Source organism: Streptomyces sp. 6N223, from assembly GCF_052246635.1.
Lineage (GTDB): Bacteria > Actinomycetota > Actinomycetes > Streptomycetales > Streptomycetaceae > Streptomyces.
This window is the reverse complement of record NZ_JBQQCA010000012.1, coordinates 1-57124: the sequence shown is the minus strand read 5'-3', so window position 1 is coordinate 57124 and position 57124 is coordinate 1. Positions and strand designations below refer to the sequence as shown.

50 protein-coding genes and 1 tRNA gene (1 of these 51 cut by a window edge) are annotated in these 57124 nt (G+C 73.8%); 32 read left to right on the top strand and 19 right to left on the bottom strand.

All coding sequences use genetic code 11. The features are described 5' to 3' along the window. The 4 genes from ACTWQH_RS10435 to ACTWQH_RS10420 form a co-directional block, all read left to right on the top strand. Nucleotides 1-696 carry the 3' end of a tetratricopeptide repeat protein gene (locus tag ACTWQH_RS10435; protein WP_443286141.1) on the top strand. It extends 918 nt beyond the left edge of the window, so only the last 696 of its 1614 coding nucleotides appear in the window; its start codon lies beyond the left edge, outside the window; it ends in the stop codon at nucleotides 694-696. A gap of 64 nt (nucleotides 697-760) precedes the next feature. Continuing rightward, entirely contained in the window at nucleotides 761-1030 is a 270-nt protein-coding gene (locus ACTWQH_RS10430; protein ID WP_443286140.1) for a hypothetical protein, read from the top strand. 1 nt (nucleotide 1031) lies between these two features. Then, complete coding sequence (locus ACTWQH_RS10425) at nucleotides 1032-1679, top strand: DUF6879 family protein (RefSeq protein ID WP_443286139.1); 648 nt, start codon at nucleotides 1032-1034, stop codon at nucleotides 1677-1679. Nucleotides 1680-1817: 138 nt separating this feature from the next. Continuing rightward, entirely contained in the window at nucleotides 1818-4172 is a 2355-nt protein-coding gene (locus ACTWQH_RS10420; protein ID WP_443286138.1) for an ATP-binding protein, read from the top strand. Nucleotides 4173-4306: 134 nt separating this feature from the next. On the opposite strand, the gene ACTWQH_RS10415 is transcribed toward ACTWQH_RS10420, so the two are convergent. Next, complete coding sequence (locus ACTWQH_RS10415; protein ID WP_443286137.1) at nucleotides 4307-5440, bottom strand: glycoside hydrolase family 5 protein; 1134 nt, start codon at nucleotides 5438-5440, stop codon at nucleotides 4307-4309. 247 nt (nucleotides 5441-5687) lie between these two features. On the opposite strand from ACTWQH_RS10415, the gene ACTWQH_RS10410 reads away from it, so the two are divergent. Continuing rightward, nucleotides 5688-6575: an aminoglycoside phosphotransferase family protein gene (locus ACTWQH_RS10410; RefSeq protein ID WP_443286136.1), complete on the top strand. Its 888-nt coding sequence runs from the start codon at nucleotides 5688-5690 to the stop codon at nucleotides 6573-6575. A gap of 20 nt (nucleotides 6576-6595) precedes the next feature. On the opposite strand, the gene ACTWQH_RS10405 is transcribed toward ACTWQH_RS10410, so the two are convergent. After that, on the bottom strand, nucleotides 6596-7240 hold the full coding sequence (locus ACTWQH_RS10405) for a helix-turn-helix domain-containing protein (RefSeq protein ID WP_443286135.1): 645 nt from the start codon (nucleotides 7238-7240) through the stop codon (nucleotides 6596-6598). Nucleotides 7241-7367: 127 nt separating this feature from the next. Here ACTWQH_RS10405 and ACTWQH_RS10400 point away from each other — a divergent pair, with 127 nt between their 5' ends. From ACTWQH_RS10400 to ACTWQH_RS10345, 12 genes are all read left to right on the top strand, one after another. After that, a complete protein-coding gene (locus ACTWQH_RS10400; protein WP_443286134.1) occupies nucleotides 7368-7958 on the top strand; it encodes a flavin reductase family protein in 591 nt (196 codons plus the stop codon). Then, nucleotides 7955-8863: an MBL fold metallo-hydrolase gene (locus ACTWQH_RS10395; protein ID WP_443286133.1), complete on the top strand. Its 909-nt coding sequence runs from the start codon at nucleotides 7955-7957 to the stop codon at nucleotides 8861-8863. Before ACTWQH_RS10400 ends, ACTWQH_RS10395 begins: the two co-directional genes overlap by 4 nt. Next, nucleotides 8850-10073, top strand: coding sequence for an amidohydrolase family protein (locus ACTWQH_RS10390; RefSeq protein ID WP_443286132.1), 1224 nt, complete (start codon nucleotides 8850-8852; stop codon nucleotides 10071-10073). Before ACTWQH_RS10395 ends, ACTWQH_RS10390 begins: the two co-directional genes overlap by 14 nt. A 181-nt stretch (nucleotides 10074-10254) precedes the next feature. Next, nucleotides 10255-11037: an ABC transporter ATP-binding protein gene (locus ACTWQH_RS10385; protein ID WP_443286131.1), complete on the top strand. Its 783-nt coding sequence runs from the start codon at nucleotides 10255-10257 to the stop codon at nucleotides 11035-11037. Next, nucleotides 11034-11957 carry an ABC transporter permease gene (locus ACTWQH_RS10380; RefSeq protein WP_443286130.1) on the top strand — a complete coding sequence of 308 codons (924 nt, stop codon included), beginning with the start codon at nucleotides 11034-11036 and terminating at the stop codon, nucleotides 11955-11957. Before ACTWQH_RS10385 ends, ACTWQH_RS10380 begins: the two co-directional genes overlap by 4 nt. Before the next feature lie 173 nt (nucleotides 11958-12130). Then, nucleotides 12131-13318: a hypothetical protein gene (locus ACTWQH_RS10375; protein ID WP_443286129.1), complete on the top strand. Its 1188-nt coding sequence runs from the start codon at nucleotides 12131-12133 to the stop codon at nucleotides 13316-13318. A gap of 128 nt (nucleotides 13319-13446) precedes the next feature. Continuing rightward, on the top strand, nucleotides 13447-14868 hold the full coding sequence (locus ACTWQH_RS10370; RefSeq protein WP_443286128.1) for an FAD-binding oxidoreductase: 1422 nt from the start codon (nucleotides 13447-13449) through the stop codon (nucleotides 14866-14868). Nucleotides 14869-14886: 18 nt separating this feature from the next. After that, complete coding sequence (locus ACTWQH_RS10365; protein ID WP_443286215.1) at nucleotides 14887-15663, top strand: creatininase family protein; 777 nt, start codon at nucleotides 14887-14889, stop codon at nucleotides 15661-15663. Continuing rightward, entirely contained in the window at nucleotides 15660-16094 is a 435-nt protein-coding gene (locus ACTWQH_RS10360; RefSeq protein WP_443286127.1) for a cupin domain-containing protein, read from the top strand. The genes ACTWQH_RS10365 and ACTWQH_RS10360 overlap by 4 nt, the downstream gene beginning before the upstream one ends. A 14-nt stretch (nucleotides 16095-16108) precedes the next feature. After that, nucleotides 16109-17212: an amidase family protein gene (locus ACTWQH_RS10355; protein ID WP_443286126.1), complete on the top strand. Its 1104-nt coding sequence runs from the start codon at nucleotides 16109-16111 to the stop codon at nucleotides 17210-17212. Further along, nucleotides 17203-17964 (top strand): cysteine hydrolase family protein, encoded by a 762-nt coding sequence (locus tag ACTWQH_RS10350; protein WP_443286125.1) that lies wholly within the window; start codon nucleotides 17203-17205, stop codon nucleotides 17962-17964. The genes ACTWQH_RS10355 and ACTWQH_RS10350 overlap by 10 nt, the downstream gene beginning before the upstream one ends. A 243-nt stretch (nucleotides 17965-18207) precedes the next feature. After that, complete coding sequence (locus ACTWQH_RS10345; RefSeq protein WP_443286124.1) at nucleotides 18208-19197, top strand: hypothetical protein; 990 nt, start codon at nucleotides 18208-18210, stop codon at nucleotides 19195-19197. A 53-nt stretch (nucleotides 19198-19250) separates the two neighbouring features. Here ACTWQH_RS10345 and ACTWQH_RS10340 read toward each other — a convergent pair whose 3' ends face one another. The 5 genes from ACTWQH_RS10340 to ACTWQH_RS10320 all read right to left on the bottom strand — a co-directional run bounded on the left by ACTWQH_RS10340 (nucleotide 19251) and on the right by ACTWQH_RS10320 (nucleotide 25897). Beyond that, nucleotides 19251-20927, bottom strand: a complete 1677-nt coding sequence (locus ACTWQH_RS10340) for a flavin monoamine oxidase family protein (RefSeq protein ID WP_443286123.1) — start codon at nucleotides 20925-20927, stop codon at nucleotides 19251-19253. 163 nt (nucleotides 20928-21090) lie between these two features. Continuing rightward, complete coding sequence (locus ACTWQH_RS10335; RefSeq protein WP_443286122.1) at nucleotides 21091-22707, bottom strand: ABC transporter substrate-binding protein; 1617 nt, start codon at nucleotides 22705-22707, stop codon at nucleotides 21091-21093. Nucleotides 22708-22807: 100 nt separating this feature from the next. Beyond that, entirely contained in the window at nucleotides 22808-24082 is a 1275-nt protein-coding gene (locus ACTWQH_RS10330) for a cytochrome P450 family protein (RefSeq protein ID WP_443286121.1), read from the bottom strand. 181 nt (nucleotides 24083-24263) lie between these two features. Continuing rightward, nucleotides 24264-25292 (bottom strand): chitinase, encoded by a 1029-nt coding sequence (locus ACTWQH_RS10325; protein WP_443286120.1) that lies wholly within the window; start codon nucleotides 25290-25292, stop codon nucleotides 24264-24266. A gap of 161 nt (nucleotides 25293-25453) precedes the next feature. Continuing rightward, complete coding sequence (locus ACTWQH_RS10320) at nucleotides 25454-25897, bottom strand: hypothetical protein (protein ID WP_443286119.1); 444 nt, start codon at nucleotides 25895-25897, stop codon at nucleotides 25454-25456. A 19-nt stretch (nucleotides 25898-25916) separates the two neighbouring features. Between ACTWQH_RS10320 and ACTWQH_RS10315 the strand changes: the two genes are divergently transcribed. The 8 genes from ACTWQH_RS10315 (at nucleotide 25917) to ACTWQH_RS10280 (ending at nucleotide 31192) form a co-directional block, all read left to right on the top strand. Beyond that, the gene (locus ACTWQH_RS10315) at nucleotides 25917-26084 is read left to right on the top strand and encodes a hypothetical protein (RefSeq protein WP_443286118.1); all 168 of its coding nucleotides are present in this window, start codon (nucleotides 25917-25919) and stop codon (nucleotides 26082-26084) included. A gap of 51 nt (nucleotides 26085-26135) precedes the next feature. Beyond that, a complete protein-coding gene (locus ACTWQH_RS10310) occupies nucleotides 26136-26423 on the top strand; it encodes a hypothetical protein (RefSeq protein WP_443286117.1) in 288 nt (95 codons plus the stop codon). 291 nt (nucleotides 26424-26714) lie between these two features. Beyond that, on the top strand, nucleotides 26715-27536 hold the full coding sequence (locus ACTWQH_RS10305) for a hypothetical protein (protein WP_443286116.1): 822 nt from the start codon (nucleotides 26715-26717) through the stop codon (nucleotides 27534-27536). Continuing rightward, nucleotides 27533-28600: a serine/threonine protein phosphatase gene (locus ACTWQH_RS10300; RefSeq protein WP_443286115.1), complete on the top strand. Its 1068-nt coding sequence runs from the start codon at nucleotides 27533-27535 to the stop codon at nucleotides 28598-28600. The genes ACTWQH_RS10305 and ACTWQH_RS10300 overlap by 4 nt, the downstream gene beginning before the upstream one ends. Nucleotides 28601-28613: 13 nt before the next feature. After that, on the top strand, nucleotides 28614-29723 hold the full coding sequence (locus tag ACTWQH_RS10295; protein ID WP_443286114.1) for a protein kinase domain-containing protein: 1110 nt from the start codon (nucleotides 28614-28616) through the stop codon (nucleotides 29721-29723). Nucleotides 29724-29748: 25 nt separating this feature from the next. Next, nucleotides 29749-30459 (top strand): vWA domain-containing protein, encoded by a 711-nt coding sequence (locus ACTWQH_RS10290; RefSeq protein ID WP_443286113.1) that lies wholly within the window; start codon nucleotides 29749-29751, stop codon nucleotides 30457-30459. Beyond that, entirely contained in the window at nucleotides 30456-30941 is a 486-nt protein-coding gene (locus tag ACTWQH_RS10285) for a hypothetical protein (protein WP_443286112.1), read from the top strand. The genes ACTWQH_RS10290 and ACTWQH_RS10285 overlap by 4 nt, the downstream gene beginning before the upstream one ends. Next, a complete protein-coding gene (locus ACTWQH_RS10280) occupies nucleotides 30938-31192 on the top strand; it encodes a zinc finger protein (protein WP_443286111.1) in 255 nt (84 codons plus the stop codon). Before ACTWQH_RS10285 ends, ACTWQH_RS10280 begins: the two co-directional genes overlap by 4 nt. Before the next feature lie 27 nt (nucleotides 31193-31219). On the opposite strand, the gene ACTWQH_RS10275 is transcribed toward ACTWQH_RS10280, so the two are convergent. From ACTWQH_RS10275 to ACTWQH_RS10260, 4 genes are all read right to left on the bottom strand, one after another. Further along, nucleotides 31220-32509, bottom strand: a complete 1290-nt coding sequence (locus tag ACTWQH_RS10275) for a serine/threonine-protein kinase (protein ID WP_443286110.1) — start codon at nucleotides 32507-32509, stop codon at nucleotides 31220-31222. Beyond that, a complete protein-coding gene (locus ACTWQH_RS10270; RefSeq protein WP_443286109.1) occupies nucleotides 32509-34470 on the bottom strand; it encodes a caspase, EACC1-associated type in 1962 nt (653 codons plus the stop codon). Before ACTWQH_RS10270 ends, ACTWQH_RS10275 begins: the two co-directional genes overlap by 1 nt. A gap of 226 nt (nucleotides 34471-34696) precedes the next feature. Continuing rightward, nucleotides 34697-37900, bottom strand: a complete 3204-nt coding sequence (locus ACTWQH_RS10265) for an AAA family ATPase (protein WP_443286108.1) — start codon at nucleotides 37898-37900, stop codon at nucleotides 34697-34699. Continuing rightward, complete coding sequence (locus ACTWQH_RS10260) at nucleotides 37897-39174, bottom strand: exonuclease SbcCD subunit D (RefSeq protein WP_443286107.1); 1278 nt, start codon at nucleotides 39172-39174, stop codon at nucleotides 37897-37899. Before ACTWQH_RS10260 ends, ACTWQH_RS10265 begins: the two co-directional genes overlap by 4 nt. Nucleotides 39175-39366: 192 nt before the next feature. On the opposite strand from ACTWQH_RS10260, the gene ACTWQH_RS10255 reads away from it, so the two are divergent. Beyond that, complete coding sequence (locus tag ACTWQH_RS10255; RefSeq protein ID WP_443286106.1) at nucleotides 39367-41076, top strand: alkaline phosphatase D family protein; 1710 nt, start codon at nucleotides 39367-39369, stop codon at nucleotides 41074-41076. On the opposite strand, the gene ACTWQH_RS10250 is transcribed toward ACTWQH_RS10255, so the two are convergent. Then, on the bottom strand, nucleotides 41077-41769 hold the full coding sequence (locus tag ACTWQH_RS10250; protein ID WP_443286105.1) for a hypothetical protein: 693 nt from the start codon (nucleotides 41767-41769) through the stop codon (nucleotides 41077-41079). Between the two features lie 133 nt (nucleotides 41770-41902). Here ACTWQH_RS10250 and ACTWQH_RS10245 point away from each other — a divergent pair, with 133 nt between their 5' ends. Both ACTWQH_RS10245 and ACTWQH_RS10240 read left to right on the top strand, forming a co-directional pair. Next, nucleotides 41903-42520, top strand: coding sequence for an HAD-IA family hydrolase (locus tag ACTWQH_RS10245; protein ID WP_443286104.1), 618 nt, complete (start codon nucleotides 41903-41905; stop codon nucleotides 42518-42520). A gap of 62 nt (nucleotides 42521-42582) precedes the next feature. Further along, the gene (locus ACTWQH_RS10240; RefSeq protein ID WP_443286103.1) at nucleotides 42583-44082 is read left to right on the top strand and encodes a dihydrolipoyl dehydrogenase family protein; all 1500 of its coding nucleotides are present in this window, start codon (nucleotides 42583-42585) and stop codon (nucleotides 44080-44082) included. 183 nt (nucleotides 44083-44265) lie between these two features. On the opposite strand, the gene ACTWQH_RS10235 is transcribed toward ACTWQH_RS10240, so the two are convergent. Next, complete coding sequence (locus ACTWQH_RS10235) at nucleotides 44266-45090, bottom strand: hypothetical protein (protein ID WP_443286102.1); 825 nt, start codon at nucleotides 45088-45090, stop codon at nucleotides 44266-44268. 28 nt (nucleotides 45091-45118) lie between these two features. Between ACTWQH_RS10235 and ACTWQH_RS10230 the strand changes: the two genes are divergently transcribed. After that, nucleotides 45119-45712 (top strand): hypothetical protein, encoded by a 594-nt coding sequence (locus ACTWQH_RS10230; RefSeq protein ID WP_443286101.1) that lies wholly within the window; start codon nucleotides 45119-45121, stop codon nucleotides 45710-45712. Here the strand turns inward: ACTWQH_RS10230 and ACTWQH_RS10225 are convergent. Beyond that, the gene (locus ACTWQH_RS10225) at nucleotides 45628-47244 is read right to left on the bottom strand and encodes a glycoside hydrolase family 43 protein (RefSeq protein WP_443286100.1); all 1617 of its coding nucleotides are present in this window, start codon (nucleotides 47242-47244) and stop codon (nucleotides 45628-45630) included. The genes ACTWQH_RS10230 and ACTWQH_RS10225 overlap by 85 nt on opposite strands. A gap of 654 nt (nucleotides 47245-47898) precedes the next feature. On the opposite strand from ACTWQH_RS10225, the gene ACTWQH_RS10220 reads away from it, so the two are divergent. After that, nucleotides 47899-48120: a hypothetical protein gene (locus tag ACTWQH_RS10220; protein WP_443286099.1), complete on the top strand. Its 222-nt coding sequence runs from the start codon at nucleotides 47899-47901 to the stop codon at nucleotides 48118-48120. 297 nt (nucleotides 48121-48417) lie between these two features. Next, entirely contained in the window at nucleotides 48418-48789 is a 372-nt protein-coding gene (locus ACTWQH_RS10215) for a hypothetical protein (RefSeq protein WP_443286098.1), read from the top strand. Nucleotides 48790-48808: 19 nt separating this feature from the next. Here the strand turns inward: ACTWQH_RS10215 and ACTWQH_RS10210 are convergent. The 3 genes from ACTWQH_RS10210 to ACTWQH_RS10200 all read right to left on the bottom strand — a co-directional run bounded on the left by ACTWQH_RS10210 (nucleotide 48809) and on the right by ACTWQH_RS10200 (nucleotide 51863). Continuing rightward, nucleotides 48809-48882: transfer RNA gene (locus tag ACTWQH_RS10210), tRNA-Thr, on the bottom strand. Nucleotides 48883-48934: 52 nt separating this feature from the next. Further along, complete coding sequence (locus tag ACTWQH_RS10205; protein ID WP_443286097.1) at nucleotides 48935-50581, bottom strand: alpha/beta fold hydrolase; 1647 nt, start codon at nucleotides 50579-50581, stop codon at nucleotides 48935-48937. Between the two features lie 46 nt (nucleotides 50582-50627). Continuing rightward, nucleotides 50628-51863 (bottom strand): DNA polymerase III subunit delta', encoded by a 1236-nt coding sequence (locus tag ACTWQH_RS10200; RefSeq protein ID WP_443286096.1) that lies wholly within the window; start codon nucleotides 51861-51863, stop codon nucleotides 50628-50630. Between the two features lie 133 nt (nucleotides 51864-51996). On the opposite strand from ACTWQH_RS10200, the gene ACTWQH_RS10195 reads away from it, so the two are divergent. After that, nucleotides 51997-53358: a choice-of-anchor P family protein gene (locus tag ACTWQH_RS10195; protein WP_443286095.1), complete on the top strand. Its 1362-nt coding sequence runs from the start codon at nucleotides 51997-51999 to the stop codon at nucleotides 53356-53358. Nucleotides 53359-53414: 56 nt separating this feature from the next. On the opposite strand, the gene ACTWQH_RS10190 is transcribed toward ACTWQH_RS10195, so the two are convergent. Together ACTWQH_RS10190 and tmk are read right to left on the bottom strand one after the other, a co-directional pair. Then, nucleotides 53415-53906: a hypothetical protein gene (locus tag ACTWQH_RS10190; RefSeq protein ID WP_443286094.1), complete on the bottom strand. Its 492-nt coding sequence runs from the start codon at nucleotides 53904-53906 to the stop codon at nucleotides 53415-53417. Between the two features lie 98 nt (nucleotides 53907-54004). After that, nucleotides 54005-57016 (bottom strand): dTMP kinase, encoded by a 3012-nt coding sequence (tmk, locus tag ACTWQH_RS10185; RefSeq protein WP_443286093.1) that lies wholly within the window; start codon nucleotides 57014-57016, stop codon nucleotides 54005-54007. Nucleotides 57017-57124 lie beyond the last annotated feature (108 nt).

Genomic DNA, 57124 nt, shown 5'->3' with positions numbered 1-57124 from the left:
CTGGGCCACCGGCACGGGGAGGCGGCGGCTCTGGCGGGCCTCGCCGGGGCGTACCACGCGGCCGGGCGGCTGGCGGAGGCGGAGGATCGGGGCGCGGCGGCCCTGGCGGCGTACCGGGCGTTGGACGAGGACGACCCGGGCGGCGAGGCGGACGCGCTGGGTCTGCTGAGCGCCATCCGGCGAGAGCGCGGCACGGATGCGGAGGCGGAAGCGGGGGCGGAGGCGGAGGCGGAGGCGCTGAACGCCGCGCGGCGGGCTGTGGAGTTGGCGCTGCTGATGCGCGATCGGGTGCTGGAGGCACGGGTGCTGCTCGCGCTCGGCGAGGCCCAGGCGGCGGCCGACGGTCTCCTCGGCGAGGCCCTGGCGTCCTACCAGCGCTCGGCCGCCCTTCACCGGCGGCTGGGCGACCGCGGCGGCGAGGCGCTGGCCTGGCACGGCACGGGCGACACGTACCGGCGGATGGGGCGCGGCGACGAGGCCGCCGCGTTCCATGGCCAGGCTGCCGCTGTCCACCGGGAGTTGGGCGACCGCTGGAACGAGGCGGTGGCCCTGGCCGGCCTCGCCGCCGCGCTGGAGGGCGACGACCCCGACCGGGCCGCCCGCAACCGCGCCGATGCCCTGCGCCTGACCACCGGTTACCACGACCCCCGGGCGCTCGCATTGCGCCAACGTTGCGGCGCTCCGGCCGGGCGCTAGCCGCCCTGCCGCCCCCCGGATACCCTGGGTAACAGACACCGCAGCCGAGCCGAGGGAGACGCACGTGGCTCGCCCCTGGGAGCCGGACCCGGCCGCGTCGTTCGCACGGCGGTTAGGCAAGTCGGCCAAGGAGCTGAAGGCGTCCGACGACAACGACGAGTGTCCGGACATCTGGCTGCTCGACAACGGGGACGTGGCCATCATCGGCCGCGACCGCACGAGCGCGTACCGGGAGCGCCTGCCCGACGGCGTGGCGGTCGCCCCGGACGAACGCCTCGTCATCATCCCCGGGACCATGCTGAGCGCGGCGAAACCGGACATCCCCGATGAGTGACATGCGTGACGTGCGTGACCTCTGCAGGGCTTTCGGGCTCGCCCCCGCCCTGGGCGAACGCCTCGCCCGGCCCGACTACCGCAGCGACTTCCGGGAGCGGGAGAGCCACCTCGTCGGGCGTTCCTCCTGGAAGCTGGAGCGACGCCAGCACTTCGAGGAGCAGAACCACCCCAGCCGCGAGGCGCTGCGCCGCGGCGACTGGGATGAGGCGCTGCGGCTGATGGCGGCGCGCCGCGAGGGCGTGCTGCGGGCGGAGCGGGAGGCCGCCACCCGCCGGTACGCCTTCCACCGGGTGCGCGTCGTGGAGGAGCCCTTCACGCCGTACGTGCAGTGGGAGCTGCACTCGCTGCGGATCCAGGCGGAGTGCGGCAGGCGGATCCGGGTGGTGGACGCCGAGCGGGTCAGGTCGCTGGAGGCGCCGGGCCTCCTCCCGGAGCTGGTCATCCTGGGCGGCGCCACGCTCTACGAGGTCTGCTACACGGACGAGGGCGTCCCCAACGGCGCGGTCCGCTACACCGATCCGGACCTCGTCGCCTGCTGCGAGGCGTTCATCAGCCGCCTGTACGCGGAGGGCGAGGACGTGCGGTCCTACTTCGACCGCAAGGTCGCGCCGCTGCCGTCCCCGGAGCTGACGGGAAGGGCGGGGTAGGCGATCAACGGGGAAAACGGGGAATCGCACGGCGGCGACAACACCGACAACGCCGACAACGCCGGCAACACCGGCAACACCGGGACCACCGCCAACGCCGGCAGCACGCGCTCCGAGCTGTCCGGCTCCGCGCGCGACGTGGTGCTGGCCCGCGACATCGGCGGCGTGCACTTCCATCACGCCGACCCGCCCGCCGCGCCCAAGCCGCGGCAACTGCCCGGCGACGCACGCGGCTTCGTCAACCGCACGGAGGAGCTGGACCGCCTCACCGCCGTGCTCGCCGACGCCGACGGCGACCCGCTGGCGGTGTCGGTCTCCGTCATCGCGGGCACGGCGGGCTCGGGCAAGACGACCCTCGCGCTGCGCTGGGCCCACCAGGTCCAGGACCGGTTCCCCGACGGCCAGCTGTACGTGAACCTCCGGGGGTACGACCCCGGCCAGCCCCTCCAGCCGCACGAGGTCCTCCACCGCTTCCTGACGGCCCTCGGCATCCCCTCGCCCGCCGTCCCCGCCGACCCCGAGGCCGCCGCCGCGCTCTTCCGCTCCTGCCTGGCCGACCGCCGCGTCCTGGTGGTGCTGGACAACGCCGCGACCGCCGCGCAGGTCCGCCCCCTGCTGCCGGGCAGCCCCGGCTGCCTCGCCCTCGTCACCAGCCGCAACCGGCTGCTGGGGCTGTCCGTCCGGGACGGCGCCCACCGGCTGACGCTGGGCACGCTGCCGGAGCCGGAGGCGGTGGCGTTGCTGCGTACCGTCACGGCCGGGTTCCGGCCGCAGGACGACGCCGGCAAGCTGGCGGAGCTGGCGCGGCTCTGCGCCGGTCTGCCGCTCGCGCTCCGCATCGCGGGTGAGCGCGCGCTGAGCCACCCGCACATGCGGCTGGACGACCTGATCGCCGAGTTGCGCGACGAGTCCGCGCTGTGGCACGCGCTGAGCGCGGGCGAGGACGACGGGGGTGGCGACGACGCCGAGGACACCGACGCCGTGCGCACGGTCTTCGCGTGGTCCTACCGCGCCCTGCCGAAGCCCGCCGCCCGCCTCTTCCGCCTGCTGGGCCTTCACCCCGGGCCGGACGTCAGCCTGGGCGCGGCGGCGGCCCTCGCGGGGACGGGCGTCGTCGAGGCGCGGCAGACGCTGGACACGCTCGTCGGCGCCCACCTGCTGGAGCAGAACGCGCCCGACCGGTACGAGTTCCACGACCTGCTGCGCGCGTACGCCGCCGGCCTGGCGCAGCGGGAGGAGCCGGCCGAGTCGCGCGGCGAGGCGCTGCGGCGGGTGCTGGGCTGGTATCTGCACTCGGCCGCCGCCGCTCGGCGGTGGATCAACCCGGTCTCGGTAACGCCGCGCCTGCGGCTCGACCCGGGCGGCGGCGACGCCGCCGTGGAGCCCGCCTCCCCGGCCGACTACGACGAGGCCGTGGACTGGTCCGAGCGGGAGCACGCGAACCTGCTGGCCGCGACCCGGGCCGCCGCCGAGGCGGGACTGGACCGTCTCGCCTGGCAGTTGTCCGTCGTCCACTGGGACGCCTGGACGCGGTCCGGCCCCATCGCCACCTGGCTTCGGGCCGCGGACCTCGGCCTGCTGGCCGTGCGGCGCCTCGGCGACGAGCGCGCGGGCGAGGCCGAGCTGCTCGACCGGATCGGGAAGGCCAACGCCCAGAGCCACCGCCACGGCGAGAGCCTGGCCCACCATCGGCAGGCGGTCGCGATCCGGCGCGAGCTGGGCGACCGCCTCGGCGAGGCGATGTCGCTGAACGCCCTGGGCCTGGCGCACCTGCGCGGCAGGCACCTGGAGGAGGGCGCGGCCGCCTTCGAGGAGGCCCTGCGGGCGTTCCGCGAGCTGGGCGACGACCGGTGGCAGGCCACCACGCTCGCCAACCTGGCGTCAACGCACTACCGGGCGGGGCGCCTGGCGGAGGCCGCCGCCCTGGTCGAGGAGGCGCTGGCCGCCCACCGCGCGCTGAACAGCGAACGCGGGGAGGGCAACGCGCTGCGCGTCCTGAGCGACATCCAGCGCGAGCGCGGCGAGACGGAGGAGGCGCTGCGCACGGCCGAGCGCGCGGTGGAGATCGCCCTGCGCCTGCGCAACCGGGTGCTGGAGGGCTTCTGGCTGCTCACCCTCGGCGAGGCCCAGGCGGCGTGCGGGCGGCTCGGCGAGGCGCTGGAGTCCTATCAGCGCTCGGCCGACCTCCACCGGCGGGTGGGCGACCGCAGCCGCGAGGCGCTGGCCTGGCAGGGCACCGGCGAAACGTACCGGCGGACGGGTCGGAGCGACGAGGCCGCCGCCCACTACGCCCGGGCCGCCGCCGTCCACCGCGAGCTGGGCGACCGCTGGGACGAGGCCGTGGCCCTGGCCGGCCTCGCCGCCGCGCTGCGCGGGTCCGACCCGGACCGGGCCCGCAGCCACCGGCGCGAGGCGCTGGGGCTCACCGCCGCCTACGGCGACCCGCGGGCGGCGGCGTTGCGCGAACGGATCGAGCGCGAGGCGTCCGGCTGACGGCTGGCGGCTGACGCTGACAGCTGACGGTGCGCGTTCAGACCAGCCCGCCGGCCGCCCCCAGTGGCTGAGGAGCGGCATCGACCTCGCCGAGGGCCGGGCCGTGGCCGCCCAGCCCTCGGGCATGGGCGTTGCTAGGGGTTCTGCTCGATGATGTGTGCCTTGACCGCCTCGCCGTAGGTGCTGGTCGGGGTGCCGTCCCAGTCCTCGATCAGGACGTTGCCGCCGCTGCAGCCCCACGGGTTCCAGGTCCACGCCGTGTAGCCGACGCCGTTGGCGTCCGCCCACTCCATCACCTGGTCCACGTAGTCGTGCGCGCACGTGTCCTGGCCGAACTCGCCGACCTGCACCGGCACCTCCGCCGCGACGGCGCCGATCTGGTCGTCCCAGCAGGAGGGCGTGACGCAGGCGTTGAAGTTGTACGAGTGCCAGGAGGCCACCAGGTTCTCCAGCGGGTCGTCCGGCGCGTAGTCCAGCCACTGGGTGAGGTTGTTGGTCCACTCCAGGCCGCCGACCATGAGCACGTTGGTGGCGCCGGTGTCGCGGACCGCGTCGACCAGGTCCTGCATCCCGGCGACCTCGTATTCGATGCCGGCGCAGGTGCCGCCGTCGCGCAGGCAGGTCCACGCCGCCGCCACATCCGACCAGTTGTTGGCGGCGTCCGGGTAGGGCTCGTTGAACAGGTCGAAGATGACGGCGTCGTTGCCCTTGAACGCCGTGGCCACCTCGCTCCAGAACTGGGGCGAGGTCGCCATGTTCGGCATCGGCTTCTGGCAGGTGGCCGCCACGTCGGGGCAGGCGGCGGACTCCCCCTCATCCTTGCCCCGGGTCCAGTGCAGGTCGAGGATCACGTTGATGCCGTTGGAGACGAGCAGGTCCGCGTAGTCCTGGACCGCCTTCTGGTATTCGGCGGGCGTGGGACCGCCCGCGGGCACGCCCGCGGTGCCCAGCCAGCACTCCTCGTTCAGCGGCACCCGGACCGTGTTGACGTGCCAGGTCTTCATCGCGTCGACGGCCGCCTGGTCCACCGGGCCGTCGAAGATCTCCTTGCCCTGGACGCAGCCGAACTCGCCGCCCGAGCGGTTGACCCCCAGCGGCCGGAAGGTGTCGCCGGACTCGGTCACCAGTTGGTTGCCCGACACCTGCAACGCCGGCGCCGCCGCCTGTGCCGGGGCCGGATCGGCACCGGCCGACGGCGCCCCCACCGCCCAGCCCACCAGCAACGCCGCAGCCGAGCCGATGCCCAGCAGGGATTTTCGAAGTTTCATCGCATCTCTCCTCATGCTGACAGGGGACATGACGTGGATGCGCCGCGGGATGCGCTGGCGGGCACACTGCTCTCATTAACCGGTTAAGTCAACAACGGCTTTCGGCCATCGTCAGTGTCACCGGGCCGATGCAGCCGCCGCAGCCGTGAACTCCCTGGGCTGCTAGCGGCGTTGGCGAAAACCGATGGACAGGGCGCCCGCAGGGGTTGTGTGCTGGTCGCCCCGCCCGTCGACGAGTGGAGAGAGCTTGGCTCGCCCCGCGATCGATGCCGCGCTGGTCAGGCGGCTGGTCGACACGCAGTTCCCCCAGTGGGCGGGGCTGCCCCTGACGCCGGTCGAGCGGGCCGGCCTGGACCACGAGATCTACCGGCTGGGCGAGGAGCTGTCCGTGCGGCTGCCCCGCCACGCCGGGGCGATCCGGCAGGCGCGCAAGGAGCTCAGGTGGCTGCCCCGGATCGCCCCTCACCTGCCGCTGGCCATCCCGGTGCCGGTGGCGGTGGGCGAGCCGGCCTTCGGCTACCCCTGGCCGTGGGCGGTGGCCCGCTGGCTGGACGGCGAGGTGGCGACCGTGGAGGCGCTGGCCGACTCGGCCGAGGCCGCCGCCGAGCTGGCGGGCTTCCTCGCCGCCCTCCAGCGCTTCCCCGCCGAGGGCCTCGCCGCCGACGAGCTCGCCGCCGACCTGACCGGCGCGCCGCTGGCCGACCGCGACGCCGCGACCCGCGCGGCCATCGCCGAGACCGGCGGCCTCTTCGGCGCCGCGGCCATGACCGAGCTGTGGGAGGCGGCGTTGAACGCCCCGGACTGGCACCGGCCCCCGGTCTGGTTCCACGGCGACTTCCACACCGGCAACCTCCTCACCACCGGCGGACGCCTGAGCGCCGTCATCGACTTCGGCGGCCTCGGCGTCGGCGACCCCGCCTGCGACCTGACCATCGCCTACACCCTCATGTCGGCCCGGACGCGGGCGGTCTTCCGCGCCGAGCTCGCCGCGCTCGGCGTGGACGACGCCACCTGGCTGCGCGGCCGGGGCTGGTCGCTGGCCACCGGCCTCAACGCCTACACCTCCCACGCCGCCGTCAACCCCCGCATCGCCGCGCAGACCTGCCGGCAGATCACCCAGGCGCTGGACGGCTAGTCAGTCGCCGCAGTCGTACCTCAGTGGCGGGGCGAGCCGTCGGGGCCGAAGGTCGGCTGGACGGCCAGTATCCGGACATCGTCGCTCTCGCCGTCGGCCAGGGCGCGCCAGCGGTGGGGGGTGCCGCCGAGGTAGCTGATGCTGTCGCCGGGGCGGAGCTGGTGGAGTTCGCGGCCGTCGGGGGTCTGGAGATCGACCTCGACCTCGCCCTTGAGTATGTAGAGGAACTCGTCGCCGGGGTGGTCGTAGTAGTCGCCGTAGGACGTACGCAGCCCGCGGAACTCGACGGGGTGGACGCGGAGATGGGGCGTGCCGAGGACGCGGGCGGTGCCGACGCCGTTGGGCATGGGCGTGCCCTCGTCGGCGCGGACGACGCGGACGGCGCCGCGGCGTTGGTCGGGCTCGGCGGGGACGGAGGTGGCCAGCAGGCTCTGCTGGGTCGTCCCCAGGGCCAGGGCGATGCGGTGCAGGGATCGCATGCTGGGGCGGGTCAGGCCGCGTTCGAGCTGGCTGAGGAAGGGGTGGGAGAGGTCGGACAGCTTGGCGAGCTGGACGAGCGTGAGCCCGTTCTCCTTGCGCAACCGGCGGATGGCCGCGCCGAGTTCGGCACGCTGGGCGCCGTCCGTCTCGGCCGCGGAGTCCGTCTCGCCGCGTGGGGCAGGCATGCAAGCGATCCTAAGGGTCACGAGCGACGAGCAAGACGTGTAACTCCCGTGAAACACCCGGGCCATGGACTCCCCGTACGCTCAATGTTGATAAGATGAACATTGTACCCAGTCCCCGGGAGCCCACATGCTATCGGCCGCCACCGGCAGCACGACTACCCGCACCTCGGACGACGGCGACGACGCGCCTGACGAGGACTTCGCTGAGGACTTCGACGAGGACTTCCTCGACGCGATGGCGGCGCTGGCGGGCGGCGTCTGCGTGGTGACCACGGCCGGACCCGGCGGGCGGCCCGCGGGGTTCACCTCCACCGCCGTGATGAGCCTGAGCCGTTCGCCGCGGCTGGTGGCCGTCGCCGTCGACGAACGCAGCCGGACGCTGCCGCTCCTGCTGGGCACCGGTCGTTTTGCGCTGAATTTGCTCCACGCGGCCGGCGAGGGGATATCTCGCCGCTTCGCGGACAAGACCAATCGGGAGGAGCGTTTCAACGGGTTGGAGGGCGTGGCGTGGACGATGGAAAGCCCCGCGCTGCCCCTCCTGATGGGGCACAGCTCATACGTGCTCACCTGCCGGGTGACGAAGGAGATATCCGCCGGGGACCACCGGCTGCTCGTGGCCGCGATCGAGCGGATCCTGCCCGGAGCGGGCGGGCCGGGCGCCCTGGTCCACCTCGGCCGCCGCTACCACGCCCTCGACGCGCTGGACGACGCCGCATGACCGGAGCACGGCCGGGCTGGTTCTCGGTGCGGGAGGCCGGACCCGGCGTATATCTGATCGCCGAACCCGGGCATGTCAACAGCTACCTCGTCGTTGGTGAAGACGTGGCTCTGCTCTATGACACTGGCATGGGCATCCGGAATATCGGCGACGAGGTGCAGGCCCTCACCTCTCTCCCCCTCCTCGTCGTCAATTCCCACCACCACTACGACCATCGTGGCGGCAACGCCTCCCTCCTCGGCCTGGCCAAGGAGTTCGCCGCCCACGCCGACGGCGCCGAGCTGCACGCCGCGCCCGCGCCCCGCGAGTGGCTCGAGGCGTACGCGCACGCCGCCCACGTCATGCGGCGCCGCTACGAGGGCCTGTGCGCCCTCGACACCCACCACGGCTTCCACCTCACCGACTCTCGCGTCGAGGTACGCCCGGTGCCCGAGCTGGCCGACTGGCGCATCGAGGCGGTCCGGCCGACCCGGCTGCTGCGCGAGGGCGACACGCTCGACCTGGGCGGGCGGCGCCTTCAGGTGCTGCACACGCCCGGCCACTCGCCCGACGGCATCTGCCTGTGGGAGGCGGACACCGGCCTGCTCCTGGCCGGGGACACCCTCATCTCGGGCACCTTCTTCGCGCACGTGCCCGGCGCGGACGTGACCGCCTTCGCCGACTCCACCGCCCGGCTGGCCGAACTCCCCGTCACCACCGCGCTGCTCGGCCACAACCTGCGCCACCGCGAGAGCCGCGGCTTCGTCGCCGACGTGGCGGCGGCGTTCGCGGCGGTGCGCGACGGGCGGACGAGTCCGGTGCGGGCCACCGACATGTTCGGCGAGGCGGCGCTGCGTCACGACTTCGACGGCTTCGCCGTGCTGACGCCGCCGACCCCCCTGGAGGACGCGGATGCTGCTGCGTAACGCCCGGCTGCCCGACGGGTCCGTGCGGGACCTGCTGCTGTGCGACGACCACGGGCTGGTGCGCGAGGTGGCGCCGCCCGGCGAGCTGCCGCCCGGACCGGGGGCGAGCGACGGCATGGACGAGACGGTCGGCATGGACCTGGCCGGCTTCCTGCTGCTGCCCGCGCCCGCCGAGCCGCACGCCCACCTCGACAAGGCGCTGACCTGGGACCTCGTCGGCGCACCGCCCGGCGACCTGCGCGCAGCCGTCGACGCCTGGGGGGCGTTCTCGGAGCGCGTGACGGAGGAGGACGTGGCCCGCCGCGCCCGCCGGGCGCTGGACGAGCTGACGATGAACGGGGTCACCGCCGTCCGCACGCACGCCAACCTCCTCCCCGGGGATGACCCGTTGCGCGGCTTGCGGGCGCTGCTGCGGCTGCGTGACGACGAGGCGGTGCGGCGCCGGGTCGAGTTGCAGATCGTGCTGCTGCACGGGGAGGCGCCCGAGGAGCTGCTGCGCGAGGCGCTGCGGATGGGCGTCGACGTGCTGGGCGGCTGCCCGCACCTGGCCTCGGACCCGGCGGCCGCCGTCGACCAGGCGCTGCGGCTGGCCGGGGAGTTCGGCGTTCCGCTCGACCTGCACGCCGACGAGAACCTCGATCCCCGGTCCCGGGACCTGAAGCTGCTCGCCGACCGGCTGCGGGAACGCCCGCGGCCCGGCGTGACCGCGAGCCACTGCGTGAGCCTCGGCGTGGTGCCGGACGCCGAGGCGGCGGCGCTGGCCAAGGAGGTGGCGGCGGCGGGCATCGCCGTCGTGACGCTGCCGCTGACGAACCTCTTCCTCCAGGGCCGGGACCACCCGGCGCCGGTGCCGCGCGGCCTGACCGCCGTCCGTGCCCTGCTGGACGCGGGCGTCACGCTGGCGGCGGGCGGCGACAACGTGCGCGACCCGTTCAACCCCGTGGGCCGCTTCGACGGCCTGGAGACGGCCGGACTGATGGTGGCGGCCGGTCACCTGACGCCGGACGAGGCGCTGCACGCGGTGACCAACGCCGCCCGCGCCGTGCTGGGCCTGCCCGAGGCGGGGCCGTGGGCGGGGGCGGTGGCCGACCTGCTCGCGGTGCGCGCCGACTCGGTCTCCGAGGCGCTCGGTCAGGGCGCGGCGGAGCGCGTGGTGTTCAAGGCCGGCCGGATCGTGAGCCGGACCCGAGTTGTACGCGAACTGCTGTGACCAGGTGGAGAATTGTGACGGGAGTCGTGAACAGACACCGACCCGACATCGACGGGAAACAATTAGTGTTCAGGCTATCAACATCTGCCGTAAGAGCGGCACTAGACCCCATAGCCGTCATACCTGCCGCCGCCGAGCCGGCGCGGCCGGTGGGTGAGTGAGCGAGAGGAGGGAGCGGAAGATGACCGTCACCACGGCCGGGACAACCCAGCCCCAGAACCGGACCGCTCAGACCGCACTGCGCTTTGACGGTGTCTACAAGCAGTTCCCGAACGGCACGACCGCCCTCGCGGACGTCAACCTCACCGTGTCCGCCGGCGAGTTCGTCGCCGTCGTGGGCCCCTCGGGCTGCGGCAAGTCGACGCTGCTGCGGCTGGCCTCCGGCCTGGACCAGCCGACCGGCGGCAGCGTCGCGGTCGGCGGCGCCTCGCTGGGGTACGTCTTCCAGGACGCCACCCTGCTGCCCTGGCGCCGCGTCCTGGCCAACGTCGAGCTCCCGGCCGAGCTGGCGGGCGTTCGCAGGTCCGAACGCCGGGCCCGCGCCAAGGAGGCGCTGAAGCTGGTCGGCCTGGAGGGCGCCGAGAAGCAGCTGCCGCGCCAGCTCTCCGGCGGCATGAAGATGCGCGTCTCCCTCGCCCGGGCGCTGATGACGCAGCCCGACGTCTTCCTCTTCGACGAGCCGTTCGGCGCGCTCGACGAGATCACCCGGATGCGGCTGCAGGAGGAGTTGCAGCGCATCCTCAGCGAGCGGCGTTTCGCCGGGCTGTTCATCACCCACTCCGTGATCGAGGCGACCTTCCTCGCCAGCCGGGTGGTCGTGATGTCGCCCCGCCCCGGCCGCATCATCGGCACCTTCGAGGTGCCCTTCCCGCACCCGCGCCCGGCGGAGCTGCGCTACGACCCCGACTTCGCGAAGATCGCCGGCGAGGTGTCCGCCGCGCTGCGAGGAGGAGCCGCCACGTGACCACGCAGCAGCAACGGCCCGTCGACTCGCCGCCCACGGCGGACGCGGGCACCGGCTCGGCCGCCGACCCCAGCCCCAGGACGCTCCCGCTCGCGACCGGGTCGGGGCGCCACGCCCACGCCGGCGGGCGGGGCCGGCAGCGGCTGATCTCGCTCATCGCGCCGGTCGCCTCGGCCGTCGTGGGGATCGGGATCTGGTATTTCGTCAGCTACGTGATGCTGGAGGAGGACCGCCAGTTCCTGGTGCCGCCGCCCCACGAGGTGCTCAACACCGCGTTCCTCGACTGGGAGCACCTGGAGCCGATGCTGGAGGCGCTGGCGCTCACCGCCCGCGTCGCCCTCATCGGGCTGCTGATCGCGGCGACGCTCGGCATCACGATCGCGGTGCTGATGAGCAGGGCCCGGTGGCTGGAACGTTCCATCTACCCCTACGCCGTCATCCTGCAGACCGTGCCGATCCTCGCCATCGTGCCGCTGATCGGCATGTGGTGGGGCTTCGGCTACACCAGCCGGACCGTGGTCTGCGTGATCATCGCGCTCTTCCCGATGATCGCCAACACCCTCTTCGGCCTTCAGTCCGTGGACGCCGCCCACCACGACCTGTTCACGCTGAACCGGGCCGGCAGATGGGCCCGGCTGTTCAAGCTGGAGATGCCCGCCGCGCTGCCGTCCATATTCACCGGGCTGCGCACCTCCGCGGGGCTGTCGGTGATCGGCGCGATCGTCGGCGACATGTTCTTCAAGCAGGGCGAACCGGGCATCGGCACCCTGCTGGACGTCTACCGGGCCCGGCTGCAATCGGAGGATCTGTACGCCGCGATCATCCTCGCCTCGCTCTTCGGCGTGGCGGTCTTCGCGCTCTTCTCGCTTATCAACAGGCTGGCAGTGGGCTCTTGGCACGGATCCGGGGCGGAACGTTAATCTGTTCGCGCCTCACAAGGCACTCGCACCTCCTGCACGACCCGCACACATCCGTACACACCGCCAGGTATCGCGACACACATGCATAATCCGAGCGCCACCGAACGGTCTGTACGTACTGCCCTCAAAGGGCGCCTTCGCGCGCCCCTAGCCACCCGTCCAGGAAGTCCGTCATGCCCTTTATCAGCAAACAGCTCACCAGGCGCAGGCGCGTCTCGGCGACGCTCCTTTCCTCCGTATTCGTCCTCAGCCTGGCCACCGCCTGCGGCGACGACGAGGAGTCCGGCAACGCCGAGGAGGAGCTCCGCGCCGCCACCGGCGAGCAGGACCTGAGCGGCGCCTGCCCCAACACGGTCGTCGTCCAGGCCGACTGGGAGCCCGAGATCGAGCACGGCCCGATCTACAACCTCGTCGGGCCGGGATACACCGTCGACTCCAACCAGAAGCGGGTCACCGGCCCTCTGGTCATCGATGGCGTGGACACCGGAGTGGACATCGAGGTGCGCGCCGGCGGCGGCGCCATCGGCTACCAGAACATCCCCTCGCAGATGTATCTGGAGCAGGACATCATGCTGGGCATGGTCTCCACGGACGGCGCGATGAACGCCGCCGCCGACCGCCCCGTCACGGCCGTCTTCTCGCTGATGGACGTCAGCCCGCAGATGCTGATGTGGGACCCCGAGACCCACCCGGACTGGGACGGGATCGGGGACATCGGCCGGACGGACGAGAAGGTCGTCTACGTCTCCGGCAGCTCGTACGCGCCCCTGCTCGTCGACGAGGGCCTGGTCAAGGAGAGCCAGCTCGACGCGAGCTACGACGGCTCCCCCTCGCGCTTCGTCGCCGACCCCAGCATCGCGCAGCAGGGCTACGCCACCGCCGAGCCGTACATCTACGAGAACGAGGTCAGCGCCTGGGGCAAGCCCGTCGAGTACCAGCTGCTGGCCGACGTGGGCTACAACATCTACCCGCAGTCGCTGTCCGTCCGCAGCGACGAGCTGGCGCGGAACACCCCCTGCCTGGAGAAGCTGGTGCCGATCCTCCAGCAGTCCTCCGTCGAGTTCGCCGCCGACCCGCAGCCGGCCATCGACCTCGTCGCCGAGATCGTCACCGAGTACAACACCGGCTGGGTATACACCGAGGAGACCGGGGAATTCGGCGCCCAGCAGATGGTGGACCTGGGAATCCTCGCCAACAGCGCCGAGGGCTCGATCGGCAGCTTCGACATGGGACGGGTCGACGACGCGCGCGAGAGGTTCACGCCGATCGTGACCGACTCCGGCGCCGAGCTGCCCGACGACCTGACCGCGGAGGACCTGGCCACCAACGAGTTCATCGACCCGAAGATCGCCCTGCCCTGAGCACCGCCGCGCGGGGCAGAAACGAAGAGCCCACGCCCGCGCCCGCGCGGGCGTGGGCGGTAAGGATGCCGTGAGTGCCGTGAGCCCAGTGAGTGCAGTGATCGTCCATGGCTGTTGACCGCAGATCCGTGACCCTGTCCGCCAGCGAGATCCGCCGGCTCACCGAGCTCGTCGCCGACGAGCGGCTGAAGCCGCTGATGCCCGGCACCGGCACCACGCCGCCCGGCGACACCCCCGCCACCCCCGGCATCGAGGAGTTCTGCGCCGACGCCGCCGGCCTCCTCGGTCCCGAGGCGGTGATCCGGGAGGCCGCGGCCCTGGACAAGGCGTCGCGTGACTGGGCCCACATGTCACCGATCCTCGCCGCCAAGGCCGCCCGGCTCCCCGCCGGGCGCGCCGAGGTGGTGGTCCGCCCCACCCGCCACGAGCAGGTCCCCGGCGTCGTGGCGCTGGCCCACCGCCACCGCATCCCGCTGACCCCGCGCGGCAAGGGCACCGGCAACTACGGCCAGGCCATCCCGCTCGCCGGCGGCGCCGTGCTCGACCTCGCCGGCTGCAACCGCATCCTCGACGCCGGCGAGGGCTGGATCAGGGCCGAGGCGGGCGCCAAGATGTCCGACCTGGAGGCCCACGCCCGCACCATCGGGCAGGAGCTGTGGATGTTCCCCTCCACCTTCGGCACCAGCCTCGGCGGCTTCCTCTCGGGCGGCAACGGCGGCACCGGCTCCCTGGTGCACGGCACCAACGCGGACGGCTTCGTCCAGGAGCTGACCGTGGTGCCGTGCACCGCCGACGCCACGGCGTTCACGGTGCGCGGCGCCGACGCGCTGCCGTACATCCACGCCTACGGCACCACCGGCATCAACACCACCGCCACCGTCAGCCTCCAGGACGCCCGCGCCTGGACGGGCCTGTTCGCCGCCTTCGACCCCGCCCGCTGGACGGCGGCGACGGACGCCCTCAGCTCCTTCGTACGCCTCGAACCCGCCCCCCGCCTCGTCTCGCTCGACGAGCCGGCCCTGGTCGGGACCTTCGCCCCCGACCCCACCGCCCTGGACCCGGCGAGCATCAGCCTGCGCGCCATCGTCGAGGAGCAGGCCGTGGCGGACGCCCGCACCCTCGTCGAACGCCACGGCGGGCGCGTGCTGGAGATCCGCCCCGCCCCCGAGGGCCCGGGCCTGATCTCCTCCCTCTCCTTCAACCACCCCACCTACCACCTGATGAAGGCCAAGGAGGGCTACTTCCACCTGGAGATCGGCGGCGAGGTGCTGCGGGGCGACCCGGCCGCGATCAAGGCGGTCTACCCCGGCACCATCCTCCACCTGGAGGGCATGCGCACCGGGCCCGTCGGGATGCTCATGGCGCTGTTCGAGGACGAGGCCACCGTCTACGACGGCATCGAGTCGCTGGAGGCGCTCGGCGTGCGCGTCCACGACGTGCACAACTGGTACGTCGACCGCCGCGTCGACCTGGTGCGCGCGACCGCCCGCACCACCGACCCGCTGGGCCTGCTCAACCCTGGCAAGCTGCTCTTCCCGCACAACGCCTGAAGGGTCCGCGTGCACGCCATGCCCCTCACCCGCTTCGCCGACCTGTCCGCGCCGGCGGTCGCCGCCCTCCCCGCCGACACGCTGGCCGTCCTCCCCGTCGGCTCCCTCGAACAGCACGGCCCCCACCTGCCGGTCGCCACCGACTACCTCATCGCCAACGCCGTCGCCGAGGGCGGCGCCCGCCTGGCCGCCGACTCCTGCCCCGTGACCCTCCTCCCGCCGCTGGCCTACACCAAGTCCAACGAACACGCCTGGTCCCCCGGCACCCTGTGGCTGTCGGCCACGACCCTGCTGGCCGTCCTGGACGACATCGGCCGCTCCCTGGCCACCAGCGGCGTGCGCCGCCTGGCGTTCCTCAACGGCCACGGCGGCAACAGCGCCCTCCTCGGCGTCGCCATCCGCGAACTCCGCGTCAACTACGGCCTGTTCACCTTCCTGCTGCACGCCTCCCTCCCCGCCGACCAGGGTGGCGCCTCGCCGCCGGCCGAGCTGGGCATGGGCATCCACGCGGGCCTGAACGAGACCTCCGCCATGCTCCACCTCCACCCCGAGCTGGTGGACATGTCGCAGGCCCGGCGTTCCGTCCCCGAGCACCTGGCCTCCTACGACCACGTGGGCTTCGGCAAGCCCGTCCCCTTCGGCTGGACCAGCGACGACCTCTCCGGCAACGGCGTCATCGGGGACCCCACGGGCGCCACCCCGGAGCTGGGCGCGCAGCTCATCGACGCCGCCATCACCCGCACGGCCGCCGCCCTGCGCGAATGCGCCCGCTTCGACCCCAAGGAGCCCCGGTGACGGCCCCGCCCCTGCACAAGCCCCTGCGCACCCTCACTCCCCACCACATCACGGCGGGCGACACCGTCAAGCTCGCCGTCCTGACCGGCCCCGCCGACGGCTCCCCCACCACCGTCGTCTTCGAGATCTGGGAGCCCGGCGGCTCCCAGCCCCTCAACTGGCACGACACCGCCGTCGAGACCTTCGTCGTCCTCTCCGGCCACGGCCGCGCCGCCAGCGACGAGCACACCCGCGACCTCGCCCCCGGCGACGTCCTCGTCCTCCCCCGTGGCTCCCGCCACCGCATCACCAACGCCTCCACCACCGAACGCCTCTACACCCTCACGATCATGTCCCCCGACGAGGGCTTCGCCGCCCTCATCGAACGCGGCCCCGCCACGACCTTCGACGCCGACGACCTCGCCGTCCTGCGTACCGCCGCCCTCGCATGAGCAGCGTCTGGCGCGTGACGGGAACACCCCTGGCGGCCGGGGCATCCTCGGGCCCTCTCGCACGGACCCGCCTCGCGGTCAAGGACCTCTTCGCCGTCGCCGGCCACCCCATCGGCGCCGGCAACCCGGCGTTCCTGGCCGAGGCCACTCCCGAACCCCGCCACGCCGCCGCCGTGCAACGCCTGCTGGACGCCGGGGCGGATGCGGTCGGCATCGCCCACACCGACGAGTTCGCCTTCTCCCTCGCCGGAGCCAACGCCCACTACGGCATCCCGCCCAACCCCGCCGCCCCCGGCCGCATCACCGGCGGCTCCAGCAGCGGCCCGGCGTCGGCCGTCGCCTCGCGCGAGGCCGACCTGGGCCTCGGCACCGACACGGCGGGCTCGATCCGCGTCCCCGCCTCCTACTGCGGCCTGTACGGCTGGCGCCCCACCCACGGCACGATCCCGTCCGAGGGCCTGCTCCCCCTGGCCCCCTCCTTCGACACTCCCGGCCTTCTCACCCGCGACCCGGGACTCCTCCGCACCGCCGCCCGCCTCTTCGCCGATCCCGGCGCACCCGCGATCCACACACTGGTGTCGTCCCCGACGCTCACCGCCCTCGCCACCCCCGCCACCCGGTCCCTCTTCCCCACCCACGCCCCCGCCGCGCTCGACCTCTCCGGCCTGGACTCCTGGCTGGCGGCCTTCCGCACCGTCCAGGCCGCCGAAGCCTGGCGGGCCCACGGCCGCTGGCTGGATGCCCACCCGGACTCGGTCTCCCCCGACATCGCCGCCCGCTTCGCCTTCGGCCGCTCCGTCACCCCCGACGCCCTGGCCGCCGCCGCCCGCACCCTCGCCACGGCCCGTGAGGTGCTCGTGGCCGCCCTCCCGCCCGGCACGGCCCTGATCCTCCCCGCCGCCAGCGGCCCGGCCCCGAAGGTGGACGCTTCCGCCGCCGAGGTTGAATCCATCCGCGCCGCGACCCTCCGCCTCACCCACCTCGCCTCCCTCGCGGGCCTGCCCGCCGTCGTCGCCCCCGCCCTCCGCGTGGACGGCCTCCCCGTCGGCGTCTGCGCCATCGCCGCCCCCGGCTCCGACCTCCCCCTCCTCGACCTGCTGGAGGATCTGTGCCCCTGATCGGCCCGAACGCCCGCAACGCCTGGACCGCCACCCCCGACGACGCCATCAGCCTGGTCCGCCCGCCCCGCCCCAGCCGCCCGGTCACGGTCCCCGCCCTCCCCCAGCGGGTCACCCTCGACCTCGCCGCCACGGCGTTGATCGTCGTCGACATGCAGAACGACTTCTGCGCCCCCGACGGCTGGCTCGCCTCCATCGGCGTCGACGTCACCCCGGCCCGCGCCCCCATCCCCGTGCTCGACGCCCTCCTCCCGCCCCTCCGCGCCGCGGGCGTCCCGGTCATCTGGCTCAACTGGGGCAACCGCCCCGACCGCGCCAACCTCCCGCCCGGCGTCCTCCACGTCTACGACCCCGACGGCACCGGCGGCGGCATCGGCGACCCCCTCACCACCGGCGCCCCGGGCCGGGTCCTCGAACGCGACAGCCCCTCCGCCGCGATCGTCCCCGAGCTGACCCCCGCGCCCGAGGACCTGCACGTCGCCAAGTACCGCATAAGCGGCTTCTACGACACGGAGCTGGACAGCGTCCTGCGCAACCTCCGCGCCGACACCCTCCTCCTCGCGGGCGTCAACGCCGACCAGTGCGTCCTGGCGACCCTGATGGACGCCGCCAACCTCGGCTACGACGTGCTGATGCTGGAGGACGCCGTCGCCACGACCTCGCCCTCGTACTGCATGGACGCCACGGTCTACAACGTGCGCCAGTGCTTCGGCTTCACGCTGATGGCCAAGGATCTGACGGCGGCTCTGTAAGGGACACCACGCTCTCCGCCGACGCCAACGAAGCGCGCGAGGTCGAGATGACCGTGCCGGACGACCAGGCCCAGCAGCGGAGGCTGGAGGCCGGCTTCCTGCTGCGCCGAGAGGACGGCGGGGAGAGCATCGGGGGGCCTGGCACGCCGACTGCTGTTCGGCGGAGCTGCCGGACGGGTTCCGCACCGCGCAGATCGGGCAGCCCGCCGACGGCTGGGAGATCGACGGCTACGCCCGCACCAGGTGGCAGCGGGCTATCGGCACTACATCGGCGTCGCCAACCAGGACGGCGCCTTCTACACCGGGCTGACGCACCACACCACGCAGGACGAACTGGCACAGGTCACCGTCCGGCAGGGTGAGTCGATGGACTCCCCCCGCTTCGGCTGGCTGCGCATGGAGTCCTCGCTGCTGGGCGGCTCCGCCCAGTGGAGCCTCAGCCTGCCGCGCGTCAGCCAGGTCTTCGTGCCGGCGGCGGGCGGCAGCTGGGCGCCGCAGTGCATCCGCTCGGGCGACTACCCCGAGGGCGACGTCACGTACGCCGAGCCGCCTCGGGCGTACGAAGCGGGCGAGAGGTACGAGATCACCTGCAACACCGGGGTGTACGGGCCGATGATCGGCGAGGGCGACGGCCTCGTCCGGGACGGCGACACCATCTCCGGCACCGTCAACCTGTTCGCCGACGGCGCCGGCCACCACGGCGAGGGGGAGCTGTACTACGGAGCCGACAGCACCACCCTCTACCGCGACGGCGAGGAGTACGCCACCGCCGACGGCATCATCGACGAGAGCACGTTCGAGGTCCCGGCAGGCATCGCCGACTACGAGCTGGTCACCACGGCCCGCCGCGGCGGCGTGGCGGCCGATGTCAGCACCGAGGTCACCGCCTCCTACACGTTCACCTCCGCCCGCACCGACGAGCGGACCCCGCTGCCCGCCTCCGCGATCCGCTTCACCCCGGACCTGGCGTTGGACAGCACCGCGCCGGCCGGCGAGACCATGACCGTGCCGGTCACCGTCCAGGGCTCGGCGGCCGGTGGCCCTCCCGGCTCGCTCACCGTCTCCGTCTCCACGGACGGCGGCGAGACGTGTCTGGAGGTGCCGGTCGAGAACGGCGCCATCCAGGTCACCAACCCGGCGGCCGGCGGCACCGTCTCGTTCAGGGCCGAGGCCGTCGACGCCGACGGCAACACCACGACCCAGACCATCATCGACGCCTATCGCACCAGGTGAGACTCGCGGGCGCGGGCGCGGGCGCGCGGCGCGGCCCACCGTGAGATGGCCTGTCAGGGCCGGCCCGGTCCGAAGGCGCGGCCCTGCGTGAGGGACTTGACGTCCGGCACGCGCACCACCTGCGGCACGACCGTGGGCTGCGTGCCGTCGAGCTGGCCGAGGACCCACTCGACGGACATCATCGCGCCCTCCTGCCAGCCGGGGAGGGAGGACACCTGGTCGCCCAGGACGTGGAACGCGCCGTCCGGCTGGAGGAGGCGCCGGTACATCTCGGTGTCCTTGGCGTTGCCGACCGCCCAGTCCGCCCAGCCGCCGAGCTGGTAGGGGACCTTGTGCCAGGCGATGGAGACGCCCAGGGCCAGCGGGACGGCGGCGTCCGTCCAGCTGCCGGGGTGGAGCTGCCGGGCGCCCTCCCGGGCGAGCTCCAGGCGGTCCTCCCAGCTCATCTCGCCCATGGCCAGCGCGTCGTCGTCGTAGTTGTACGCGCCGGTGAGGGTGCCCTTGCCGTCCTCGCGCTGGTAGTCGTTCGACGGGTACCACACCTGGGTGATCGGGTGCTCGGTGTAGCTGATGCCGCCGTAGATCTGCTCCTCGTTCGACTCCCAGAAGCGCCGGTTGGCCTGCGAGCCGACCTTGCAGGTCGGGGCGAAGCGGACGTGGTCGATGGCCTCCAGGTACGGGTCGGAGAAGCCGACCAGTTCGACCGACTCGCTCAGCACCGGCAGCGGGATGGAGCTGAGGCAGTAGTCGGCCGGCTCTCCCTCCTCGGGGCCGCCCTCCCAGTGGACGCGGACGCCGTCGCGGAGCAGCTCGACGCGCGTCACCGGGGAGTCCAGCAGGATGGGCTGTTCCCCCGGGACGGCCGTGTCCTCGATGGCCCGGACGAGCGCCCGCACGATGTGGTCCATGCCGTCGACCGGCTGGAACATCGTCGGCTGCCACAGATACTCCTGTGGCTGGTAGAAGTGGGTGGCTTCCCAGTACCGGGACGCCAGCAGCCGGTCGACATCCAGCGGGGGCGCGGGCTCGGGGTCCTCCCAGGGGTCGTAGATGGACAGCGGGCCCTTGTATCCGGCGCGGGTGGAGCCCCGGTAGCGGTAGTTCTCGTCCAGGTCGCCGAAGGCGCGCAGCAGATCGCACAGCGCGCGCCGCTCCGCATCCAGGGGCGGCAGGCCGTTGTCCAGCAGCGACCGGGCCAGGCGTTCGGCGATGTAGCCGCGGGTGTCGTGGGTCACGCGGCGATTGACCACGAAGGATTCCTCGAAGCCCCGGTCGGTGTGGAGGCGGTTGGCCGCCGTCTCCATCACGTACACCTCAAGCGGGACGTCGAGTTCGCGGCAGTAATCCAGCACGCGGCGGTGGTGGTGGGGAATGCGGCCGGGACCGAGGTTGATATACAGCCCCTCGTCGATCGGGCACAGGTGCTCCCACGTCACGTCCCCGTGCCGCTCCCGGATGATCGAGCCGTTGCGGGCGGTGAAGCTGCGCCCGCCGGGCCGCTCCTGCGCCTCGATGACGCGGCAGGCGGCGCCGGCCTTCAGCAGCTCGTACGCCGCGGTGAGGCCGCCGACCCCGGCCCCCAGCACCAGCACCGTCCTGTCCCGCACCGCCCGCGCGGCGACGCCCACCGGCCCCCGGTACGCCACCGCGTGCGGGCCGGCCATTCCCGTCATGGCCCGGTACAGGCCGGTGGTCGGCGACGCCGTCATCGCGGCCGGCATCGATTGCATGGCGATCTGCCCCCTGTTTTCCCTCGCCGTTGAGTGATATTGAGAAACTTCCAGAAAATCGGCCGAGGGAAACTCGAAGGAGCCCGAAGAAGAACAGATGTGGTGCAGGAAATAACATCCGAAAATAACACCGAGAATGAGAGCGACGGGCCGCTGATCCGCGCTACATCCCTTCGGCCGCCGCCTGGCTGATGTCCGCCGCGGCCCGGGAGGCGGTGGTGGCTCCGGTGAGCAGTTGCACGACGTTCTGTCCGATGCGCTCGTTCAGGTCACCGCGGCCGAGCTGGTCCCAGCTGAGGAGGAAGCCGGTCGCCTCGGAGACCGTCTCGGCGGGCTCCCGGAGCGGGCCCTCGGGAACCTGGTCGACTGAGTCGCGGAGCACGGGAAGCGTGTTGCCGAGGTCCAGCAGGGCGGCCTGCTGTGCCCGTCCCGCGAGGAAGAGCACGAAGTCCGCCGCCTCGGGTGGGGCGTCGCTCCCGGCGGCGAATCCGGAGCAGTCGCCCAGCGCCTCGGTGGCCGCCCCCGCCTCGCCGTCGACCGTGGGGAACGGGAAGAACCCGATCTCGTCCATGTTCGATCCGGCGAACGTCTCGTAGATCGCGGGTGCCCACTGGCCCGTCAGCTCCATGGCGGCCGCGCCGGTGCCGACCTGTGCCTGCTGCTCCGCCCACGTGGCGCTTTCGAAGCCCGGCGCGAACGCGTCCCGTCCGGCGAGCTCCTGGAGCAGTTCGCCGGCCCGGACGAACTCGGGGGCGGAGAAGTCCCCGGCGTTCAGCGCCGACTCAAGGGCGTCCGGGCCCGCCGCCCGCAGGGCCAGGTAGGTCCAGTAGGAGGAGCAGGTCCAGGGGTCGGCCCCGGACAGCGACACGGGCGTGGTACCGGCGCCGCGCAGCGTCTGGACCGCGTCGAGGAACTCCGCCCAGGTCGCGGGCGGCGCCACGCCGGCCTCGTCGAACAGCCGCCGGTTGTACCAGAAGCCGACGACCCCGGACTGGGTGGGGATGCCGTAGAGGCGGTCCTCGAAGCGGAAGGTGTCGAGCAGCGGCGGCAGGAAGTCACCGGCCACCGGGGTCGCCGCCTCGGTCAGGTCGGCGAGCAGGCCGTCGGCCGCGTGCCGGGTCAGCATGCCGCGCCAGGTGAGGAAGACGTCCGGGGCTTCGCCGGCCACGATGGCCGTGCTCAGCCGTGGCTCGTAATCCGTGGGCTGGACGACGGAGGGCTCGACGGTCACCCAGGGGTGGGCCTCCTCGAAATCCGCGGCCCACTGGTCGTAGACGGCGGATTCCTCCGTGGTCACCCCCGTGTGCCACCACGTCAGCGTCACCGGCACGGGCGTCGTCGGGTCGTCGGTCACCTCGTCGCCGCTGCCGGACGGGCGCCGACTCGCGTCGGGCCCGTCATCGCCGCCGTTTCCGTCTCCGCCGTCGTCGCCCGACAGGAACAGCCGTGCCCCCAGGGCCGCCAGCCCGGCGGCGCCCGCGACCGCCGCCGCCCCGAGGAGCACGTTGCGGCGGTTCGCGCCGCCCGGGCGGCCGGGCGGCATCGGTGGTGGCGGTGGTGGCGGTGGCGGCACGCTGCCGTAAGGCGGGCCGCCGCCGTACGGGGAGTGCTGCGCGTAAGGCGACGGCGGCACGGCCCCGTACGCGGGCGGCGCGGGCGGCGGGGACGGCGGCATCGGGGGTGGGGGTGGAGGCGGGGACGCCGGGGCGGGGCCGGGAGTGGGCTCGGGCTCCGGCGGGGTGCCCTCCTGCCGTGGATCTCTCGGCCCCATCTCCTGCATCGCGCTTCCTCCCCCATGGACCCGACGCGCTCCCACCGTACGGCCGTTGGCGCCGCTCGGTGCGCAGATATTCGCACACCTGGCGGCACCCGGCGAGCCCTCAGCCCCGACGCAGGTGCACCGGAACGGCGCGCGGGCTGTGCAGCGTGGGGTTCGGGAAGTACGTGATGTCGGCCGGGTCGACGGCCAGGCGGAGGCCGGGGAAGCGGTCGAAGAGGGCCGGGAGGGCGATCCTGGCCTCCAGGCGGGCCAGCGTCGCGCCGAGGCACAGATGCGCGCCGTGACCGAACGCCACGTGGCCGATGTCGGTGCGCGTGATGTCGAAGACGTCCGCGCCCTCGCCGTAGCGGTCGGGATCCAGGTTGGCGGCGGCGAAGTTCGGGACGATGGGCTCGCCCTTGCGGATCACCGGGGCGCCGGGGATGCCGGGAAGGCCGGGAACGCCGGGTACGCCGCGGAGCTCGATGTCCTCCGTGGCGTAGCGGAGCGGCATGATCGTGACCGAGGGCGACCAGCGCAGGGTCTCCTCGACGGCGCTGTCCCAGCCGACGCGGCCGTCGCGGAGCATGGCGAGCTGGTCGGGGTGGGTGAGCAGCGCGATCGTGGCGTTGTCGATGAGCGACTCCGTCGTCTCGAACCCGGCGCCGATGAGGAGGATCAGCGTTCCGATGAGCTCGTCGTCGCTGAGGCGGGAGCCGTCCTCGTCCCTCGTGCTGATCAGGAAGCTGACCATGTCGTCACCGGGTTCGGCGCGCTTGCGCTCGACCAGTCCGGCCATGACCTGGGGGAGTTCGCGGGCCACGGCGATGGCCTGCGCCGGGTCTTCGGGCGAGGCGACGAAGCGTTCGAACACGTCGGCCATGACGGGCCGCAGGTCGTCGGGAATGCCCAGCAGCGCGCTGATGACGCGCATCGGCACCTGGTGGGCGAAGGCGAGGCGCAGGTCGACCGGTTCGCCAGGGGGCGTGGCGGCCATGGCGTCGAGCAGGTGGGTGACGATGCGTTCGACGTCGGGTGCGAGGGCCTGGATGCGGCGGCGGGTGAACGCCGGGGCGGCCAGGCGGCGGAGCCGGTTGTGGTCGGCGCCGTAGGAGTTGAACATGTTCTGGACGCCCATGAAGGGGAACATCCAGGCCGACTCCTGCGGCACGTCGTCCGGCCAGTCGGGCCAGTGCCGCCACGGATCGCGGGAGACCCGGTCGTCGGTCAGCAATTCCTTGAGCAGGGACTGGCTGGTGATGAGCCAGGCGAATATGCCACCGGGGAGTTCGACCGAGACTATCGGGCCGCGCCGGCGAAGCAGAGCCGCTTCGCCGTAGATGTCGCTACCTGCGGGATCAATGGGGTGAGCGGGAATTAACTCCATGGATTCCATGGGCTGTTCATGCCCCGCCACGGGCGAGCCGAAGCGAGGCAAGAACTCCCGCCAGGGAAAGGCCGAATTCTGCCTTCGGCCCGATTCCCTCTTATCTCCTATCTCTTTTCTCTTCTCCCTTCTCTCTGTGCTATCTGTTTTCTTTTCTGTCGCGGCAACACCGCCCGTTACGGCACCCGGCTTACGGCAGCGCGTCCACGTGCGGGCCGACGACGCTCGACCAGGCGTTGCCGGAGTGCGCGTCCCAGTTCACCGACCACGTCATGGCGCCGCGCAGGTCGGGATAGGTCTGGTCCGGCACGAACTGGCCGCAGCCGGTGCCGCGCGTCAGGCAGTCGAGCGCGGCGGTCACGACGGCGGGCTCCACGTACCCGGACCCGGCGGCGCCGGGCGAGGCCGGGACGCCGATGCCGACCTGGGAGGGCGCCAGGCCGTTCTCCAGCTGGATGCAGGCCAGCGCGGTGAGGAAGTCCACGCTGCCAGCGGCGTAGACCTGTCCGTCGCAGCCGACCATGGAGCCGCTGTTGTAGTACTGCATGTTGACCACGGTGAGGAAGTCCCGTGTGTTCAGGGCTAGTTGGAAGTACTCGGTGCTGGTGCTCTGCATGTCGAGCGTCTGCGGCGCCATCGTGTACACCAGGTCGTCCCCGGCCGTGGCGTGGATCGTCTCCATGGCCTGGGTGAGATAGGTGGCGTTGATGCCCGCCTCGAGGTCGATGTCGATGCCGTCGAAGCCGAACTCGTCCATCAGGGCCAGGGCGCTGCCCGCGAACGCCTCGGCCGAGGCCGCGTCGTTGACCGCGACCGTGCCGTTGGCACCGCCGACGGAGAGGATCACCGAGACGCCCTCGGCCTGCTTGGCGGCGATGTCGTCCTTGAACTCCTGCTCGGAGGCGTATCCGATGGCCGGGTCGAGGGCGAAGTCGATCGCGCCGGGCGTGGCGGTGGACTCGGCGAACGAGACGGCGATGATGTCGTAGGCGTCGGAGACCTCGCCCAGCTTCTGGACGACGGAGCCGTTGTCGAAGTTGTGCCAGTACCCGGTGAGGGCGTGACGCGGCACGGCGGTGGGCGCGTTGTCCGCGTCGGCCGTGCCGGCGACGACCGTCAGCCCGGCCACGGCCGCCGCGGCGGCGGCCACCGCGACCGTGCGGACGGGGACTGTGTCCCGGAACCGGACCCGGGCGTGCGTCGATGAGGTGCTGTCCACGTCGCCTCCATGGTGTGGGGGTGGGGGAGTTGGAGGAGAGGAACGGTGGCCACCGTCGAGGTATGTCGAGGTATGAATGTGGTCCAGACCAATAGGTCTGTCAATGGGTTGAACCACTGCCGGTTGCGGACAGGAACCCGGCCGGCCCCCACCGCGGTTGCTCACGTGAGCAGCGCCTGCTCGTCGGTCTTGACACCGTTCTCGTACACCGTCACGAGGTCGTTGGAGATGGTGACGGCGAAGAGGCCGAAGTGGCTGTCGCCGCAGTCGTAGGCGCCGATGCCCCACTGCGCGGAGGTGACCACGGGCTCCCCGCCGTCGTCGAACTCGATGACGCAGGTGGGGGAACGGGATCCGGAATCGTCATCGGCGGACGCCGTCGGCCGGCAGACCGTGATCCGCATCTCGGCCGTCCGGTACGTCTCCGCGAGCGACAACGCCTTGCCCTCGCCCACGTCGATCAGTGACGCGATCCGGTCGGGGCACGCCGAGGACGCGGCCGGGGAGGCGTCGGCGGCGGTGGACTCGCGGTCGCCTCCGCCGTCGTCGCCGCCGGAGGCGAGGAAGTTGACGAGGGCGACGACACCCAGGATCAACGCTCCCACCAGCGCGAGGATGATCACGATGCCGATGCAGCCAAGCACCGTGTCGGTGCCGCTGCGCGGCGTGGGGTCGGAGGGTCTGGGGCGGGCCGGCGTCCGCGTCGGTGTCGGCGTCGGCGTCGGCGTCGGCCTGGGGGTGGTGGGGCGGGTGCGCGAGGCGGTGATGTCGGTGCGCCTCGGCGGCGTGTAGGACCAGGGCTCGCGCGGCTCGCGGAGTATGGCCAGGAGTTCGTCGACCGTGATGACGGTGCCGCAGCCGTCGCAGACGAAGTCGTCGGGGGCGTTGCGCTCGCCGCAGGCGCCGCACGTCCACGCCTTGCCCGGTCTGCCCAGGGGCCGGCTGGCAGCGGACGCGCTCGACCTCCTCGGTGGCGGGGACTTGCGCGTCGTCGCGGGCTTCGGCGTGGGTGAGGGAGCCGGCCTGGGCTTGGGCTTTGGCGAGCCGCAGACCGAACACGCCGATGCGTCCACCTCGTTGTACGTGTCGCACTCGTCGCACCGCCACGTCCGGCCCGTGCCCGTCATGTGAGCAGCTCCTGCTCCTCGACCTGCTGGGTGTCCTCACGGATCGTCACCACGCCGTCGTCGTGGACGTGGGAGTACTCCACCACGGACCCGATGGTCGCAGACGCGGCGTGGCGCGGCCGGGGTGTGTCACAGGCCAGGCAGCTCCCCTCCCCGACGTCGTCGTACGTGTCGCACTCGCGACACCGCCACGTCCGGCCCGCCATACCTGGATTCCACCTCAACTCCTGCGGGACCCCTCCCTGCCGCGCGCTGATAACCCAGAATGGACAGCGAGGCAGGGAGGGTACAGGGGATGGCGACGGATGCGCTGACGTACGACCCCGTGGTCGACGGTCAGCCGTTGCCCCGGGTGCGTCTCCTCAGCCCGTTGCGGCCGCCGCCGCCCGGCAGGGCGCTGGTGCTGGTGCCCGACGCCGGGCCCGCGCTGACGATCCGTCCCGGCGAGCACGTGCCCGACGCGCGCTACGGCGTATACCAGGGCATGTTCATGGTGGACACGACCGAACACCGGCTCGTCTTCACGCTGCGGCTGGCCAGCCGCGACCCGTCCACCTCGTTCCACTGCCGCGTCGAGCTGATGAGCCAGGTGACGGACCCGGCCGACGTGGTGGCGCGCGGCATCCGCGACATGGCCGCCGCCTGGTACGGGCCCGTCCGCGAGCGGCTGCGGGGGGTGGCGAGGGGGTACGGCGTCGCGCGGCACCACGAGGCGGAGGAGGCGCTCAACGCCGAGCTGCGGGAGGTGCGCGGCGACTCGACGGTGCGGCTGAGGGGCGTTCAGGTGGAGCTGCTGGCAGAGGGCGGCAGCGAACCCCTCCGTGGCGCGGCGGCGCCGCGCCGCAGCCGGGTGCGCGGCGCCGCGTCCAAGGCGGCGGCGGCCCCGGAGCCCACCCCCACCGTTCCGCCCATACCGAGCACCCCGCCCCCGTCCCCACCGGAGTCCCCACCGGAGACTCCGCCCCCGCCCGAGCCTCACGTGGTGGTGGGCGAGGTGGTGGCCCGCAAGGAGGAGCCGTTGCCGAGGGAACGCCGGGTCAGCCGCGTCCGGGGCACCGGCGCCAAGCGCCCCAAGCCAGGCGGCGGCACCGGCGGCGAGGGGGCGGCGGCGTCATGACCCAGCCGACCACGCCCCAGCCGTCCACGCCGCAGCCGGGCGGCCACCAGACCTGGTCCGGCGCGGCGCCCCGCCTCCAGGCCATGACCGTGTGGACCGAACGCCGCCCCGGCCACGGCGAGGACGCCGAGCCGCTGGCCGCCTATCACCTTCCCACCCGCGACGGCCTCCTCGCCGTCTTCGACGGCTCCGGCGGCTCCGGCGCCGCCCCCGCCTGGCGCGGCCACAGCAACGCCTGGGCCGGGGCCCGCGCGGCCCGCCTGGCCGCCGAGTGCTGGTTCCAGTCCCTCGTGACCGGCGCCGCCCCTCAGCCGAAGGACACGCCGAAGGACGCTCCGGAGGAGCTGCGCGGCTGGCTGCGGCGCGTGCTCGCCGCCGTGCCCCGCGACTCCCGCGTGCGCCGCAGCAAACTCACCGGCACCATGCGCCGCGCGCTCCCGACCACCATGGCCGCCATCCACTACCACCTGGCCGAGGACTCGGTCCGCACGCGGGCGTTGTGGGCCGGCGACTCGCGGGCGTACGTCCTCCTCCCGGGTACCGGCGGCGGCCTCCGGCGCCTCACCCGAGACGACACCGTCGAGGACGACGCCCTGGCCCAGCTCCGGCAGGACCCGCCCATGACGAACGTCATCTGCGCCGGCCGCGACTTCACCGTGAACGCCCACCAGCCGGACCGGCCGTTCCCCCTGCCCTGCGTGCTGCTGGCCGCCACGGACGGCTTCTTCGGCTACGTGCACACACCCGCCCACTTCGAACGCCTCCTGCTTCAGACGCTGTGGAGCGCGGGCAGCATGGCGGAGTGGGCCAAGCACCTGCGGGAGCGGGTGCAACCCATCACCGCCGACGATGCGTCGCTGTCACTGGTGGCGCTGGGCTTCGACGACGACGACTTCGGGGCTCTGCACGCGGCCTTCGCCGAGCGGCGCGACCAGCTCACCGACCCGTACTGGGACGCACCGCTGGGCCGGGGCGAGGACGCGCTGCGCCGCTGGCAGGACGAGACCTGGAACGCCTACCGAACCAGCTACGAGTTGCTGATGCCACCGGAGGTGGCCGAGTGAAGCAGGTGGCCGAGTGAAGCAGGGTGACGTGATCGGCGGCTACCGGATCGTCTCCGAGCCGACCAACGCCGACGGCGGCAAGTGCATGTGGGCGTTCGCCGAGAAGGACGGCAGGCAGTACTTCCTCAAGCGCTTCCTGGAGCCCAAACGCCCGCGCGAGGGCGGCGGCGGCAGCGCGGCCAGCCGGCGCATACGCACGGAGATCTGCGAGGACTTCGAGGAACGCCACCGCACGATCATGAAGCTGCTGCGGCCCGACGCCAGCGGCGGCGGCAACCTGGTCCTGGCCGTCGACTTCTTCCACGAGGGCAGCACGTACTACAAGGTGACCGAGCGGATCGACACCACCAGCCTGGAGGAGCCGCAGGCCCTCAGCCCGGCGTCGAAGTCGGTGCTGCTGAAGACGCTCGGCTCCAGCCTGCGGATGCTGCACGACATCGACATCGTCCACGGCGACCTCAAGCCCGCCAACGTGCTGGTGCAGAAGCGGGAAGGCGCCAAGTTCCACGTCGCCAAGCTCATCGACTTCGACGACTCCTACCTCGCCGGCGACCCGCCGGGCCGGGACGAGATCGCGGGCGACTCGCTCTACGGCGCGCCGGAGTGGCGGCGTTACGTGCAGGGCGACGAGGCTGTGGAGGGCGCGCAGCTCTCGGCGGCGGTGGACGTCTTCGCGCTGGGCCTGATGACCCACCTCTACCTGACGGGCTCGCTGCCCGGGTACGACGCCCGCTTCGGCTCGCCCGCCGACGCCGTCAACGCCGGCGAGCCGCTGGCCATCGACGAGCACCTCGCCACGCCGGTGCAGGAGCTGATCGCGGCGATGACCGCGCGGGATCCGGCCGTCCGCCCGACGGTCGCCGCCTTCCTGGAGCGGATCGGCCCCGAGGTGTGCGTCCTGCACGCCGCACCCCAGCCGACGCCGCTCCCGCCACGGCGTGTGAGCCGCGTGCGCCCGGCCCGCCTGCCCGGCGGATCCCCGGCCCGGCCGCCGGCGGCAGAGGGCACGGAGACCACGGAGACCACGGGGTCTGCCGAGACCCCCGAGGCCGAGACGCCGACCCCACCGAAGAAGTCCCGGGTCAAGATCAACCTCGGCGGCCGCACACCCCGCAAGCCGTAGGCCCAATTGAGGAGTGAGTCAGCGCATGAGCGCCAACATCGAGAAGTACCAGGGCAATCTGCAGTACGCCGTGGACATCGTCATGTGCATCGACGCCACCGGCAGCATGAACCCCGTGATCGGCACGGTGAAGGAGAGCGCCCTCCAGTTCCACCAGCGGCTCAACGAGGTCATGGCCCGCAAGGGCAAGGAGATCAGCCAGCTGCGCGTCCGCGTCATCGCCTTCCGCGACTTCGGCGACGACCCCTCCGACGCGATCGAGATGACGGGCTTCCTGCGGCTGCCCGAGCAGGCGGCGGAGTTCGAGCGCTTCGTGCGCGGCCTGCTCGCCACCGGCGGCGGCGACGTGCCCGAGTCGGGCCTGGAGGCGTTGGCCCTGGCGGTCAACTCCCCCTGGGAGAAGGGCCTGGACCGGCGCCGCCACGTCATCGTGATGTTCACGGACGCGCCCGCGCACCCGCTGGGCACGGTGGGCACCTCGGCGCAGAACTACCCCAGGGACATCCCGCGCTCCATGGACGACCTCTTCGAGCAGTGGGGCTACGCCCGCAGCCAGACCGCCGTGATGGAGCAGTCGGCGAAGCGGCTGGTGCTGTTCGCGCCGGAGGAGGAGCCCTGGCAGGAGGCGATCGGCGAGGAGTGGGACCTGACCCTGCACTTCCCTTCGAAGGCCGGTGAGGGTCTGGAGGAGTTCGAGATGGACGAGATCATCGAGACGATCGCAAACAGCCTGTGACGGACCTTCAGGGCGAGGGCTTCTGGCTGAGCGTCGCCGAGGATCAGATGGTCTTCCACGTGGAGGCCTCGGGCGACGTCCAGTTCGGCGACGGCAGCCGGGTCACGCTGTCCGGGGGCTACATCCCGCTCGCGCTGCCGGCGTCGTGCTGCGAGTCGCTGGCGGCCGGCCCGCTGGAGGGCGGGGGTGCGGCGCTGACGTTCCAGTTCCGCCTCCCGACCACGAAGCTCGGGATCAGGGTCACGGTCGGCAACGCCGACCTGGGACGGGCCGAGATCTTCGTGGGACGGTTGCGGCGTGCCTACCCCGGGATGGGTTTCGTCGACCTGTTCCGGCAGCCCCCGCCGGCGCCGGCTCCTGCGCCGCCGGCTCCCGCGCCGGACCCGCGTGTCCGGGAGGACTGGGTCAGCGCGCCCGTCTCCCAGGAGACGTTCGACCTCTACAGCGCGGTGATGGCGCGCCTGATCAGCACGGACGCGTGAGCGCGGGCCCGGCCCCGACGTGGCGGTGCTCGGCGTGCGACACGTACAACGACGCCGGGGCGCGGGCGTGCGCGGTCTGCGAGACGCCGAGACCGGACGCGGCACCCGCACCCGCACCCGCGTCCACCATCGGCTCGGACGACGAGTACCCCCTTCCGTGGGGCGCCAACTTCCTCCTGGGCTGCGGCTGCCTGCTGCTCGCGGCCGTCGTCGCCCTCATCACCCTCGTCGTCCTGCTGATCCTCAACTGAGCGTCCGGCGCGGCGCGAGCCGAGCGCTCAGCCGCGAAAGAGCCGCCAGCGGCGCCGCATCCGGGGCGGCGGCGGCAGCTCGGGCGCCATGGGCATGGACCCGGTCCGCAGGGGCTCGTCGTCGCCCGCCCCGCGCCGGGTGCGCGCGGCCGGGGGTGAAGGCGGACGCGACGTTTCGGCCGGACGCGCGGACAGGGCCGGAGTCGGCGTTGGACGTGTCGCCGTATCGTCCTGCGCGCCGCCCGTGTCGTCGGTGTCATCCGGGCCGTCCGGCTCGTCGAGGTCCGGCGCCGGAACAGCCGCGGACCTGAGCCCGGGGGCCATGGTGATCCCCGGGACCTCCTCGGTCTTCGTCTCCAGGCCCGGGCCGTCCCGGCCGCCCTGGCTGCCCCGCATGCTCTCGTCGAGGTCCAGCACCATCTGCGCCCGCCGGAGCGTCTCCAGGCTCACCGGCGCCGGAAGCCAGCGTCCGGACTCCAGCAGGCCCGCTGCTTCGAGACTGTCGAGGTGGACGGCCTGGACCAGCAGCTGAGTGGCGGAGGGCCTGTCGCGCGGATCCTTCGTGAGGCACAGCGTCACCCCCGCGCGCAGGGCCTCGGGAACGCCGCTCAGGTCGGGCGTTTCCCCCACCACGCGGAAGAGCGTCGCGGGCACCGAGTCGGCCTCGAAGGGATTCCGCCCGGTGGCGGCGTAGGTCATCAGGCTGCCGAGCGAGAAGAGGTCGCTGGCGGGGCCCAGGCTCTGGCCCCTCGCCTGTTCCGGGGACATGTAGCCGGGGGAGCCGATCAGCGCTCCGGTGGCGGTGAGGCGGGTGGACGCCTCCACGTGCTCCGAGATGCCGAAGTCGATGACGCGCGGCCCGTCGGCGGTGAGCAGCACGTTCGACGGCTTCAGGTCGCGGTGGACCAGCCCGGCTCCGTGGATGTGCTCCAACGCGCGCAGCAGGCCGAGCCAGAGCGCGTGCAGCGACTGCTCCGGCAGCGGGCCGAAGGACTCGACGCTCCACTGGAGCGAGGGACCGGGCACGTAGGCGGTGGCCATCCAGGGCGTCTCGCCCTCGACACCCGCGTCGAGGACCTGGGCCGTGAACGGCGCGGCGACGCGCGTCAACGCCGCGACCTCGCGCAGGAACCGCTCGCGGAACACCGGCTCCTCGCCCAGCTCCGGGCGGATGACCTTGATGGCCGCGACCAGGCCGGAAGGGGTGGCACGCCCCAGGTAGACCATGCCCATGCCGCCCGCACCCAGCCGCGCCACGATCCGGAACGGGCCGACCTGGCGCGGGTCGTTCCCCCTGCGGGCCTCCAGCCGGGCCATCAGCCGCGCCCCGTCGGCCGCCGCCCGTAGAAGATCTCCGCCCGCAGCCGCCGGTCGCGGTCGGCCCTGCCGCGCCACGCGCCGAGCAGCGAGGCGGCGGCCCGCGTCTCGGCGTGGTCGGGGCCCAGCACGCGCCGCAGCTCGGGCAGCGTGCCGCTGAGCATCCGCACGGCCTGGCCGACGTCGCCCTCCGCGCCCGTCCAGTGGGCGGCGCGGGCGCGGCAGGCCAGCGTGGCCGGGGCGTTGGGGCCGAGCACCCACTCCAGGTCGGGGATGAGCAGCGCGAGCTGCTGCGCGGCCTCGGCGGGGCGGCCGGTCTCGCCGGTCCAGTGGGCGAGCTGGCCGCGTGCCAGGAGCGTTTCGGGGTCGTCGTTCCCGAGCGTCCGCGTCAGGTCGGGCACGACGGCGGCGTACAGGCGCAGCGCCCGGCGCCGCCGCCCGGACGCGCCCGTCCACTGGCCGAGCCGCGCTCGCCCGACGAGGGTGTGCCGGTCGTCGCCGCCCAGGCTCCAGGTCAGGTCGGGCACGACGCGGGTGAGCAGCCGCGTGGCCTCGCGCGGGCCGCCCGCCCGCTCCGACCTGCCCGTCCAGTGGGCGTGGTTGATGCGGGTCACCAGCGTCTCGCGGTCCTGGTCGCCCAGCGTGCGGGCGAGGTCGGGCACGAGCTCGGCCGCGCGGCGGGCGGCGGCCATCGGGTCTCCGGACTCGCCGGTCCAGCGGGTGAGGCGGGCGCGGTTGACGAGCGTCTCGCGGTCGTCGGGGCCGAGGACGCGGACGAGGTCGGTCAGGAGGGTCGTGGTCAGGCCCAGCGCCTCGCGAGGGCGGCCGGTCTCGCCCGTCCAGTACGCCTGCTGGGCGCGGCCGGCGAGGGTGGCGGGGTCGTCGGGGCCGAGGACGCGCGTCAGGTCGTCGACCGCCACGGCGGCGAGCGTGAGGGCCTGATCGGGGTCGCCGGCCAGGCCCGTCCAGTGGGCGAGGCTGACGCGGCCGACGAGCGTGGCGGGGTCGTCCGCGCCGAAGGTGCGCGTCAGGTCGGGCACGATCGCGGTCAACTCCCGCACCGCCTCGGCGGTGTGGCCGGTCTCGCCCAACCGGTGGCCGGCGTTGCGGCGCCGGATCAGCTCCTCGTGCTCGACGCGCTCGACGCGCCCGACGCGCCCGACGCCGCCGACGTGCCCGCCGGGGGCCAGGACCGGGCGTCCTCCCGCGCGGCCGCGCGGCCGGGACAGCACCAGGAACTCGGCCGTGTCGGTGCCGCACTGCTGCGGCTCGGGCAGGCCCTTGGCGCGCAGCGTGCGCTTCAGGTGCCGGTACAGGGCACCGAGGGTCACGTCCTCGCCGTGGGCCTCCGGTATGCCGTCGCGCAGCGCCAGCAGCAGCTGACCGGTGAACTCCGTGTGCCGTCTGCCCTTGACGAAGCGGGCCATGTCGTTGGGCGGCGCGGAGGTGAGCGTGTAGGTCCCGGCGATCTCCAGGCGCTCGACGACGGGCTCGGGAACGCCCGTCAGCCCGCCGCTGATGGCGCGGCCGGAGAAGCAGCAGTCGAGGATCAGCACCCGGTTCCGCGCGGGGCTGGCGTGGAACGCCTCGCGGATGCCCTCGAAGGGGAAGGCGGTGAACGAGGGCACGTCGCGGTCGCTGTCGGCCAGCGCGAGGTACAGCTCGCGCCGCTCGTCGCCGATCAGGCCGTGGCCGGCGTAGTAGACGAGGAAGACGTCCTCGGCCCGGCGGGCGGCGGTCAGCAGCGGTGCGCCGAGGTCGCGCGGCGTGGCGGGGTCGGGGATCACGGTCACGCGGCCGGGCTCGGGGGAGAAGGGCGCTGGGCGGCCCTCGGTGAGGAGCTCGTGGAGGTCGGAGAGGTTGTTGCGGGCGGCGGGGATGTCCTCCAGGTCGGCGGAGGCGTAGTCCGCGACGCCGACGAGCACGGCCTGGGAACGCGCGGGATCGGGCAGGCGCGGCACGGCTCAGCCCTCCGCCGTACCTGGCATCAGCCGGGCTTCCACCGTCCGGACTCCTCTCGGCCCGAGTCTGCCTGTTTCGCCCTCTTCTTCTACTGTGCCATGTCCCGAGACAATGGGCCCTGGCGCTCGATGAGTTGACCTGACCCGGCTGAGGGAGGTGGAGGCGGTCGGCCGGGATCACACCCCGGTGGTCGTCATGCCGGGCCGATGCGGCGCGGGCAACGGATCATTCGGCCGCCACTGCCACCGCTGCCACCGCTGCCGCCCGCAGCGTGGATCCCCGGCGGGTCTTGGTCACCTCCAGCTGGGTGGGGATGCGGGCGCGCAGGTCGGGGACGTGGCTGACGATGGCGACGCTGCGGTCGTGCTCGCGCAGCGCGTCGAGCACGCCCAGGACCTCGTCGAGGGTGTCCTCGTCGAGGCTGCCGAAGCCCTCGTCGATGAAGAGGGTGTCCAGCCGCGCGCCGCCCGCCTCCTGGGCGACGGTGTCGGCGAGGCCGAGGGCCAGGGCGAGGGAGACGATGAACGACTCGCCGCCGGAGAGGGTGGCGGTGTCGCGGTCGCGCCCGGTCCAGGCATCGACGACGCGCAGGCCGAGGCCGGAGCGGGCGCCCCGCTCCGCCTTGGCGTCGGAGTGGACGAGGGTGTAGCGGGCGGCGGCCATGCGGTGCAGGCGGGCGTTGGCGGCGGCGGCGACCTGTTCGAGACGGGCGGCGAGGACGTACGTCTCCAGGCGCATGCGGTAGGCGTTCTCCGGCGAGGTCCCGTCGGCCAGCCCTGCCAGGCGGGCCACGCGGCGGGAGGTCGCGCGCAGCGGCAGCAACGCGGAGGCGTCGGCGGCGGCACGGGCGGAGAGCGCGTCGAGATCGGCGCACCGGGCACGAGCGTCGGCCTCGGCGGCGGAGGCGGCACGCAGCCGCCCGGTGGCGGCATCCAACGCGGCCTCGGCGGCCGACGCGGCCGCTTCGGCCTCGGCCGCACGCACCGCGGCCGCCCCCGCGCCAGTCTCGGCAGCCGCCTCGCCCTCGCCGCCGCCGTCGGCAGCCGACCCCGCCTCGGCCCGGGGCCCAGGCCCGCCCCGCTCGGGGGCCCGGGGCGGAGCCCCGTGGTGGGGGTACCTCCCAGGCCCCCGAGGGCCTGGGGGAGGGTGGGCGGGGAGGACGGCCGCCGCGGTCTCCGACAGCAGTGCCGCCACCGCCGCCTCCTCCGCCTGCCAGGCGTCCACCCGCCGCGCCAGCTCCTCCCGCGCCGCCGCGCCGAGCGCGGCGTCCGCCGCGGCCTCCGGCGTGGCGAACCCGGCACGGTACGCCGCGTCCGCCAGCGCCGCGTCGGCCTGCTTCAGCCGGTCCGCCGTCTCCTCGGCCGCGCGGACCGCCGCGCCCGCGGCGGCCAGGGCCTCGGCCAGCGCGGTGAGCTGGGCGGCGCGCTCGGCGACGGTCGCCGCGCCCTCGCGGGCGGCGTCGATCTCCTCGCGGAGGGCGGCGCCCTCGGCCAGCAGCGCCTCGCGCCGGGAGGCGTGAGCCGCGGCGTCGCACTCGGCGCGCCGGCGGCGTTCGGACAGCTCGGCGTGGGCGCGTTCGGCCGAGTCGAGGGCCTGGCGGGCGGCGGGCTCGTCGGCCGCGCGCGCCTCGGCCTCGGTGTGGGCGGCGGCCAGCTCCGCGACGGCGGCTGCCAGTTCGGCGGCCGGGTCGTCACCGGCCTCGGCGCGGGCGGCGGCGTGGGACTCGCGGACGGCGGCGAGGCCGGACTGGGCCTCGCCGCGGCGGCGTTCGGCGTCCTGGTGGGCGGCCTGGGCGGCCTCCTCGGCGGCGCGGTCGACGTGGTCGTCCGTGGCGCGGGCCGGCCGGGGGTGGTCGGCGGAGCCGCACACGGCGCAGGGCTCGCCGGGGCGGAGCGCGGCGGCCAGTTCGGCGGCGATGCCGCGCAGGCGGCGTTCCTTCAGGTCGAGCCAGTGCGCGTAGGCGTCGGCGGCGGCCTCGCGGGCGGCGAGGAGGCCGCGTTCGGCGGCGTCGGCCGCCTCGGCCAGCTCGTCGCGGCGGCGGGCGGCGGCGAGGCGGCGGCGGGCGGGGTCGAGGCGCTGGGCGGTGGCGGCGGCGCGGGTGGCGGCGTCCCGGGCCTCCTCCAGGCGGCGGCGCAGCTCCTCCTGCGCGGCGGGCCAGGCGGCGAAGCGGTCCTCGGTGGCGGCCAGCAGCCCGGCGGCGTCGGCGGCCTCGCGCTCCAGGCGGGCGAGCTCCTCGTCGATGGCGCGGGCGCGGTCCTCGGCGGTGCGGGCGGTGGCCAGGGCGCCGAGGCGTTCGCGGGCGGCGCGTTCGCGTTCGGCGAGGTGGGCGGCGGGGGCCTCGGCGAGAGGGGCGGGCAGCGGGGCGCGGGTGCGGCGTTCGGCTTCGGCGGCCTGGCGGTGCTCGGCGTCGGCGGCGTCGCGCAGCTCCAGGGCGGGGGCGACGGCGTCGGTGGCGCGGGCCCGCTCCAGGCGGCGGCGGTCGGCCTCGCGCTCGGGCCGGCGGGCCGCCAACGCCTCGGCGCGGGCGAGGGCCTCGGCACGGCGGCGCTGGAGGCGGGCGCGCTCGCGGGCCCCGGACAGGTGGCGCCCGGCGCGGGCGTGGGCGTCCTCGGCCGTGCTGAGCGCGAGGCGCGCGATGCCGAGCCGCTCGCGGGCGGCGCAGCGAGCCTGTGCGGCCAGGCCCAGCACGGCGTCGGCCAGCTCGGGGTCGCCGGGCGCGGGCAGGTCCGGGCCCGTGTCGTCGCCCGCCGCCTGCCCCGCCGCCTGCTGGATGCGGTGCGCCGTGGCCAGCAGCCGCTCGTCGCCGGCGCGCACGCGCTGGGCCGCCTCGCCGCGCCGCTCGGCCAGGTGGGCCTCGGCGGCGGCGAAACGGCGGGTGTCGAAGAGCCGCCCGAGCAGCCGGGCGCGATCCTCCGCACCGGAGCGCAGGAAGCGGGCGAAGTCGCCCTGCGGCAGCAGCACGACCTGGCAGAACTGCTCCCGGCTCATGCCCAGCAGCCCCGCCAGCTCCGCGCCGACCTCCTGGTGGGAGCGGCTGAGCGGCCGCCAGGAGCCGGTGGCCGCGTCGTGCTCGCGCAGCAGCGTGGCCGCGCGCTCGCGGGTGACGCCGGTGCCGCGCTTCTTGGGGCGCTCCTGCTCGGGGCGGCGGGTGATCTCCAGCCGCCGCCCGCCGAGGGTCACGTCGAGCACGACCTCGGTGCGCACGTCCGGCGCGGCGTGGTCGCTGCGCAGCGACACGGCGCTGGACTGGCGCGCGCCGGGCACGGCCCCGTACAGCGCGAAGCAGACGGCGTCGAGCACGGACGTCTTCCCGGCGCCGGTGGGGCCGTGGAGGAGGAAGATCCCTCCGGCGGCGAGCCGGTCGAAGTCGACCCGCTCGGTCCCGGCGAAGGGCCCGAACGCCGTGAGGGTCAAGCTGTGCAGCCTCACGCCGCGCCCTCCGAGGCGTGGCCGACGCGCACGCCACCGGGCCCCGCGCGGCCGGGCCCTGCGCCGCCGGGCCGGTCGGCCCGGGCGTCGCCACCCCGCCCGCCATCGGCCCGCTCCTCGCCCGCCGGCAGGCGGCTCGCGTCCAGCGCCTCGCGCAGCCAGGCCCGCTCCCGCTCGTCCGGGCCCGCCCCGCGGCGCACGTGCGCCACGAAGTCCTCGGCGATCTCGTGGTCGCCGCGCCCCGCCAGCCGCTCGCCGTAGGTGGCGTGGGCCGCGCCGGGCGGCGTATCGGGCTCGAAGACGAGGCTCAGCACGTGCGGGAAACGCCGGGCGAGCCGCGCCATGGGCTCGTCGGGGCGCGCGGGGTCGGTGAGCGTCGCCTCCACCCAGGCGTTCTCGTGCCCCTCCAGCGCCGGGTCGGACAGCAGCGCTCCCAGCCGCCCCCGTATGCGGGCCAGCGGCCGGGGCACCGGGCAGGCCACCCGCTCCGCCCGCACGCCGCCGCGCGCGTCGAGGTCCACCAGCCACATCGACTTCTCGTGCCGGGCCTCGGAGAACGAGTACGCCAGCGGGGACCCGGAGTACCGCAGCCGCCCGCCCTCACCCACCTGCTGGCAGCCGTGCAGGTGGCCCAGCGCCACGTAGTCAGCGCCGTCGAAGACGCCCGCCGGGACGGAGGCCACCCCGCCCACGCTGATGTCCCGCTCGCTGTCGCAGCCCTGGCCGCCGGTGACCACGGCGTGCGCCAGCACCACCGAGCGCGTCCCCGGCGCCCGGCCCGCCAGGTCGGCGCGCACCCGGTCCATCGCGGCCCCCAGCACGGCGGCGTGCCCGCCGCCCGCCGCCACCGCGAACTCCTCCCGGACGAGGGCCGGTTCGAGATACGGCAGGCCGTAGAACGCCACCTCGCCGTGCCGGTCGGCCAGCGTCACGGGCGTGGCGCAGCCCGCCGGGTCGGTGCGCAGGTGGATCCCGGCGCCCTGGATGAGCCCGGCCCCGACGCCGAGCCGCAGCGGCGAGTCGTGGTTGCCCGAGATCATGACCACGGGGACGCGCAGCGCCGCCAGCCGGTGCAGCACCTCGTCGAAGAGCCGCACCGCCGCCAGCGACGGCACCGCCCGGTCGTACACGTCCCCCGCGACCACCACCGCCTCGACCCGCTCCTCGCGCACGGTGGCGAGCAGGTGGTCGCAGAACGCCTCCTGCGCTCCCAGCAGGCTCATCCGGTGGAAGCCGCGCCCCAAGTGCCAGTCGGACGTGTGCAGTAGCCTCACGCGCACCTCCCCTCCTTCGCGAGGCTGTCCAGTCTGCCAGCGGGGTCTGACACCGCCGGTTTGCCCTGGCGTCGATGTGCGGATTCGAGCGTTCACGTCCCGATCGCTCTCCGTATCGAACGCTCTGCTTCGATCACGCTCGTTTGGTGCCATCTGCGGCTTCTTGCGGCCGCTCGCCACCTTGGAGCGTCCTTGTCGTCGGAGTCGTCGGAGTCGTCGGAGTCGTCGGAGTCGTCGGAGGCCGCGGAGTCCCCGGGATTCAGCCGCCGTCGCCTGCTGGCCTGCGCCGGCGCCAGCGCGGCGGCCGGCGCCGTCGTCGGCGCCTCGGCCGCGCCCGTGAGGAGCGCCGCGATGGACGGGCACGGGGACGGGCATGGGCCGAACGCCGCACCGCGCCTCCACCCCGCCCGCCCCTCTCACCCCTCCCTCCGCTCCGACCCCTTCACCCTCGGCGTCGCGTCCGGCGACCCGCTGCCCGACGGCGTGGTCCTGTGGACCCGCCTCGCCCCGGACCCGCTGGCCTCCGACGGCCTGGGCGGCATGCCGCCGCGCCCCGTGCCGGTGGCGTGGCAGGTCGCCGAGGACCCGGCGTTCCGCACCGTCGTCCGCTCCGGCGAGGCGTACGCGACGCCGCGGCTCGGGCACTCCGTCCACGTCGAGGTGACCGGCCTGCGGCCGGACCGCGTCTACTTCTACCGCTTCCGCGCCGACGGGCGCCCCGGGCACCACCTCAGCGAGGTGGGCCGCACCAGGACCGCCCCGGCCGCGGGCGCGGCGCTCGGCTCGCTGGCGTTCGCCTTCGCGAGCTGTCAGAGCTACACCGAGGGCCACTTCACGGCGTTGCGGCACCTCGCCGCCGAGGACCTCGACGTCGTCGTCCACCTCGGCGACTACATCTACGAGGACGCGGTGCCCAGCCCCGTCGGCCCGCACCGGGAGCACCTGCCCGCGAACGAGCTGTTCTCGCTCGCCGACTACCGGATCCGCTACGCCCAGTACAAGACGGACGCCGACCTGCGGGCCGCGCACGCCGCCCATCCCTGGGTCGTGTCGCTGGACGACCACGAGGTGGACGACAACTGGGCCGACGGCATCGACAGCGAGGAGCACGCCGGCCCGCGCTTCCTCGCCCGCCGGGCGTCGGCGTTGCAGGCCCTGTACGAGCACCTGCCGCTGCGGCGGGCCTCGTTGCCCTCCGGCCCGGACCTGCGGATGTACCGGCGGCTGCGGTACGGCGACATGGCGACGTTCCACGTGGTGGACACGCGGCAGCACCGGGACAACCAGCCCTGCGGCACGGGCCGTCAGCTCGACTGCGCCGAACGCCTCGACCCGGGGCGCACGATGCTCGGCGCGGCGCAGGAGCGGTGGCTGCTGGACGGCCTGGCCTCCTCCCCCACCACCTGGAACGTCATGGCCAACCAGGTCGTGATGATGCAGGGCGACTCCGTCGCCGGTCCCGGCCAGGGCTTCGGCATGGACACGTGGGACGGCTACGCGGGCGCGCGGCAGCGGCTGATCGACGGGGTGCGGCAGCGGGGCGTGGACAACTTCGTCGTGCTCAGCGGGGACGCGCACCGCAGCGTGGCGGGCGACCTCAAGGCGGCGTTCGACGACCCGGGTTCGGCGACGGTCGGCACGGAGTTCCTGGCCACGTCCATCAGCTCGGGCGGCGACGGCCAGGACACGGACGACTGGGGCGCGCTGTGGCTGGCGGAAAACCCGCACATGGCGTTCTACAACGTGCAGCGCGGGTACGCCCGCTGCGAACTCACCCCCGCCGAACTGCGCACCGACTACCGGGTTGTCCCGTACGTCGCCCGCCCCGGCGCGCCGATCGCCACCCGCGCCAGCGTGTACGTCGCCGCCGGCCGCCCCGGCGTCGCGCACGTCACGGCGTGATCAGGCCGCCATCTCCCGCAGCTCCCGGTACCCCTCCTTGTCGTGCCGCACCCGGACCAGCGCATCCACCAGGCGCACGAACTCGCGGTCGTCGCGCACCAGCGAGCGCAGCCCCGCCGCGTCCCGCTCCAGGTCGAGCCGGGCGGCGGCGTCCAGCGCCTTCTTGTCGGCAAACGGCCGCAGCTCCTCCCACAGCAGCTGCGCCTCGCGGCAGAACGCGTCGACCGTGCCGTCGCCGACGCCGGCGAAGTGGCGCAGCAGCTCGCGCTCACGCCGCGGATCGTGGTCGGCGTCGTCGCGCAGCTCATTGAGATCCCCGCCGTGGTCCTCCAGGAGGTGCATCGCGGCGTCCGTCATGGCGGTGGCGATCCGCTCGCTGTCGTTCGCCGGATACCCGGCCTCCTCCAGCACCCGCGCGACCTGCTCGGCCCCCGCCTCCCGCACCTGCCCGGCCGTCCCCCAGCGCCGCCCGCGCAGGTCCACGAAGGCCCGCACGGCGGTCCCGGGATCGACCCGGGCGTCGGTCAACGCCGCGAGCTGGAACATCTGGAACAGCGCGTGCGGGGTCGTCTTCCCCAGATGAATCTCCGCCTCCTCGGCGAAGCTGCGCTCCCCGTACCGCTCCATCAGCGCCCCGACGACCTCGCTCCGCTTCCCCTGCCTGCCCTGCCCGCCCTGTGCCGCCGCTGCCATGCCTCGCCTCCCGCTCTCGCTCCTCTCGCGACCTCTCCAGACGTCCAGAACACCACAAACACGGCGCGAACGCCCACCCCGGAGACGCGGACAGCCCGGCCGCATCCATCCGCCCACGTGGTGAGGTGGAACCATGCCGAACCGCCCTCTCCCCTACGACGCCGTGCTCTGCGACATCGACGGAGTCCTCCGGCACTGGCCCGCCCCCGACGCGCTCGAACAGGCCCACGGACTCCCCACCGGCGCCCTGGCGGCCGCGGCCTTCGCACCGGCCCGCCTGCACCCCGCCATCACCGGCCGGATCACCGACGAGGAGTGGCGCTCGGCCGTCGCCGCCGACCTCGCCGCCACCCACGGCTCGGCGGACCGCGCCCACGCCGCCGTCACGGCCTGGTCCGCCCTCGTCCCCGTCGTCGACCACGACGTCGTCACCCTGCTGCGCCAGGTGCGGAACGTCGCCTCCGTGGCCCTGGTCTCCAACGCCACCACCCGCCTGGAACGGGACCTCGCCCGTCAGGGCCTCACCGACCTCGCCGACACGGTCGTCAACACCGCCCGGATAGGCGTCGCGAAGCCCGACCCCCGCGTCTACATCCTCACCGCCGAGCGCCTCGAAGCCACGCCCGCCCGCTGCCTGTTCGTCGACGACACCCCGGCCAACGTCACCGCGGCGCGCGAAGCGGGCATGGCCGCCCTCCACTACCGTCACATCGGCGACCTGCGCCTCGCGCTCGCCCCGCTCCTCGGCTGAGCGGCACGCCCTAGGGTGGGCGTACATCCGGGCACGCGGACGCGAAAGGACAAGTGCTGGCCATGGCGGCATCGCTGAACCCCGACCGCACCGAGTGGGATGTCATCGTCCTGGGCGGTGCGGCCGCCGGGGAGAACGCCGCGCAGTACGCCAGCCAGACCTCGGGCCTGGAGTCGGTCCTGGTCGAGGCCGAACTGCTGGGCGGCGAGTGCTCCTACTGGGCCTGCATGCCCAGCAAGGGCCTGCTGCGTCCCGCCGAGATCCTCGACACGGCGCGGCACCTCCCCGGCGTCGCCTCCCTCGTCGCGGGCGCCCGGCTCGACGTCGACGCCGTGCTGGCGCGGCGGGACGCCATCGTCAACGGCCTCACGGACGACTCCCAGGTCCGGTGGGCCCTGGGGGCCGGGATCGACGTCGTTCGGGGATACGGCCGCCTGGCCGGAGAGCACACCGTGGTCGTCACCGACCCCGACGGCCGCACCCGGACGCTCACCGCCCGGCACGCCGTCGTCATCGACACGGGATCGCTCCCGAACGTGCCCGCCGTGCCGGGGCTGCGCGAGGCCCTGCCGTGGACCTCCCGGGACGTCACCAACCTGCACGAGGTGCCCCGCCGCGTCGCGATCCTGGGCGGCGGGGTGGTGGCCTGCGAGGCCGCCACGTGGCTGCGCGGCCTCGGCGTCGGAGAACTGACCCTGGTCCATCGCGGAGCCGGGCTCCTCTCCCGCCAGGAGCCCTTCGCCGGAGAGCTGGTCGGCGCGGCCCTGGCGGCCGGCGGCGTCTCGCTGCGGATGGGCCGCACCGTCACGGCGGTACGCCGCGAGGCCGCCCGGGACACCGGCACCGGCCGCGTCCACGGCGGAGCCGCGACGGTGACGCTCGACGACGGGTCGACGCTGACGGCGGACGAGATCGTCGTCGCCACGGGCCGCGTCCCCCGCACCGGCGACATCGGCCTGTCCTCGGTGGGGCTGCCCGACGGCGGCTATCTCGACGTGGACGACCAGCAGGCCGTGGGGGGCGTCGGCGGACGGTGGCTCTACGCCATCGGCGACGTGTGCGGCCGCGCGCTCCTCACCCACATGGGCAAGTACCAGGCGCGCGTCGCGGGCGGGGCGATCGCCGCCCGGGCGGTGGGGCGGCAGCCGGCGTGGCACGACGAGAGCCGCCTCTCCACCGCGGCGGGGCACCGGGCCCTGCCGCAGGTGACGTTCACCGACCCCGAGGTCGGATCGGCCGGCATGACCGAACGTCAGGCGCGCCAGGCCGGTCTCGACGTCGAGACGGTGGAGTACGACATGGCCGCGCTCGCCGGCACGTACCTGCTGCGCGAGGACTACACCGGCCGCGCCAAGCTGGTCATCGACCGCGCCGGCGACACCCTCGTCGGCGCGACCTTCGTCGGCTCGGCCATCGCCGACCTCGTGCACGCCGCGACGGTCGCCATCGTCGGCCGCGTACCCCTGAGCGTGCTGTGGCATGCGGTCCCGAGCTATCCGACCCCGAGCGAGATCTGGCTCCGGCTCCTGGAAACACTCGACGCGCAGCGGGGTTCCCGGTAACGGGCTGCCGTCGAGCAGGTTGCGGTAGGGGCGGAGCGAGACTCCGAGCGCGAGGCGGAAGGGCAGGGACCACGCCATGCCCACCTCGCACCTGGAGTCCCCCTCCCCCCGGCGATCCGGCGATGTCGTCGGCCGCGCCCGTGGGATGGCCGTACACCACACCCACGGGTCTGGGCCGCGGGGTCAGCCCTCGATGTTGCCACTGCGGAAGTCGGCGACGTTCAGGACCTGTTCGGCCGGTGGCTCCTCGAACTCGACCGGCTCGTTGTACTGGCTCAGCTCGATCTCGGTCTCCGTGCCGTTCTCCATGGTGCGGACCAGCAGCGGGTAGGGCTCGCCCTCGGTGGCTATGAGCATCGTCACCTCGTTGCCCTCATCGTCGGGACCGGAGAGGGTGATGACGGGGGTGCCGTTGTACTCGGTCTCGGGGCCGACCTGGTCCGCGCCGCCGGAGCCGTCGTCGGACTCGATGTCCGCCTGCAGCGCCGCCAGCGAGCAGGTCCCGGCCAACTGCGACATCTCCGGGTCGCTGGTGTGGCCGTACAGATAGCTGCCGTCGAGCAGGCTGACCGTGCTCGCGTCCCCGACCGCCAGCTGCGACTGCCAGAACGCGGTGTCCGGCTTCATCCAGACCTCGTCGTCCTCGCGTACGAGGAGCTCGACCGAGCCCGCACCCCCCTGGGTGACGGACCCGTCGCAGGAGCCGTCCCGGTCCATGTGGAGGTCGAGACCTATGCCGGTCACCTCGGGATCTCCCAGCGTCCTCATGCGCAGCGAGGTGGCGGACTGCAGCGCCTCCTGGGCCCGATCCGCGATTTCTTCCGGGGGCAGGCTCGCGAGCGATTCGCCGGCCTCGCTCTCGCCGGTCTCCCCCGTGGCGCCGTCGGTGCTCTCCTGGCCGTCCGCTCCCTGCGAAGCGGATTCCTTGTCGCTGCCGCAGGCGGTCAGCGCCAGCAGCCCAGCGGCCGCCACCGCGACCGTCTGCAGATGGCGCGTCCTTGGCTTCATGATGTGCCCCCCTAGGGTTACCTCGTCGATGCGGGTAGATCATCGCACGCGCATACGGATGCTCCGCATCGGGACGAAATCCGATACGAAACGAGGACACTGGGGGCGGCGCGGCCGGGGAGGCGGCCCGAACCGCGCGTCAGCGGGCCGCTACTGCTGCCAGCCGTGCCACCAGAAAGGCCCAGGCCGCCGACGGAAACGTCGTGGACCTGGGCTGGAGATCGACGCCCACTACCGCGAGTGGGACGACGACCTGACCGCGGGCGCCCTGCACCTCGTCGAGACCCTGGAGTTCCTCCACGTCGTGCGCACCATCGGCTGGCGGCACGCGATCACGCTCGACCTCTTCCCCTACCGCGAGGACCCGGCCGCCGCCGTCCGCGAGAGCGTCGCCACCCTGCGGGCCCTGGAGGAGCGCGCCGCGCGGCTGCCGCTGGACGAGCTGCGCGAGGCGCAGTTCCGGCACGACGCGATGGCCGTGGAGCGCATCGTGCCGGAACTGCGCCGTTCGGCTGAGGGCCGGACCGCGTCGGATGGTCAGGGCGTGCTCACCTCGAAGCTTTCCACCAGCACTTCGCCGCCGAGGGCCAGGGTGGCGTGGTTGAAGACGGCGAAGCGGTAGCCCATGAAGAAGTTCGGCGTCTCGTTCATGGTGAAGGCCGGGCCGAGCGGGGTGAAGGTGGTGCCGTCGGTGCTGTAGGAGAACGTCGCCTGGCGGCCCGGCCCCGGGTTGATGTCGGCGGCGGCGCGCAGCCAGACGCGGCTGCCGGGGAGGTCGGCGCCGGCCTGCTCGGTGCCGGTGCCGCTGGTGCTCCAGTCGGCGTTCATGGTCAGGCCGTCGAACATCACCAGCCTGCTGACGCCGTCCTGCCGTGTGACGCCGATCCAGGCGGAGGTGTCCCGCAGCATCGCCAGCCCGGCCCGGTCGCCGTCCGCTATCCCGGAGCACTCGAGCACGACGGTCGCGGTGGAGGTGGGGCCCTGGATGCGGCGGGTGAGGGTGTTACGGGCGCTGTAGAGGTCGTCGGTGACGGTGGCGGTCCTGAGGGTGAGCCCGTTGTCGACGGTGAACGCGGCGGTGTCGGGGTTGTGGTTCCACTCCCAGTACGGCGCCAGCGCCGTCCCCTCGAAGGTGTCGGCGCCGGTCATCGGCGGGAGCGGGTGCGGGGTGACCGGGTAGGGGTATGTCCCGCCCCAGGTTCCGTCGACGGTCTGGAGCTCGGGCCAGCCCTCGGCGTTCCAGGTGACCGGGGCCAGGGCGGGGACGCGGCCGCCGGGGTAGGCGTCGATGAAGCCCATGTAGTACCAGTCGCCGTTCGGGGTGTCGACCAGCGAGCCCTGGTGCGGTATGCCGCCGCCGGGGATCGGGCCGGGCAGGTCCAACAGCAGCTCCCGCATCTCGTACGGGCCCCAGGGGCCTGAGGTGGACTTCCAGACGTACTGGCCGTTGGGCGGGCGGGTGACGAAGATGTAGTAGTTCCCGTTGATCTTGTAGAAGCGGGCGCCCTCCATATAGTGCATGTCGTCGGGCTTGGTGAGCACGTGCTCGTCCCTGACCTCGGTGAGCATGTCCGGGGCGAGCTGCGCGACATGGATCTCGTTGGCGCCGTACGCCACGTACGGGGTGTCGTCGTCGTCGAAGAGCAGCCCCGCGTCGTAGTAAACGCTGCCGATCTCGGCGTGCCGGGTCCAGGGGCCCGCCGGGTCGGTGGCGCTGTATACGTACGACCGCTGGGCGCCGATCTGGCCCACCCAGTAGAAGGTCTCGTCGCTGGGGCGGTGGCGCATCGTGGACGCGTAGGTGCCCTGGACGTAGGCCCGTCCGCCGTTGAGGTCGTAGGCGTCGCCGAAGTCGAGGACCGGCACCGAGTGGCCGATGAACTCCCAGTTGACCAGGTCGTAGGAGCGCAGGACGGGCGCGCCCGGCGAGTAGTGCATGTTCGAGCCGGTGTAGTAGTACGTGTCGCCGACGCGGATGACCTCGAGGTCGGCGAAGTCCTGCCAGATCACCGGGTTGGTGAACTGCTCCTGCTGGGCCGTCGTGCCCGCCGCCGCGCGCATCGCGCCCATCGCCGGCAGCGAGCCGCCCGCGACCAGGCCGGCGGTGGCCGCTATGACTCTCCGGCGGCTGTGGGGGTGTTGGAGCCAGGACATACGAGATCAGCTTCCTCACGCGTGGGGGGACGGGGTCCGGAGGTGCGGAGCGGTGGGTGTTCCCCGCAGTAGCGGGGAACACCCCCTCATCGAAGCGCTTCGATACTCAGCCAGGGTCCTGCTTCTGTCAAGAGATCGCGCGGCAACGGCTTGCGGTGCCCACTGAAACCCGTCGGTAACGTTGCCAATTCCCCTCGAACTTCTGCCGCAAGGCTTGTGCGCTCCACTGAGGGCTCCTAACCTCAGCCAGGCGTTGAAGCGCTTCGATCATTCATCTTACGTATCACGGACCTTGGATTTTGCGATGAAGCAGAGCCATGGAGGGTCGCTGACGTCATGCCGAACCCACGCTCCGGGCTCAGCCGGAGAGGTTGGAGAAGCTGCCGCTGCAGAACGTGCTCTACCAGATCGTCGTAACGCCGCCAGCGGCCCGCCGGCATGTCGGAGATGATCGCCAGCCGCCAGGTGCCCAGCCTCGCCGTGCAGACCGCCGTCATGATCCTCGCGCAGCTGCTCGAAGCCGAAAAGGGAAGCACCCGAGGAGGTGCACTGCCGGCCGCGCACCAGGCGCCTGGTCGAAGAGCTTCGCCTGCTCGGCGTCGGCGCGGCCGAGGGCCGGTTGCGCGGCCTGGCCGGCCGCTGCTGACTGCCCGCATGACAGATTCCCGCGTGCTCTACCTGATCACCTGCGCCGCTCCCCCTGCCCAGCGCATCCGCACCGGCATCGAGAAGGCACAGGCCGCCGGATGGGATGTATGCCTGGTTCCGACACCCTCGGCCGCACGGTGGCTCGACGCGGAGCTGGTTCCTCACGTGCCGAAGCACGGGAACCTGGACGCCCACCCGTGGGAGGCAGCTCTGGCAGCCCTGCCGTAGCAACGCCCCGACGCACGCCCGCTGCGGCCGGACGGCGGCGCGCAGCCGCTCGCGTCCCCGGCCTTGCGCGCGCGTGCGCGAGGCGCGACCGGTCGCGGATCATGAGGCGTCGGGGAGTTGAAGCGACTCGGCGGGCGGGGCGGGTTCGTCGGGGACGGCGGTCAAGGGGGCAACAGGGCCAGTCTCCGGGAGTGGCCCCCTTGCACCCTTCCCGTGCTCGCCGGTGCTCCGGCGAGCGACATCCACCATTCCCACCCCTTCTTCTCCGCCTGGACTCCGAGCTTTTGACGTGCGCGTTTGCGCCACGGCGCGGCGGCGAGCGGCGCGCGGGTCGAGTGGGACGGGACGTCCGACTCCCGGGCCGAGTACCTGGTAGCCGCCGAGGTGGACGACGACCGGCACGAGAAGAAGGAGGCCACCGAGTTCCTGCGCGAGGCCCTCGCCGCCGGGCCGCGCCTGTCGAAGGAGGTCGAGGAGGAGGCGCGCGAAGCGTGGGGCATCGCGCCCCGGAGATCGCCACCGAGGCGGCCGAGGCGGCGGCGAGGCTCGTTCCGAGAGCCGCCCCCGGCCACCGCCGGGCTCACCTCGGGCTCACATGCCCGCGCGGAGGTCGTCACGCTTCCGGGGCAGTCTGCCCGTTGCAAGGAAAAAGCCCAGGTCAGCCGGTAACTGTCCTGGACTTTCTCTGAGCCGCCTAAGGGAATCGAACCCTTGACCTACGCATTACGAGTGCGTCGCTCTGGCCGACTGAGCTAAGGCGGCGGGGGGCCCGCCGGTTGGGCGGGCGGGCCTTGGTCAGTTTACACAGTGCCGGTCAGCACTGTGTCCCGTCCTCCGGGCTGGTGCCCTCGAGGAGGTAGGCGTTGACCGCGTCGTCGATGCAGGAGTTGCCCGTGGCGTAGGCGCCGTGGCCGTCGCCGTCATTGGTGAGGAGGATGCCGGACTCGAGCTGGTCGGCCAGGCCCTGGGCCCAGACGTAGGGGGTGGCCGGGTCGCGGGTGGTGCCGATGACGACGATGTCGGCGGCGCCGGAGGCGGCGATGCTGATGGGGTGGCCGCTGGGCTCGACGGGCCAGACGGCGCACTGGAGGGTGGCCCAGGCGAAGTCGGCGCCGAAGGTCGGGGAGGCCTCCTCGTAGGCGTCGATCACCTCGCGGACCTCGTCGGGGGACGTGGTGCCGGCCGGGCTGTCGAGGCAGCTGATGGCGGGGAAGGCGAAGGCGCTGGTGTCGTACGAGGCGTCCGGGGTCCGCTCGTAGTACGTGTCGGCCAGCTCCAGCAGCCCGGAGCCGTCGCCGTCGTTGATCGCGGTGCTCAGGGCGTCGCGCAGCTGGGGCCACATCGACTCGGCGTACAGCGCCATGGCGACGCCGGTGTCCGCCAGCGACTCGGTCAGCGGGCGGTCCGGGTCGTTGGTCGGCAGGGGCTCGGCGTCGACCTCGGTGTAGAAGTCCTTCAGGCGCTGGGAGGCGGCGTCGGCGCCCTCCGTGCCGAGCGGGCAGTCGGCGTTGCCCGCGCAGTCCTCGGCGAAGGAGCGGAACGCCGTCTCGAAGCCGCCGGCCTGCTCGCGGTCGGTGTCGAGGGTGGGCAGGCGCGGGTCCATGGCGGCGTCGAGGACGAGGTGGCCGACGTTCTGCGGGAAGAGGCCGGAGTAGACCGCGCCGAGCTTCGTGCCGTAGGAGAAGCCCACGTAGTGCAGCTGCTCGTCGCCGAGCGCCGCGCGCAGCACGTCCATGTCGCGGGCCGTCTCGATGGTGGAGATGTGCCCCAGCAGCTCGCCCGACTCCTCCTGGCAGGCCTCGGCGAACCCCTCCATGGAGTCGACGAGTTCGTTCGTCTCGGCCTCGTCGTCCGGGGTGCCGTCGGTGGCGACGAACTCGTCCATCTCGGCGCCGTCCAGGCACTCCACCGGGTGGCTGCGGCCGGTGCCGCGGGCGTCGAACCCGACCATGTCGTACCGGGCGCGGACCTCGGCCGGGAAGATGTACGACGCCGAGGACTGCGCGAAGTCCACGGCGGAGGAGCCGGGGCCGCCCGGGTTCATCAGCAGGGCGCCGATGCGGGTGCCGGGGTCGTTGGCCTCCTGGCGGGTGACGGCGATCTCGAGGTCGGTGGCCGGGTCGGGGTTGTCGTAGTCCATCGGCACGGTGAGCGTGGCGCACTCGAAGCCCGCCGCGCCGCCGGTGCCCTCGCAGGGGCCCCACTCCAGCTCCTGGTCGTAGTACGCCTGGAGGTCGGCTGGGATCTCCTCGGGGAGGGGCTCGAGCGCTGGGGCGTCGGGGACGTCGCGAGGCGGGCCCTGCGACTCGTCCGGCCCGTTGGGCTCCTGCGACTGCGCCTGAGAGGGCGAGCGGTCGGTGGGGCGGTCGTCGTCGGAGCCGGAGCAGCCGGACGCAGCCACGAGCACGACGGCGGAGACGGCGGCAACGGTGAGGCGGCGGGCTGGGAGGGCGGTGCGCATGTGGGGTCCCCCGTTGGTGGCGTGACGTAGGAGTGAGCGTAGTAGCTCAGCGCAGGGCCATGGTCATCGCCTCCACGGCGAGAAGTGGCGCGACGTTGCGGTCCAGGGCGCGGCGGCAGTCGAGGACGGCCTCGATGCGGCGCAGCGTCTGCTCCGGGCGGGAGGCCGCCGCCACGCGCTCGACCGCGGCCGCCGCGTCTCCTGCCAGGGCCACGGAGGAGCCGAACTGCCGGGCCAGCACGTCGCGGTAGAAGCCGGTGAGGTCGGTGAGGGCGAGGTCCAGCGTGTCCCGCTGGGTGCGGGTGGCGCGCCGCTTCTGCCGGTCGGCGAGGTCCTTCATCACGCCGGCCGTGCCGCGCGGCAGCCGCTTGCCCTCGGGCGCGCCGAGCGCGGCGCGCAGCTCGTCGGTCTCCTTCCCGTCCAGCTCCTCGGCGAGCTGCTTGGCGTCCTCGGCGGCGGCGTCGACCAGCTCCTGGGCGGCCCGCAGGCCGCCGCCCACGTCCGCGACCCGCTCCGGGAGACGCAGCACGGCCGCGCGGCGGGCGCGCGCCCGCTCGTCGGTCGCCAGGCGCTTGGCGCGCCCGATGTGCCCCTGAGTGGCCCGCGCCGCCGTCAGCGCCACGTCGGGGTCGATGCCGTCCCGCCGCACCAGCACGTCGGCGACGGCGGCGACGGGCGGGGTGCGCAGCGTCAGGTGGCGGCAGCGGGAGCGGATGGTGGGCAGCACATCCTCGGAGGAGGGCGCGCACAGCAGCCACACCGTGCGCGGGGCGGGCTCCTCGACGGCCTTCAGCAGCACGTTCCCCGCACCCTCGGTGAGGCGGTCGGCGTCCTCCATCACGATGACCTGCCACCGCCCGCCGGCCGGGGAGAGCTGCGCGCGCCGCACCAGCTCGCGTGTCTCCTTCACGCCGATGGTGAGCAGCTCGGTGCGGATCGCCTCCACGTCGGCGTGCGTGCCGACGAGGGTGGTGTGGCAGCCCTCGCAGAAGCCGCAGCCGGGCCGGCCGCCGAGGGCGCGGTCGGGGCTGCGGCACTGGAGGGCGGCGGCGAACGCCCGGGCCGCCGTGGACCGGCCGGAGCCGGGCGGGCCGGTGAAGAGCCAGGCGTGGGTCATGGCGGAGCCCTGGGCCGCGCCCTGCGCCGTGCCCTGTGCCGGGTCCGTCGACGCCGCCGGCTCGCCGCGCTCCGCCGCCGTGACGAACGCGTCCGCGTCCCGCGCGGCGGCGGACAACTGCGCCACCACCTGCTCCTGACCCACGAGGTCGTCCCAGACCGCCACCGAAGCCTCCTCCTCACCTCATGCCCCATTGTGGGGCAGGCCACTGACAGCGGCGGGGCCGTTCGGCGGAACCTCGGGGCGGCGGACCGCCATGACGAACGCCTCCAAGCCGGTCATATGGGATGTTTGCGACATGATCGACACCCAGTACGCGACCGTGCGCCGCGGTGGTCTCGCCGCCGCCCTCGCCGGCGTTCTCCTCGGGGCCGCGCTGGTGGTGGCCGCCCCGGCCGCCCCGGCCCGTGCCGACAGCCACACCGACAGACACAACGACAGACACGCCCAGAGCCACGCCGACCAGCGCGACGACAACCGGAACGACCGCAGGAACGACAGGAACGACAGGAACGACCGCAGGGACAACCGGAACGACCGCAGGGACAACCGGGGGAACGAGAACCGCGGCGACCGCCGGAGCGACGCCGTCCGGAACGACCGGGACGGCAACGGCACACGGGCCGACGAGCCGAGCGAACGCAACGACGAGCGGCGGGGCGGACCGCGTAGCAGCAGGCAGGCCACCGTCGCCGACTCCGAGACCGGGTCCGCCGCCGCCCTCGGCATCCGCGCCCGCCTCGGCGACGACGTCGACATCGCCGAAGGCCGCGCCGCCTACCCCGGCGACCAGGGCGAGGACAAGCTCGCGGCCGTGACGCTGGGCGAGGTCGGTACCGCGCACACCGTCACCGCCACCGCCACCGGCGAGGCCAGCAGTGGCGAGACCCGGGCGGAGGCCGGCGTCGCCGAGCTGGACATCGACCTGGCGGAGATGCGCCTGGGCAGCCTCTCCTCCGGCGAGATCCGGGCCGCCTGCCTGGCCGAGGACGGCATGACGCCGCGCGGCGCGGCGGTCCTCACCGACGCCGTCCTCAGCCTGCCCTGGCTGCCCGATGTCGAGTTCGGGGAGGCGCCGGCGCCCAACACCACCATCCGGCTGCCGGGCCACCTCGGCCAGGCCGTGCTGAACGAACAGAGCAGGCAGCCGAACGGCTCGCTGACCGTCAACGCCCTCCACCTCACGCTCAACGACCGCACCGGCACCCGAAGCGGCGAGCTGGTCGTCGGCTCCGTCAACTGCCTCGCCGGCACGGGCGAGGAAGAGGAAGAGAAGGAAGAAGAGGCGGCGGACGACGCCACCCGGGACGAGGACGAGGACCGTAACGCCGACGAGGGCGGCACGCGCGCCGAAGACGACACCGCGCGCTTCGTCGCCGCCGCGGAGGACGCGCGGACCGGACGAGCGGTACACGGGGTGCTCATGGAGATCGTGCAGCCGAACGGCGAGACGGCCGCCGACTGCACCACCGACAGCTCCGGCACCTGCGCCATCGAGGACCTGCCGCCCGGCACCTACTACGTCTGCGTCGCGAACGTGCCCTGGCGCTACCAGATGCCCGAGCGGGACGAGGTCTGCTCCGGGCCGTACGAGGCGGAGGCGGGCCAGGAGATCCGGATGGAGCGGCCCTTCGGGGTGGAGAGGAGCCAGTTCGCGTAACCGCGTAACCGAGCCCGCTCACCTACCTGCGCGTGGCGTCCCGGCTGGCCGGGGCGCTACGCGCACGTTTCGTCAGACGTTTCGTCGGAGCGGGAGCCCGACTCCGGCGGCTGGCCGAAGACGTACACCCAGTCGCCGTCGTCCAGCACCGGCCACAGGTGCCGCCCGTCCTCGTGCCGCAGGGCAACGCAGCTCTCCCCGCCGCCATCCCCGCCCCCGGCGTCCCCGGCGCCGCCGCCGTCCCGGGTCGTCAGGAAGTGGCCGGACGCCGGGCGCAGCCGCGAGACGCGGTGCCAGCCGCCGGGCTCCTCGTACGCCGTGTGCACGGGCGCCGGGCCGAAGACCACCTGGCCGTCCCAGCCCTCCTGCACCCACAGCAGCCCCCTCGCCAGATCGACGCAGACCACCTGGTGGTCGCCGACCGGGCACTCGCCCTGCTGGTCCGGGTGGCCCGGAGAGCCGGACACGGGGCCCGACGCCGCCACGGCCGCCGTCGCGGCGAGCGCCAGCAGCGAAACGCCCATCCGTCGCGTCCGCAGTCGCCTCATGTTCCCTTGATACTCCGCGGACGGCTCGCGGGCCCGCCGGGCACCGCCGAACGGACGCGCCTGCCGCCCGCGCTGACCAACGCCCCAGGCCACTACACCTAGCGCCGTCGCCCGCCCCGGCCCCGGCCCCGGCCCCCGCCGCGGCCACCATCCCCGCCGTCGTGGTCGTCCTCGTCCTCCGGCTCGCGGGGGCCGAGCAACTCGTCGGCGAGCGTCGGCAGGTCGTCCAGGGGCGTCTCCTCCGCCCACTCCGGCCGCTCGCGGCGGCCATGACCGCCGGGCCCACCGGCCCCTCCGGCCCCCGGAGGCGGCGGCGCGGCCTCGTCCTCGCTGATCTTCGGCAGCGGCTTGGTCTCCCCGACGTCGTCCGAGCCCCGGCCGGGGTGGCCGAGCGGCAGCTCGGCGGTCTCCTCGCTGTCCGAGACGGCCGGGCCCCGCGGCTCCCCGGACGGCCGCGACGCCCGAGGCCCCTCCGGCTGGACCTTGGGCAGCTGCACCGTCTCGGCGTCGTCCTGCTGGGGCGCGAGCCGCGCCTGCTCCGCCCGCAGCAGGGCCTCCTCCGCCCGCCGCTGCTTCTCAAGGCGCCGCTCCTCGGCCTCCGCGCGCAGCCTGGCCTCCTCGCGGCGCCGCCGGTCCGCCGCGATCTGCTCCTCGCGGCGCCGCCGCTCCTCTTCCTCGCGCCGCAGCCGCTCCTCCTCGGCCTGCCGCCTGGCCTCCTCCGCCCGCTGCCGGGCCTCCTCGGCCCTGCGGGCCTCCTCGGCGCGCCGACGCTCCTCCTCCTCGCGGCGCTTGCGCTCCTCTTCCTCCGCGCGCAGCCGCGCCAGCTCGGCCTGCCGCTCGCGCTCGCGGCGTTCCTCCTCCTCGCGGCGCTTGCGCTCCTCTTCCTCCCGGCGCCTGCGCTCCTCCTCGGCCTTGCGCCGCGCCTCCTCCTGGGCGCGCAGCTCGGCCTCGGACAGCGGCAGCATCTGGTCCAGGCGGTGCCGGGCGGCCGTGGTGACGGACTCGGGGTCCTGGCCGGCGTCGATCACCAGGTACCGCGTGGGGTCGGCGGCGGCCAGCGCCAGGAAGCCGGCCCGCACCCGCTGGTGGAACTCGCTCGGCTCGGACTCCAGCCGGTCCGGCGCCTCGGTGAAGCGCTCCCGGGCCGTCTCCGGCGAGACGTCGAGCAGCACGGTCAGGTGCGGCACCAGGCCGCCCGTCGCCCACCGCGAGATACGCGCCACCTCGGTCGCGGACAGGTCGCGGCCCGCGCCCTGGTAGGCGACGGAGGAGTCGGTGTACCGGTCGGAGATGACGACTGCGCCCCGCGCCAGGGCCGGGCGGATCACGGAGGCGACGTGCTCGGCGCGGTCGGCGGCGTACAGCAGGGCCTCGGCGTGGTGGGACAGCCCGGCGGCCTCGACGTCCAGCAGTATGGCGCGCAGCCGCTGCCCGATCGGGGTGGCGCCCGGCTCGCGCGTCACCACCACCTCGTGGCCCTTGCCGCGGATCCACTCGGCCAGCGCCTCGACCTGCGTGGACTTGCCCGCGCCGTCGCCGCCCTCGACCGCGATGAAGAAGCCGGTCTCGGCCGGGGCCAGCTCGGGCTCCTCGCCGCCGCGCACCGCCTCGGCGAGGTCCTGGCGCAGCGGCACGCCGCGCCGGTCGTCGGTCCGGCCGAGGACGAACGCCGCCACCGGCAGCAGCAGCACGCCCGTGATCATGAGGGTGAAGCCGGCGCCGCCGTGGTGGATGGTGAAGTCGCCGCGCTCGACGCGGTGCGGGCCGATCAGGGCGGCGGCCGCGGGGGCCGCGACGGCGGCCAGCGCGATGGCGACGCGCAGCACCGCGTGGAGGTGCTGGGTCAGCCGGGGCCTGCGGAACTCCTCGGTCTCCTGGTCGAGCAGCACGTGCCCGGTGTGGGCGGCGATCCCGGCGGCAAGGCCGGTGGCCAGGGCGGTCGCCTGCACGGTGGCCGGGTCGGAGATCAGGCCGACGCCGAAGATGCCCAGGCCCGTGCACGCGAGGGCCAGGGCGAACAGGCGGCGGCGGGAGAGGGAGGGCAGCACAGCCGGCGCCAGCCGGATGCCCGCGGCGACGCCGCCGGTCAGGCCGAGGACCAGCAGCCCGAAGGTGACCGGCCCGCCGCCCAGGTCCCCGGCGTGCAGCACGGCGACCGCCACGGCGGCGGCGATGGCGGCGGCGAGCGCGGCGCAGCCCAGCACCAACGCCGAGATCGCGCCCGTGCGCCCCTTCTCCGGCGTGGTGCCCGCGGCCGGGCGGCGCAGGCCCTCCAGCGGGGAGACGGGGCGGCGCGACTCGACGCCGGGCAGCTTCACGAAGTACAGCACGGAGATGGAGGCCGCGAAGCAGCCGGCCGCGAGGTACGAGGCGAGCGCCGCCTGGTGGTCGCCGAACCAGTCGACGCCGGTGGCGAGCAGGTTGCCCACGAGCGTGGCGGCGACGAGGGCGGCCGCGGCGGCGGGCAGCGCGAGGAAGGCGCCGCGCTGCCACAGCCTGCGCAGCGCCTCGTGATGATCGGGAAGCGGCCGGATCGCGGCGCCCTCGGGCGGCGGCGGGGGCAGCAGCGCGGGGGCGACGCTGTCGCGGGCGGCGACCCAGACGCGCTCGGCGACGCTGGTGAGCAGGATCGTGCCCAGCAGGTAGGCGTACGCGCTGTCGGGCACCCAGTCGATCCACAGCGGGGCGATGATCAGCAGCACGACGCGAACGCCGTCGGCGCCGACCATGGTCCAGCGGCGGTCGAGCGGCCCGGCGGGGGCCAGCAGCCCCGTCACAGGGCCGAGCAGCACGGCGCCCGCGAGCAGCGTGGCCAGCAGCCGGACGCCGATGGCGAGGGCGACGGCCAGGGCGACGCCCTCGTACCCGCCGCCGAAGAGCATGTCGCCGTCGGGCTGGACGTAGAGGGCGGCCTGCACGCCGAGGAGGACGAGGACCAGCGCGGCCAGGGCGTCGCCGACGCCACCGGTGAACTGGGCCTCCCAGAGCCGACGCAGCTCGGGAACCTGAAGCAGCGCGCGGCGGGCGCGTTCGCGTGAGTCCGCGGCGAGCGCCTCGTCGGTGGCGCCGCCAGCGGGGTCAACGACCTTGGGTTGCTCTGCTCGCGTCACTGGGCCAGCGTAACCTCAGCCACGGACATCGGGGACACTTGCCCGAACATGTGCGCGGCGCGCGGCGGTACTTGCGACACCCGGCGCGCTGAGGGCTCTCCCCGCCCA

Bases quoted from the DNA above. Each gene is read 5' to 3' on its own strand.
- ACTWQH_RS10425 (WP_443286139.1), top strand. From the start codon at position 1,032: ATGCGTGACGTGCGTGACCTCTGCAGGGCTTTCGGGCTCGCCCCCGCC.
- ACTWQH_RS10415 (WP_443286137.1), bottom strand. From the start codon at position 5,440: ATGAAACTTCGAAAATCCCTGCTGGGCATCGGCTCGGCTGCGGCGTTG.
- ACTWQH_RS10405 (WP_443286135.1), bottom strand. From the start codon at position 7,240: ATGCCTGCCCCACGCGGCGAGACGGACTCCGCGGCCGAGACGGACGGC.
- ACTWQH_RS10400 (WP_443286134.1), top strand. From the start codon at position 7,368: ATGCTATCGGCCGCCACCGGCAGCACGACTACCCGCACCTCGGACGAC.
- ACTWQH_RS10395 (WP_443286133.1), top strand. From the start codon at position 7,955: ATGACCGGAGCACGGCCGGGCTGGTTCTCGGTGCGGGAGGCCGGACCC.
- ACTWQH_RS10390 (WP_443286132.1), top strand. From the start codon at position 8,850: ATGCTGCTGCGTAACGCCCGGCTGCCCGACGGGTCCGTGCGGGACCTG.
- ACTWQH_RS10385 (WP_443286131.1), top strand. From the start codon at position 10,255: ATGACCGTCACCACGGCCGGGACAACCCAGCCCCAGAACCGGACCGCT.
- ACTWQH_RS10375 (WP_443286129.1), top strand. From the start codon at position 12,131: ATGCCCTTTATCAGCAAACAGCTCACCAGGCGCAGGCGCGTCTCGGCG.
- ACTWQH_RS10365 (WP_443286215.1), top strand. From the start codon at position 14,887: ATGCCCCTCACCCGCTTCGCCGACCTGTCCGCGCCGGCGGTCGCCGCC.
- ACTWQH_RS10340 (WP_443286123.1), bottom strand. From the start codon at position 20,927: ATGCAATCGATGCCGGCCGCGATGACGGCGTCGCCGACCACCGGCCTG.
- ACTWQH_RS10335 (WP_443286122.1), bottom strand. From the start codon at position 22,707: ATGCAGGAGATGGGGCCGAGAGATCCACGGCAGGAGGGCACCCCGCCG.
- ACTWQH_RS10330 (WP_443286121.1), bottom strand. From the start codon at position 24,082: ATGGAATCCATGGAGTTAATTCCCGCTCACCCCATTGATCCCGCAGGT.
- ACTWQH_RS10315 (WP_443286118.1), top strand. From the start codon at position 25,917: ATGCCGATGCAGCCAAGCACCGTGTCGGTGCCGCTGCGCGGCGTGGGG.
- ACTWQH_RS10310 (WP_443286117.1), top strand. From the start codon at position 26,136: ATGACGGTGCCGCAGCCGTCGCAGACGAAGTCGTCGGGGGCGTTGCGC.
- ACTWQH_RS10305 (WP_443286116.1), top strand. From the start codon at position 26,715: ATGGCGACGGATGCGCTGACGTACGACCCCGTGGTCGACGGTCAGCCG.
- ACTWQH_RS10300 (WP_443286115.1), top strand. From the start codon at position 27,533: ATGACCCAGCCGACCACGCCCCAGCCGTCCACGCCGCAGCCGGGCGGC.
- ACTWQH_RS10290 (WP_443286113.1), top strand. From the start codon at position 29,749: ATGAGCGCCAACATCGAGAAGTACCAGGGCAATCTGCAGTACGCCGTG.
- ACTWQH_RS10275 (WP_443286110.1), bottom strand. From the start codon at position 32,509: ATGGCCCGGCTGGAGGCCCGCAGGGGGAACGACCCGCGCCAGGTCGGC.
- ACTWQH_RS10250 (WP_443286105.1), bottom strand. From the start codon at position 41,769: ATGGCAGCGGCGGCACAGGGCGGGCAGGGCAGGCAGGGGAAGCGGAGC.
- ACTWQH_RS10245 (WP_443286104.1), top strand. From the start codon at position 41,903: ATGCCGAACCGCCCTCTCCCCTACGACGCCGTGCTCTGCGACATCGAC.
- ACTWQH_RS10240 (WP_443286103.1), top strand. From the start codon at position 42,583: ATGGCGGCATCGCTGAACCCCGACCGCACCGAGTGGGATGTCATCGTC.
- ACTWQH_RS10235 (WP_443286102.1), bottom strand. From the start codon at position 45,090: ATGAAGCCAAGGACGCGCCATCTGCAGACGGTCGCGGTGGCGGCCGCT.
- ACTWQH_RS10230 (WP_443286101.1), top strand. From the start codon at position 45,119: ATGCGGGTAGATCATCGCACGCGCATACGGATGCTCCGCATCGGGACG.
- ACTWQH_RS10225 (WP_443286100.1), bottom strand. From the start codon at position 47,244: ATGTCCTGGCTCCAACACCCCCACAGCCGCCGGAGAGTCATAGCGGCC.
- ACTWQH_RS10220 (WP_443286099.1), top strand. From the start codon at position 47,899: ATGACAGATTCCCGCGTGCTCTACCTGATCACCTGCGCCGCTCCCCCT.
- ACTWQH_RS10205 (WP_443286097.1), bottom strand. From the start codon at position 50,581: ATGCGCACCGCCCTCCCAGCCCGCCGCCTCACCGTTGCCGCCGTCTCC.
- ACTWQH_RS10195 (WP_443286095.1), top strand. From the start codon at position 51,997: ATGATCGACACCCAGTACGCGACCGTGCGCCGCGGTGGTCTCGCCGCC.
- ACTWQH_RS10190 (WP_443286094.1), bottom strand. From the start codon at position 53,906: ATGAGGCGACTGCGGACGCGACGGATGGGCGTTTCGCTGCTGGCGCTC.